This window comes from Actinocorallia populi, assembly GCF_002995495.1.
Lineage (GTDB): Bacteria > Actinomycetota > Actinomycetes > Streptosporangiales > Streptosporangiaceae > Actinocorallia > Actinocorallia populi.
Genome location: NZ_PVZV01000004.1, coordinates 219,250 through 275,426, shown reverse-complemented (window position 1 = coordinate 275,426; position 56,177 = coordinate 219,250). Strand labels below are relative to the sequence as shown.

At 71.7% G+C, this 56,177-nt stretch carries 52 protein-coding genes and 3 tRNA genes (2 of these 55 only partly in view); 20 read left to right on the top strand and 35 right to left on the bottom strand.

The window, feature by feature from the left end:
- The 5 genes in view from C2865_RS17990 to C2865_RS17970 are tightly spaced (at most 13 nt apart) and all read right to left on the bottom strand, a layout consistent with a single transcriptional unit that may run on beyond the window.
- Window positions 1-157, bottom strand: partial view of an SOS response-associated peptidase gene (locus C2865_RS17990; protein WP_106399643.1) — the beginning only. It extends 587 nt beyond the left edge of the window; only the first 157 of its 744 coding nucleotides appear in the window; the start codon lies at window positions 155-157; its stop codon lies off the left edge, out of view.
- 9 nt (window positions 158-166) lie between these two features.
- A complete protein-coding gene (cydC, locus tag C2865_RS17985) occupies window positions 167-1,798 on the bottom strand; it encodes a thiol reductant ABC exporter subunit CydC (RefSeq protein ID WP_157963785.1) in 1,632 nt (543 codons plus the stop codon).
- A complete protein-coding gene (gene cydD / locus C2865_RS17980) occupies window positions 1,795-3,402 on the bottom strand; it encodes a thiol reductant ABC exporter subunit CydD (RefSeq protein WP_157963784.1) in 1,608 nt (535 codons plus the stop codon). The genes cydC and cydD overlap by 4 nt, the downstream gene beginning before the upstream one ends.
- Window positions 3,399-4,400: a cytochrome d ubiquinol oxidase subunit II gene (cydB, locus tag C2865_RS17975; protein WP_106399641.1), complete on the bottom strand. Its 1,002-nt coding sequence runs from the start codon at window positions 4,398-4,400 to the stop codon at window positions 3,399-3,401. Before cydB ends, cydD begins: the two co-directional genes overlap by 4 nt.
- A gap of 13 nt (window positions 4,401-4,413) precedes the next feature.
- Window positions 4,414-5,811, bottom strand: coding sequence for a cytochrome ubiquinol oxidase subunit I (locus tag C2865_RS17970; protein ID WP_106399640.1), 1,398 nt, complete (start codon window positions 5,809-5,811; stop codon window positions 4,414-4,416).
- 145 nt (window positions 5,812-5,956) lie between these two features.
- Here C2865_RS17970 and aroA point away from each other — a divergent pair, with 145 nt between their 5' ends.
- Window positions 5,957-7,219, top strand: a complete 1,263-nt coding sequence (gene aroA / locus C2865_RS17965) for a 3-phosphoshikimate 1-carboxyvinyltransferase (protein ID WP_106399639.1) — start codon at window positions 5,957-5,959, stop codon at window positions 7,217-7,219.
- A 43-nt stretch (window positions 7,220-7,262) separates the two neighbouring features.
- On the top strand, window positions 7,263-8,222 hold the full coding sequence (rsgA, locus tag C2865_RS17960; protein WP_198653410.1) for a ribosome small subunit-dependent GTPase A: 960 nt from the start codon (window positions 7,263-7,265) through the stop codon (window positions 8,220-8,222).
- On the opposite strand, the gene C2865_RS17955 is transcribed toward rsgA, so the two are convergent.
- The gene (locus C2865_RS17955; protein ID WP_106399637.1) at window positions 8,216-8,998 is read right to left on the bottom strand and encodes an MHYT domain-containing protein; all 783 of its coding nucleotides are present in this window, start codon (window positions 8,996-8,998) and stop codon (window positions 8,216-8,218) included. The two genes, rsgA and C2865_RS17955, sit on opposite strands and share 7 nt — an antisense overlap.
- A 69-nt stretch (window positions 8,999-9,067) precedes the next feature.
- On the bottom strand, window positions 9,068-9,880 hold the full coding sequence (locus C2865_RS17950) for a hypothetical protein (protein WP_157963783.1): 813 nt from the start codon (window positions 9,878-9,880) through the stop codon (window positions 9,068-9,070).
- 83 nt (window positions 9,881-9,963) lie between these two features.
- Here C2865_RS17950 and hisN point away from each other — a divergent pair, with 83 nt between their 5' ends.
- The 3 genes from hisN to C2865_RS17935 all read left to right on the top strand — a co-directional run bounded on the left by hisN (window position 9,964) and on the right by C2865_RS17935 (window position 11,942).
- Entirely contained in the window at window positions 9,964-10,749 is a 786-nt protein-coding gene (gene hisN, locus C2865_RS17945; RefSeq protein WP_106399635.1) for a histidinol-phosphatase, read from the top strand.
- Between the two features lie 114 nt (window positions 10,750-10,863).
- Entirely contained in the window at window positions 10,864-11,055 is a 192-nt protein-coding gene (locus C2865_RS17940; RefSeq protein WP_106399634.1) for a hypothetical protein, read from the top strand.
- Between the two features lie 119 nt (window positions 11,056-11,174).
- Window positions 11,175-11,942 carry a VOC family protein gene (locus tag C2865_RS17935; protein ID WP_106399633.1) on the top strand — a complete coding sequence of 256 codons (768 nt, stop codon included), beginning with the start codon at window positions 11,175-11,177 and terminating at the stop codon, window positions 11,940-11,942.
- Window positions 11,943-11,975: 33 nt separating this feature from the next.
- Here the strand turns inward: C2865_RS17935 and C2865_RS17930 are convergent, their stop codons facing one another.
- The 6 genes from C2865_RS17930 to C2865_RS17900 all read right to left on the bottom strand — a co-directional run bounded on the left by C2865_RS17930 (window position 11,976) and on the right by C2865_RS17900 (window position 20,050).
- Window positions 11,976-14,138 carry a bifunctional polysaccharide deacetylase/glycosyltransferase family 2 protein gene (locus tag C2865_RS17930; protein WP_106399632.1) on the bottom strand — a complete coding sequence of 721 codons (2,163 nt, stop codon included), beginning with the start codon at window positions 14,136-14,138 and terminating at the stop codon, window positions 11,976-11,978.
- On the bottom strand, window positions 14,135-14,656 hold the full coding sequence (locus C2865_RS39455) for a hypothetical protein (protein WP_157963782.1): 522 nt from the start codon (window positions 14,654-14,656) through the stop codon (window positions 14,135-14,137). The genes C2865_RS17930 and C2865_RS39455 overlap by 4 nt, the downstream gene beginning before the upstream one ends.
- Before the next feature lie 60 nt (window positions 14,657-14,716).
- Window positions 14,717-15,502: an SDR family oxidoreductase gene (locus C2865_RS17920; protein WP_106399630.1), complete on the bottom strand. Its 786-nt coding sequence runs from the start codon at window positions 15,500-15,502 to the stop codon at window positions 14,717-14,719.
- 176 nt (window positions 15,503-15,678) lie between these two features.
- Entirely contained in the window at window positions 15,679-17,328 is a 1,650-nt protein-coding gene (locus C2865_RS17915) for an AMP-binding protein (RefSeq protein WP_106399629.1), read from the bottom strand.
- 145 nt (window positions 17,329-17,473) lie between these two features.
- Window positions 17,474-18,694, bottom strand: a complete 1,221-nt coding sequence (locus tag C2865_RS17910) for a winged helix-turn-helix domain-containing protein (protein WP_106399628.1) — start codon at window positions 18,692-18,694, stop codon at window positions 17,474-17,476.
- 261 nt (window positions 18,695-18,955) lie between these two features.
- On the bottom strand, window positions 18,956-20,050 hold the full coding sequence (locus C2865_RS17900) for a VldE C-terminal domain-containing protein (RefSeq protein ID WP_106399626.1): 1,095 nt from the start codon (window positions 20,048-20,050) through the stop codon (window positions 18,956-18,958).
- A gap of 129 nt (window positions 20,051-20,179) precedes the next feature.
- Between C2865_RS17900 and C2865_RS17895 the strand changes: the two genes are divergently transcribed.
- A complete protein-coding gene (locus C2865_RS17895) occupies window positions 20,180-21,265 on the top strand; it encodes a glycoside hydrolase family protein (RefSeq protein ID WP_198653409.1) in 1,086 nt (361 codons plus the stop codon).
- Between the two features lie 110 nt (window positions 21,266-21,375).
- Complete coding sequence (locus C2865_RS39450) at window positions 21,376-22,008, top strand: hypothetical protein (protein ID WP_157963781.1); 633 nt, start codon at window positions 21,376-21,378, stop codon at window positions 22,006-22,008.
- Here C2865_RS39450 and C2865_RS17890 read toward each other — a convergent pair.
- From C2865_RS17890 to C2865_RS17855, 8 genes are all read right to left on the bottom strand, one after another.
- Window positions 21,923-23,386, bottom strand: coding sequence for an ATP-binding protein (locus tag C2865_RS17890; RefSeq protein ID WP_106399625.1), 1,464 nt, complete (start codon window positions 23,384-23,386; stop codon window positions 21,923-21,925). The genes C2865_RS39450 and C2865_RS17890 overlap by 86 nt on opposite strands.
- The gene (locus C2865_RS17885) at window positions 23,383-25,107 is read right to left on the bottom strand and encodes an NAD(P)/FAD-dependent oxidoreductase (protein ID WP_106399624.1); all 1,725 of its coding nucleotides are present in this window, start codon (window positions 25,105-25,107) and stop codon (window positions 23,383-23,385) included. Before C2865_RS17885 ends, C2865_RS17890 begins: the two co-directional genes overlap by 4 nt.
- 20 nt (window positions 25,108-25,127) lie before the next feature.
- Complete coding sequence (locus C2865_RS41445) at window positions 25,128-25,421, bottom strand: UBP-type zinc finger domain-containing protein (protein WP_106399623.1); 294 nt, start codon at window positions 25,419-25,421, stop codon at window positions 25,128-25,130.
- Between the two features lie 141 nt (window positions 25,422-25,562).
- A tRNA-Met gene (locus tag C2865_RS17875) sits at window positions 25,563-25,636 on the bottom strand.
- A gap of 248 nt (window positions 25,637-25,884) precedes the next feature.
- Window positions 25,885-25,958 (bottom strand) — tRNA-Met (locus C2865_RS17870).
- 61 nt (window positions 25,959-26,019) lie between these two features.
- Entirely contained in the window at window positions 26,020-26,787 is a 768-nt protein-coding gene (locus tag C2865_RS17865) for a 3-oxoacyl-ACP reductase (protein WP_106399622.1), read from the bottom strand.
- 14 nt (window positions 26,788-26,801) lie between these two features.
- Window positions 26,802-28,160: an aldehyde dehydrogenase family protein gene (locus tag C2865_RS17860; protein ID WP_106399621.1), complete on the bottom strand. Its 1,359-nt coding sequence runs from the start codon at window positions 28,158-28,160 to the stop codon at window positions 26,802-26,804.
- Entirely contained in the window at window positions 28,161-29,564 is a 1,404-nt protein-coding gene (locus C2865_RS17855; protein ID WP_106399620.1) for a glutamine synthetase family protein, read from the bottom strand.
- A gap of 116 nt (window positions 29,565-29,680) precedes the next feature.
- Here C2865_RS17855 and C2865_RS17850 point away from each other — a divergent pair, with 116 nt between their 5' ends.
- Both C2865_RS17850 and C2865_RS17845 read left to right on the top strand, forming a co-directional pair.
- The gene (locus C2865_RS17850; protein ID WP_106399619.1) at window positions 29,681-31,351 is read left to right on the top strand and encodes a carotenoid oxygenase family protein; all 1,671 of its coding nucleotides are present in this window, start codon (window positions 29,681-29,683) and stop codon (window positions 31,349-31,351) included.
- 177 nt (window positions 31,352-31,528) lie between these two features.
- Window positions 31,529-32,680, top strand: a complete 1,152-nt coding sequence (locus C2865_RS17845) for a tyrosine-protein phosphatase (protein WP_157963780.1) — start codon at window positions 31,529-31,531, stop codon at window positions 32,678-32,680.
- A gap of 243 nt (window positions 32,681-32,923) precedes the next feature.
- Here the strand turns inward: C2865_RS17845 and C2865_RS17840 are convergent.
- Window positions 32,924-32,997: transfer RNA gene (locus C2865_RS17840), tRNA-Met, on the bottom strand.
- A gap of 43 nt (window positions 32,998-33,040) precedes the next feature.
- The gene (locus C2865_RS17835) at window positions 33,041-35,962 is read right to left on the bottom strand and encodes a UPF0182 family membrane protein (RefSeq protein ID WP_106399617.1); all 2,922 of its coding nucleotides are present in this window, start codon (window positions 35,960-35,962) and stop codon (window positions 33,041-33,043) included.
- A 106-nt stretch (window positions 35,963-36,068) separates the two neighbouring features.
- On the opposite strand from C2865_RS17835, the gene C2865_RS17830 reads away from it, so the two are divergent.
- Window positions 36,069-36,560, top strand: a complete 492-nt coding sequence (locus C2865_RS17830; RefSeq protein WP_232835681.1) for a PPA1309 family protein — start codon at window positions 36,069-36,071, stop codon at window positions 36,558-36,560.
- Between the two features lie 12 nt (window positions 36,561-36,572).
- On the opposite strand, the gene C2865_RS17825 is transcribed toward C2865_RS17830, so the two are convergent.
- From C2865_RS17825 to C2865_RS17815, 3 genes are read right to left on the bottom strand one after another with little or no spacing between them, the layout of a single operon-like run.
- The gene (locus C2865_RS17825) at window positions 36,573-37,664 is read right to left on the bottom strand and encodes a YlbL family protein (RefSeq protein ID WP_106399616.1); all 1,092 of its coding nucleotides are present in this window, start codon (window positions 37,662-37,664) and stop codon (window positions 36,573-36,575) included.
- A 22-nt stretch (window positions 37,665-37,686) separates the two neighbouring features.
- The gene (locus C2865_RS17820) at window positions 37,687-38,109 is read right to left on the bottom strand and encodes a molybdenum cofactor biosynthesis protein MoaE (protein WP_106399615.1); all 423 of its coding nucleotides are present in this window, start codon (window positions 38,107-38,109) and stop codon (window positions 37,687-37,689) included.
- Between the two features lie 33 nt (window positions 38,110-38,142).
- Window positions 38,143-39,210 carry an NAD-dependent epimerase/dehydratase family protein gene (locus C2865_RS17815; RefSeq protein ID WP_106399614.1) on the bottom strand — a complete coding sequence of 356 codons (1,068 nt, stop codon included), beginning with the start codon at window positions 39,208-39,210 and terminating at the stop codon, window positions 38,143-38,145.
- An 89-nt stretch (window positions 39,211-39,299) separates the two neighbouring features.
- Between C2865_RS17815 and C2865_RS17810 the strand changes: the two genes are divergently transcribed.
- Together C2865_RS17810 and C2865_RS17805 are read left to right on the top strand one after the other, a co-directional pair.
- A complete protein-coding gene (locus C2865_RS17810) occupies window positions 39,300-40,673 on the top strand; it encodes a zinc-dependent metalloprotease (RefSeq protein WP_106399613.1) in 1,374 nt (457 codons plus the stop codon).
- On the top strand, window positions 40,670-41,206 hold the full coding sequence (locus C2865_RS17805; protein WP_106399612.1) for an NUDIX hydrolase: 537 nt from the start codon (window positions 40,670-40,672) through the stop codon (window positions 41,204-41,206). The genes C2865_RS17810 and C2865_RS17805 overlap by 4 nt, the downstream gene beginning before the upstream one ends.
- Here the strand turns inward: C2865_RS17805 and C2865_RS17800 are convergent.
- Together C2865_RS17800 and C2865_RS17795 are read right to left on the bottom strand one after the other, a co-directional pair.
- A complete protein-coding gene (locus C2865_RS17800) occupies window positions 41,184-41,792 on the bottom strand; it encodes a hypothetical protein (RefSeq protein ID WP_106399611.1) in 609 nt (202 codons plus the stop codon). The two genes, C2865_RS17805 and C2865_RS17800, sit on opposite strands and share 23 nt — an antisense overlap.
- Entirely contained in the window at window positions 41,789-42,256 is a 468-nt protein-coding gene (locus C2865_RS17795; RefSeq protein WP_232835680.1) for a M48 metallopeptidase family protein, read from the bottom strand. The genes C2865_RS17800 and C2865_RS17795 overlap by 4 nt, the downstream gene beginning before the upstream one ends.
- 297 nt (window positions 42,257-42,553) lie before the next feature.
- Between C2865_RS17795 and C2865_RS17790 the strand changes: the two genes are divergently transcribed.
- Window positions 42,554-43,861 (top strand): ABC1 kinase family protein, encoded by a 1,308-nt coding sequence (locus tag C2865_RS17790; protein ID WP_106399610.1) that lies wholly within the window; start codon window positions 42,554-42,556, stop codon window positions 43,859-43,861.
- Between the two features lie 79 nt (window positions 43,862-43,940).
- Here the strand turns inward: C2865_RS17790 and C2865_RS17785 are convergent, their stop codons facing one another.
- From C2865_RS17785 to C2865_RS17765, 5 genes are all read right to left on the bottom strand, one after another.
- Window positions 43,941-44,141 (bottom strand): hypothetical protein, encoded by a 201-nt coding sequence (locus C2865_RS17785; RefSeq protein ID WP_157963779.1) that lies wholly within the window; start codon window positions 44,139-44,141, stop codon window positions 43,941-43,943.
- 80 nt (window positions 44,142-44,221) lie between these two features.
- Window positions 44,222-44,500, bottom strand: a complete 279-nt coding sequence (locus C2865_RS17780) for a WhiB family transcriptional regulator (protein ID WP_106400037.1) — start codon at window positions 44,498-44,500, stop codon at window positions 44,222-44,224.
- Between the two features lie 137 nt (window positions 44,501-44,637).
- A complete protein-coding gene (locus tag C2865_RS17775) occupies window positions 44,638-44,913 on the bottom strand; it encodes a hypothetical protein (protein ID WP_106399608.1) in 276 nt (91 codons plus the stop codon).
- A gap of 163 nt (window positions 44,914-45,076) precedes the next feature.
- Window positions 45,077-45,970, bottom strand: a complete 894-nt coding sequence (tesB, locus tag C2865_RS17770) for an acyl-CoA thioesterase II (protein ID WP_106399607.1) — start codon at window positions 45,968-45,970, stop codon at window positions 45,077-45,079.
- 38 nt (window positions 45,971-46,008) lie between these two features.
- On the bottom strand, window positions 46,009-48,114 hold the full coding sequence (locus C2865_RS17765; RefSeq protein WP_106399606.1) for an ATP-dependent DNA helicase UvrD2: 2,106 nt from the start codon (window positions 48,112-48,114) through the stop codon (window positions 46,009-46,011).
- Window positions 48,115-48,332: 218 nt separating this feature from the next.
- Here C2865_RS17765 and C2865_RS17760 point away from each other — a divergent pair, with 218 nt between their 5' ends.
- Entirely contained in the window at window positions 48,333-48,599 is a 267-nt protein-coding gene (locus C2865_RS17760; RefSeq protein WP_106399605.1) for a mycoredoxin, read from the top strand.
- Here C2865_RS17760 and nudC read toward each other — a convergent pair.
- On the bottom strand, window positions 48,596-49,501 hold the full coding sequence (gene nudC / locus C2865_RS17755; RefSeq protein WP_106399604.1) for an NAD(+) diphosphatase: 906 nt from the start codon (window positions 49,499-49,501) through the stop codon (window positions 48,596-48,598). The two genes, C2865_RS17760 and nudC, sit on opposite strands and share 4 nt — an antisense overlap.
- 86 nt (window positions 49,502-49,587) lie before the next feature.
- Between nudC and C2865_RS17750 the strand changes: the two genes are divergently transcribed.
- Window positions 49,588-49,869, top strand: coding sequence for a DUF4031 domain-containing protein (locus C2865_RS17750; protein ID WP_106399603.1), 282 nt, complete (start codon window positions 49,588-49,590; stop codon window positions 49,867-49,869).
- Here the strand turns inward: C2865_RS17750 and C2865_RS17745 are convergent.
- Window positions 49,841-50,452 (bottom strand): HD domain-containing protein, encoded by a 612-nt coding sequence (locus tag C2865_RS17745; protein ID WP_106399602.1) that lies wholly within the window; start codon window positions 50,450-50,452, stop codon window positions 49,841-49,843. The two genes, C2865_RS17750 and C2865_RS17745, sit on opposite strands and share 29 nt — an antisense overlap.
- Before the next feature lie 73 nt (window positions 50,453-50,525).
- Here C2865_RS17745 and C2865_RS17740 point away from each other — a divergent pair, with 73 nt between their 5' ends.
- The 5 genes in view from C2865_RS17740 to C2865_RS17720 are tightly spaced (at most 47 nt apart) and all read left to right on the top strand, a layout consistent with a single transcriptional unit that may run on beyond the window.
- Window positions 50,526-51,608, top strand: a complete 1,083-nt coding sequence (locus tag C2865_RS17740) for an ATP-grasp domain-containing protein (RefSeq protein WP_106399601.1) — start codon at window positions 50,526-50,528, stop codon at window positions 51,606-51,608.
- Entirely contained in the window at window positions 51,601-52,995 is a 1,395-nt protein-coding gene (locus C2865_RS17735) for an IucA/IucC family protein (protein ID WP_106399600.1), read from the top strand. Before C2865_RS17740 ends, C2865_RS17735 begins: the two co-directional genes overlap by 8 nt.
- A 47-nt stretch (window positions 52,996-53,042) precedes the next feature.
- On the top strand, window positions 53,043-54,524 hold the full coding sequence (locus C2865_RS17730; protein ID WP_232835679.1) for an IucA/IucC family protein: 1,482 nt from the start codon (window positions 53,043-53,045) through the stop codon (window positions 54,522-54,524).
- 4 nt (window positions 54,525-54,528) lie between these two features.
- A complete protein-coding gene (locus C2865_RS17725) occupies window positions 54,529-55,587 on the top strand; it encodes a type III PLP-dependent enzyme domain-containing protein (protein ID WP_106399599.1) in 1,059 nt (352 codons plus the stop codon).
- 29 nt (window positions 55,588-55,616) lie between these two features.
- Window positions 55,617-56,177 carry the 5' end (the start) of an AMP-binding protein gene (locus C2865_RS17720; RefSeq protein ID WP_106399598.1) on the top strand. Its footprint extends 1,038 nt past the window's final position, so only the first 561 of its 1,599 coding nucleotides appear in the window; its start codon is at window positions 55,617-55,619; its stop codon lies off the right edge, out of view.

Sequence of the window (56,177 nt, the reverse complement as noted above, 5' to 3'; positions counted from 1 at the left end):
CCCGGTCCAGGATCGCCGGGAGCGATTTGGTGGGGGCGGCGTTGTAGTCCGCCCGCAGCAGGTCCTCGCCGTCCCCGCCCCAGGTCTCGTCGACCTGGACGCCGAAGGCGTCGAGGAGCTCCTGACGTGATCGCGCCGTCGCGTAACGCCCGCACATGCCCTCAGGTTATGCGGCGGTGACGACATTTTCCGGTGGGTCCCGCGGGACCAGGGTGAGGACCTCGTCCATGAGGCCGAGGACGGGGTCGGCGCCGGGGACGCCGGGGCGGTGGGTGATCAGCAGGACGGTGCGGTCCCCGGCCGCCACGAGCAGGTCGGCCAGGACGCGGTCGGCGGTGCCGGCGTCCAGGTGGGCGTCGGGCTCGTCCAGGATCAGGATCGGGAAGTCGGCGAGGAGGGCGCGGGCCAGGGCGATGCGCTGGCGCTCTCCGCCGGAGACGGACGCGCCGTGTTCGCCCACGCGGCGGTCGAGGGGCAGGTCGGCCAGGCCGGCGCGGCGCAGGACCGCGGCGACCTCCGCGTCGGAGGAGCCGGGGCGGGCCAGGCGGACGTTCTCGGCGACGGTGGTGTCGAAGACGTGGGCGTCCTGGGCGCACAGGCCGACCAGCCCGCGGACCCGGTCGGCGGGCAGGTCCCGCAGTTCCACTCCGCCCAGGGTGACGCTCCCCCGGTACTCCACGAAGCGCAGGAGGGCGGCGGCCAGGGTGGACTTGCCCGAGCCGCTGGCCCCGAAGACTGCGACCTTGCGGCCGGGCGGGAGGTCGAGGTCGAAGCCGCCCAGCGCGTCCCCGGCGGCGTCGGGCCAGCGGACGGCCAGGTCGCGGATGGTGATCGCGGTGCCCGCGAGCCCCTCGTCCCGGGGCGTCTCGGGCTCCCGGACGGGCGGTTCGGCCCGCAGTACCCGGTCGAGCAGCTCGTCTTCGGCACGGGAGCGCAGCAGCTGCTGGGCGCCGGCCGAGAGCGCGGTGACGGCCTCGAACGCGGCGAGCGGGACGAGCACCAGGACGGCCACGAGCAGGACGTCGAGCTCCCCGGCCCGTGCCGCGGGGACGGCCAGGGCCAGCGAGCCGAAGACGGAGGCGCAGCAGGCCAGGGTGGTCAGGGCCGTGGCCAGGCCGAGGGACCAGGCCGAGCGGCCCGCCGCGCGGTTCAGCTCCTCGTCGGCGCGCCTGATCGCGGCGAGCCTGCCGGGCGCCGCGCCGTAGGCGAGCAGTTCGGGCAGCCCGCGCAGGGTCTGGGCGGTCAGCGCCGAGACCTCGTCGCGGGCGCGGGCCTCGCGGACCGCCGCGCGCCGTGCCGCCCGCGCCGCCAGCCAGGGGGCGGCGACGCCGCCGACGAGGAGCCCGGCGAGCAGGACCAGGCCCGCCGGGGGCAGCAGCCACAACTGCAGGGCGACTGCGGCCAGCCCGGCGAGGGCGGCGCCGATCATGGGCAGCCGGCCGCGCAGCCACCGGTCGGCGGTGCCGTCGACGCCGGAGACGATGAGGCCGAGGGTCTCGGACGCGCCGAGCCGTCCGGGGGCGAGGTCGGTGAGCCTCTCGAACACCCGCACGCGGGTCCGTGCCAGCAGCCGCAGCGCGGCGTCGTGGGAGACGAGCCGCTCGGCGTAGCGCAGCGCCGCCCGGCCGAGCCCGAACGCGCGCACCGAGACGATCGCCACCATCAGGTACAGCACCGGCGGCTGCTGGGCCGCGCGGGAGATCAGCCACCCGGAGGAGGCCATCAGGCCGATCCCGCAGACCAGCGTGGCGGCTCCCAGCAGGGCGCCGAGCGCCAGCCTGGTCCCGTTCCCTTTCACGGCGCGGCTCCCGCGGCGGCGAGGCGCCGCCCGCCGGGACACGTCACGACGGTGTCGGCGTGCACGGCGAGGGCGCGGCGGTGGGTGATCAGCAGGGTGGTGCGGTCTCGGGTCACGGGTTCGAGCGCCTCCGCGATCTGCAGTTCGGTGACCGGGTCCAGGTGGGCGGTGGGTTCGTCGAGCAGGACCAGGCGCACGTCCAGGAGCGCGCAGCGCAGGTGCACGCGGGCCAGGGCGATGCGCTGGGCCTGTCCGGCGGACAGGCCCCGGCCCTCCTCGCCGATCGGCGCGTCCAGGGTGGTGTAGCCGAGGACCCCGGTGGCCGCCGCGGCGGCGCGCACCTCCTTCTCGGCGGCTCCGGGGACGGCGATCGCGATGTTCTCGGCGACGGTCCCGGGCATGAGGTAGGGGTTCTGCGGCATCCAGGCGACCTGTTCGCGCCAGGCGGCCCAGTCCGTCTCCGGCACGAGGTCGGCGCCGTCCACGCCGATCCGTCCCGAGACCGGCCGTGCGAAGCCCATCAGGGCCGCGACCAGGCTGGACTTCCCGGCTCCGGACGGCCCGACCAGAGCGGTGGTCGCGCCCGGCTCCAGGGTGAGGGCCACCGGGGCGAGCCCGTCACGGGCGACCAGCGCGTCGAACTCCACCCGGGGCGCTCCGGAGCCCCGGGGCGCCGGAGCGGTGGGGGCGGGGCGCTCGGCCTCGAGCGCCGAGAAGATCTCCTCGGCCGCGGCCAGGCCCTCCTGGGCGGCGTGGAAGTGGGTGCCGACCTGGCGCAGCGGCAGGTAGGCCTCGGGCGCGAGGATCAGGACGAACAGGGCTGCCTCGAAGGCCATGCCGCCGTGCACGAGGCGCAACCCGACCGACACCGCCACGACCGCCACCGACAGGGTCGCGGCGAGCTCCAGGGCCAGGGAGGACAGGAAGGCGATCCGCAGGGACTTCAGCGTCGCCTTGCGGTGCTCGCCCGAGACCCGTTCGATCTCCTTGATCTGGAATCCGGCGCGCCGGAAGACCTTCAGCGTCGTCAGGCCGGACACGACGTCGGCGAAGTGGCCCGCCAGCACCTCCAGCGTGCGCCACTGGCGCCTGGTCCTGGCCTCGGTGTACGTGCCGATCAGCGCGCCGAAGACCGGGATCAGCGGCAGCGTCACGGCGACGATCGCCGCCGTTCCGGGGTCGGTGCGAAACAACACGACCAGGACCGAGACCGGCACGATCACGGCCAGGACCAGCTGGGGCAGGTAGCGCGAGAAGTAGGGGTCCAGCGCGTCCACGCCGCGGGTCACCAGGGTGGCGAGCGAGCCGGAACGCGGGGGCGTCTCGCCGCCGATCACCGATCTCAGGACGGTCTCCCGCAGTTCGGCCTTCACCCCGGCGGAGGCGCGGTGGGCGGCGATCTCCTGCGCCCAGGCGAGCAGCGCGCGCAGCGCGAAGACCCCCACGAGCGCCAGCGGGACGCTCAGCGTGGCGACCGCGTGGGCCAGCAGCCAGGACTGGGCGATCACGCAGGCCGCGCCGAGGGCGCCGAGCAGGACGCAGACGGCCAGGTAGGGGCCCGTGGAGCGGGCGTGCCGGGCCAGTCTCGGGTCGAAGGGCCTCACGGTGCCGCCGGGATGTGCTCGACGCCGATGCGCTTGCGGAAGACCCAGTACGTCCAGCTCTGGTAGAGCAGGATCAGCGGCAGGAAGATCACCGCGACCCAGGTCATGATGCCCAGGGTCTTGGGCGTGGCCGCCGCGTTCTGCACGGTCAGGCTGTTCTCCGGCGCGATCGTGGACGGCATGACGTCCGGGTGCAGGCCGATGAAGAGCGTCGCGACGGCCGCGATGATCGTCAGCCCGGACAGGGTGAACGCCCAGCCCTCGCGGCCGCGGAACGACACGGCGATCGCCCCGACGAGGAAGAGGGCGGCCAGCACGGACGTGGCGAGCGTCCAGCCCGTGCCCCGCTCGGTGTAGGTCCAGGTCAGGAAGGCCACCGCGAGGACCGCCGCGAGGGCGCCGAGCCGGATCGACAGCCTGTTGGCGCGCGTCCGGATCTCGCCGGTGGTCTTCAGCGCCAGGAACACCGCGCCGTGGAAGGTGAAGAGCGACAGCGTCACCAGGCCCGCGAGCAGCGCGTACGGGTTGAGCAGGTCGAAGACGGTGCCCACGTAGTGGTGGCCCTCGTCGAGCTTCACGCCCTGGACGATGTTGCCGAACGCCACGCCCCACAGGAACGCCGGGATGAGCGATCCCCAGAAGATGCAGTGGTCCCAGTTGCGCCGCCAGCGGTCCGTCTCGCCCTTGCCGCGGTAGTCGAACGCCACGGCCCGCAGGATCAGCGCGAGCAGGATGACCAGCAGCGGCAGGTAGAAGCCGCTGAACAGGGTGGCGTACCACTCGGGGAACGCCGCGAAGGTGGCGCCGCCCGCGGTGAGCAGCCACACCTCGTTGCCGTCCCAGACGGGCCCGATCGTGTTGATCGTCACCCGCCGCTCGGTCTCGTTCCGGGCCAGGAGGCGGGAGAGGATGCCGACGCCGAAGTCGAAGCCCTCCAGGAAGAAGTAGCCGGTCCAGAGGACCGCGATGGCGACGAACCAGAGGTCGTAGAGGTGCATCGGAGCCGTCCCGTCAGTACGCGAAGGTGAGCTGGGGTTCGTCCGCGGGCTCCTCGTCCGAGGGCTCCGGGTCCTCGGGCGGGTCCTTCTTGGCGAACTTGAGCATCAGGCCGAGTTCGACGACCGCGAGGATCCCGTACAGGGCGGTGAAGACCAGCAGCGACGTCAGGACGGTGCCGCCGGGCACCTCGGGGGAGACGCCCGCCTCGGTCTTCAGCAGCCCGAACACCAGCCAGGGCTGGCGGCCCATCTCGGTGAAGATCCAGCCTGCGGAGTTGGCGACGAAGGGCAGCACCGCCGACCAGATGGCGAGCTTCCAGATCCACGGCCTGTCGGGCAGCCTGCCCCTGCGGGTCAGCCAGAGGCCGAGGACCGAGATCAGCGCCATCGCCGCGCCGGCGCCGACCATGATCCGGAATCCCCAGTAGGTGATCGGGATGTAGGGGCGGTAGTCGCCGGGTCCGTACTTCTCCTCGTACTCGGCCTGGAGGTCGTTGATGCCCTGGACCTCCCCGTCGAGGGTGCCGGTGCCCAGGAAGGACAGCACGTAGGGCACCTCGAAGGAGAAGACCGGCTCCCGGCCGTCGAGGGTGCCGATGGTGAACAGGGAGAACGAGGCGGGCGCGGAGGTCTCGTACAGCGCCTCGGCCGCCGCCATCTTCATCGGCTGGGTCTCGGTCATGACCTTGCCGAGCATGTCGCCGGAGACGAAGAAGCCGACCGCGCCGATGAGCGTGGTGACCAGGCCGAGCCGCAGCGAGGCGGCCATGACGTCCTTGTTGCGGCGGCGCGACAGGTGCCAGGCCGAGACCGCGACCATGAGCAGGCCTCCGGTGACCCAGCAGCCGAAGATCGTGTGCGGGAACGTCCACTTGAGCACGTCGTTGGTGAGGACGGCGGTGAAGCTCTCCAGCTCGGCGCGGCCGGCCTCGGCGTTGTAGGTGTAGCCGACCGGGTTCTGCATCCAGGAGTTGGCGGCCAGGATGAAGTAGGCCGAGAGCATGGTGCCGATCGCCACGAGCCAGATGCTCAGCAGGTGCAGCCGCCTGGGGATCCGGTCCCAGCCGAAGATCCACAGGCCGAGGAAGGTGGACTCCAGGAAGAAGGCCAGCAGCGCCTCGATCGCCAGCGGAGCGCCGAAGACGTCGCCCACGAAGCGCGAATAGTCGCTCCAGTTCATGCCGAACTGGAATTCCTGCACGATTCCCGTGACAAGGCCGAGCGCGAAGTTAATGGTGAAGAGTTTTCCCCAGAACTTCGCGGCCTTTTTGTAGCGCTCCTTCCCCGTGCGGTGCCAGGCCGTCTGCAGCACCGCTACCAGCAGGGAGAGCCCGATGGTGACCGGGACGAACAGGAAATGATAAACCGTCGTCACGCCGAACTGCAGGCGCGCGAGCAACAGCTCGTCCACTCATCCTCCTCAGGAGGGGACAAAAGTTGTTCGACCAGCTTTCGCTCGAACAGTAACCCCCGTTTCGCGGACCCTCGCACCACCCCCTGTAACGGCCCTCACACCGCGGGAGAGGGGCCTGCGGCCCGCCCGATAGGCTGGTCCCATGACGAGGTGGAACGCCCCCGTGGCGTCGGGGCCGCTCAAGGCCGTGGTGGAGCTGCCCGGCTCCAAGTCGATGACCAACCGCGCGCTGGTCCTCGCCGCGCAGGCCGAGGAGCCGAGCGTGCTGCGGGGCGCGCTGCGCAGCCGCGACACCCTGCTCATGGCCGCCGCGCTGCGGTCTCTGGGCGTCGGGGTGGACGACGAAGGCACCGACTGGCGGGTGACCCCCGCCCCGCCCGCCGCCCCCGCCTCGGTCGACTGCGGCCTGTCGGGCAACGTCATGCGCTTCGTGCCGCCGCTGGCCGCCCGCGCCGCCGGGCCGGTCTCCTTCGACGGCGACCCGCACGCCCGCGTCCGGCCGATGGGGCCGCTGCTGGAGGCGCTGCGCGCCCTCGGCGTCGCCGTCGAGGACGCCGGGCGCGGGCTGCTGCCCTTCACGCTCGCCGGCACCGGCGCGGTCGAGGGCGGCCGCGTGACGATCGACGCGTCCGGCTCCTCCCAGCTGGTGTCGGGCCTGCTGCTGAACGCTCCGAGCTACGTCCGGGGCATCGAGGTCCGGCACGAGGGCCCGCCCGTGCCGTCCGCCCCGCACCTGGAGATGACGGTGCGGATGCTGCGCGAGGCCGGCGCGGAGGTCGAGACCGGGCACGACGTCTGGCGTGTCGCTCCGGGCCCGCTGCGCGGCGGCGAGTACGTGATCGAGCCGGACCTGTCGAACGCCGCGCAGTTCCTGGCCGCCGCCGTGGTCACCGGGGGTTCGGTGACGGTGCGCGGCTGGCCCTCGGCCACGACCCAGCCCGGCGACCGGCTGCGCGAGCTGCTGCCCCGCATGGGCGGCGAGGCCGTCCTGTCCGGCGGCGACCTGACCGTGCGCGGCACCGGCCGCATCCGCGGCATCGACGCCGACCTGTCCGACGCCCCCGAGGTGGCGCAGGTGCTGGCGATGGTGGCGGCGCTGGCCGACGGCCCGTCCCGGTTCACCGGCATCGCCCACATCCGCGGGCACGAGACCGACCGCCTCGCCGCGCTGGTCGCCGAGATCACCCGGCTCGGCGGCGACGCCGAGGAGCTGCCCGACGGGCTGGTGATCCGCCCACGGCCGCTGCACGGCGGGGTCTTCCGCACCTACGACGACCACCGGATGGTGATGGCCGCCGCCACCCTGGGGCTGGCCGTGCCCGGCATCGAGGTGGAAAACCCCGGCACGGTGGGCAAGACCCTCCCGGAGTTCCTCGACCTCTGGACGAACATGCTGGAGCAGTGACATAGCACGCGACTGGAAACACCTCGATGAGGACGACGTCCGGGTGCGGCCGGGACGCGGCTCCCGGCCGCGCACCCGCCAGCGGCCCGCGCACGAGGACGCCGTCAACGCGCTGGTCGTCGCCGTCGACCGCGGCCGCTACCGCTGCCTGGTGCGCCAGAGCCGCCGCAGGCAGGTGGCGGTCACCGCCATGCGCGCCCGCGAGCTGGGCCGCAAGGGCGTGGTGGTCGGCGACACCGTGGCGCTGGTCGGCGACGTCTCCGGACGGCCCGACGCGCTCGCCCGGGTGGTCAGGGTCGAGCCCCGCACGTCCATCCTTCGCCGCACCGCCGACGACACCGACGACGTGGAGCGCGTCATCGTCGCCAACGCCGGGCGGCTGGTGGTGGTCACCGCGCTGGCCGACCCGGAGCCGCGGGTCGGGATGATCGACCGCTGCCTGGTCGCCGCCCGCGACGCCGGCATGGACGCGCTGCTCTGCCTGACCAAGGCCGACCTGGCGGATCCGGCCAAGCTGCTGGAGATCTACGAGCCGATCGGCGTCCCGTACACCGTGACCCGGCGCGGCGAGGACCCGGACGCGCTGCGCGCGCTGCTGAAGGACCGGATGAGCGTCCTGGTCGGCCACTCGGGGGTCGGCAAGTCCACCCTGGTCAACGCGCTGGTCCCGCGGGCCGACCGCGCCGTCGGGCACGTCAACGCGGTCACCGGCCGCGGCCGGCACACCTCCTCCTCGGCGCTCGCCCTGGAGCTGCCCGACGGCGGCTGGATCATCGACACCCCGGGGGTGCGCAGCTTCGGTCTCGCCCACATCCCGCCGCAGGAGCTGGTCCTGGGCTTCCCCGAGCTGGCCGAGGGCGCCGCAGGCTGCCCGCCCCTGTGCTCCCATCTGGAGGAGGGCTGCGCCCTGGACGCCTGGGTCGCCGGAGGCCACGCCTCACCGCTGCGCCTGGAGTCCCTCCGCCGGCTCCTGACCAGCCGCGACGAGACGGCCGATCAGTAGCCGGTGCCCAGCTCGCGTTCGAGTCCCGCCACGAACTCGGCCTCCTTGCGGCGCTCCTTCGGGCTGGCCGAACCGCCGACGAAGGCGCACAGGACCGCCGTGACCACGCTGACGACGCCGGTCAGCGGCACCAGCAGGTGGACCGGGTCGGCGCCCTCCACCGGGCCCGGCACCGCCGAGTGGACGTTCAGCGCGAACATCCCGGTGTAGTGCATGCCGCTGACCGCCACGCCCATCACCAGGGCGGCCCCCAGCGTGGACAGCCAGCCCCTGACCCGGGTGCCGAAGAACAGGGAGGCGGTCGCGGCCACGACGGCGATCACCACGGACGCCACGACGAGCACCGGATCGTAGGAGGTCTCGGCTCCCACGTTCATCGCCGCCATGCCGGTGTAGTGCATGGCGACCACGCCCGTCCCGGCCAGGAGCCCGCCGAGCGGCACGGGCATGCCGAAGCCGACGAGGAAGAGCCCCGCTCCCACGAAGACCACCGCCAGCACCGCGCTGAACAGGGTGAGCGGCACCTCGTAGGCGAGGGACGTGCCGGAGACGCTGAAGCCGAGCATCCCGACGAAGTGCATGACCCAGATCGCCGTGCCGCCCAGGGCCACGGATCCGCCGGTCAGCCACCAGATCCGCTCCTTGTGCTCCGTCGCGGCCAGCGCCCGGGTGGTGAAGTGCAGCCCCAGCAGGGAGCCCAGCACCGACAACCCGTAGGCCAGCACCGGGGTGAGCGGACCGTAGGTGAAGTGGTGCACCTCGAAGTCGGGGGACATGAAAGATCCTCTTGTTCGGAAACCTCACCATGGTCCCGTATTGACCGATTTTCCGGTAGAGGGTGTTATCTAACTCTTGCCGAGCAGCTCCAGCGCCCGCTCCTCCGCCTCGTCCAGCACTCTGGCGTGCTCGGGCGCCAGCTCCGCCACGCACTCGGCGATCGCCTGGGTGACCTCGCTGAACGCGCTCTCCTCCACCCCGCGCAGCGCGGCCCGCACCGCCCGGGACCGGGCCCCGATCACCGACCACTCCAGCTCCAGCCGCGCCAGTGTCTCCTCGCAGACCCCGGCCAGCTCCCCCGCCTCCAGCGCCGGCCCCTCGGGGACCGGGCCCCGGCCCGCCCTGCGCACCCGGCTCGCCAGCCGGAAGGCGCGCTCGGCCAGGACCAGCCCCTCCTGGACGGCGGGCAGCACCTGCTGCACCATCGCGCCCGCCGCCTCCGACAACTCCCCCGCCCGGTCCAGCAGGGTCCCGGCCGCGCTCTGCACCGCGCCCGCCGTGCGCGCGCCGACCCGCTCGCCGAACAACCGCCGCTGGCGCTCCAGCACCGGCAGCAGCTCGGCGGCCAGCCGCTCGCGCAGCAGGGGACGGCCCGCCGCGTGCTCGAGGATGCGGGCGAGGCGGTCCCCGACCGTGTCCTCGATCTCGGTTTCGACCTCGGTGAACGCCTGGGCGGCGCGGGCGTTCAGCTCCTCGATCAGGCCGTGCAGCGCCTCGGCCTGGAACGGCGCGTTCAGCAGCGCGAGCTGCTCGCGCAGGCGCTTGGACACGTCGATGGCCTGCTCGGCGAGCGGGACGAGCCGGTCGGCCAGCTCCTCCATCGTCTCGGCACGGCGCGGGTCGGTCAGCTCCGCCACCCAGTCCGGCAAGAGGTAGGGCATCTCCTCATGCTCCCACTCCGCCGCCCGCGCCGGAGGCTCCACGCCGGTGACGGGACCGGCCGGATACAGTAGATTTCCACGTCGTGGCCGATGGATACTCTGATGATCTCCGTCTCGCCCACGTCCTGGCGGACGCGGCCGACGACCTGACCACCCGGCGGTTCCGTGCACTGGACCTGCGGGTGGAGACCAAACCCGACCTCACCCCGGTGAGCGACGCCGACCGCGCCGTGGAGGAGCACATCCGCGGCGCCCTGGAGCGGGCGCGGCCCCGCGACGCGGTGGTCGGCGAGGAGTACGGCAGGAGCGGGGACGGGCGGCGCTGCTGGGTGGTCGACCCGATCGACGCCACCAAGAACTTCGTCCGGGGCGTGCCCGCCTGGGCCACCCTGATCGCGCTGATGGAGGACGACCGGGTCGTGGTCGGCCTGGTCTCCGCGCCCGCCCTGGGCAAACGCTGGTGGGCGGCGCGCGACGGCGGCGCCTGGACCGGGAGCAGCCTGGCCCGGGCCCAGCGCATGCGGGTCTCCCGGGTCTCCGGGCTGGCCGACGCCTCCTTCTCCTACTCCAGCCTCAGCGGCTGGGAGGAGGGCGGCCGCCTCGAGCCCTTCCTCGACCTCACCCGTGCCTGCTGGCGCACCCGGGCGTTCGGCGACTTCTGGTCGCACATGATGGTCGCCGAGGGCCTGGTGGACATCTCGGCCGAACCCGAGGTCAGCCTGTGGGACCTGGCGGCCCTGCAGGTGATCGTCGAGGAGGCCGGCGGGCGCTTCACCTCCCTGTCGGGGGAGGCCACGCCCGAGGGCGGCAGCGTCGTGTGCACCAACGGGCTCCTGCACGACGAGGTGCTGCGCCTGCTCGCCCCCTGATCCGCGGCGGAGGCGCACGCCCGGCGGCGCACGGCGGCTCGCGCCGGACGAACGGCCGGGAACCGGCGGCGCGGCGTGCACGTTGCTCAGGCAGCGTCGAGGAAAGGTGGACCCATGTCCCCGCGCACCAAGATCGTACTCGCCGGTGGGGCCGCGGCCGTGGTCCTGTGGCTGATCCTGCCGAACCTGCTCGCCACCCTGGTCATCCTGGGGCTGATCGCCGTCCCGGTCGCCGCCTACCTCCTGCTCGACCCGTCCCAGCGGAGCCGGGTGCGGGCCCAGGGCAGGAAACGCCTGGGCCCCTGAGTCCGGGCCCCGGCGGGGGCGCCGGGTGACCGGCCCGGCGAACTGACACTTCCGGTAAAACCGGTAAAGCTTGCCACAAACCCCGATTCGTCGGGACGGCCTCCGGTGAGGATGGAGGCATGTCCGAACGACGAAGCTACCCGCCGGGCGTGCCCTGCTGGGTCGACCTGTCCGCCCCGGACACCCAGGGCGCCGCCGGGTTCTACGGCGCGCTGTTCGGCTGGCGCGCCGGTTTCGAGGCCGAACCCGAGGCGCACGGGTACGGGCTGTTCCACCTGCGCGGCAAGAAGGTCGCCGGGATCGGCCCGGTGTTCCACGAGGACCTTCCAGCGGGCTGGCACAGCTACGTCGCGGTCGCCGACCTCGGCGAGGCGCTCCAGAAGGCGGCCTCGGCCGGCGGGCGCGTCGCGCTCCCGCAGACCCAGGTCATGCACGCCGGGCGGATGGCGGGGCTGCGCGACAGGGAGAACGCCTTCCTCCCGCTGTGGCAGGCCGAGCAGCACCAGGGATGCGAGCTGGTCAACGAGCCTGGCGCGTTCACCTGGAGCGAACTGCTCACCCGCGACCCCGCCGCGGCGCACGAGTTCTACTCCGCGGTGTTCGGCTGGACCCCCGGAGGCGACGCCTACTACACCCGCTGGCAGGTCGACGAGAAGGCCGTCGGGGGCATGCTGCCCATGCCCGTCGACGTTCCCGCCGAGGTCCCGCCGCACTGGGTGGTCTACTTCGCCGTGGACGACGTCGAGCAGGCCGTCGCCAAGGTCAAGGAGCTCGGCGGCGGCCAGATGAGCCCGTTCATCGACAGCCCGGCCGGCCGCCTCTCCGTGGTCCACGATCCCTGGCACGCCGAGTTCGCGGTGATCTCCGGGGTGCAGGAGCACCACTGAACCCCGGCCGGCGACCTCGGCGGTGCCGGACGGCTACGCGTGCGTGGTCGTCTTGTCCTCTCGTTTCGCGTCGTCCCGCCGCTCCGCGGCCATATGCCTGCCGACCGCCGAGTCGGGGTCGGCGAAGGTGCCGGTACGGCGGATGGTCTGCCAGGCCAGGCGGTTGCCCATGACCGCGGTGACCAGCGACTGGATGACCACGAGGTACATCAGCTGCCGGTAGACGAACTGCTGCAGCGGCAGCGCCCACAGCGGGTGCACGCGCTCGCGGTCCAGGTGCAGGGCGTAGGCGCCGGCCACCGCCTGGAGCAGCACGAACACCAGCCAGGTCACCAGCGACTTGACCGGGTCGCCGAACAGCACGCCGTAGAGGGTGTAGATGTCCACGGCGGGCGCGATCAGCGGCAGGAGCACCTGGAAGCCCACCAGGTAGCTCAGGCAGCGCCGGCCGAACGACTCGCGCAGCGAGGAGCGGTGCTTCCACATCGCCTGGATGGTGCCGTAGCACCAGCGGTACCGCTGCCGCCACAACTGCTGGAGCGAGGACGGCGCCTCGGTCCAGGCGATGGCGGTCTCCTCGTAGACCACGTGCCAGCCGGACCGGCTGATGGACATGGTGAGGTCGGTGTCCTCGGCGAGGGTGTCGTCGCTGAGCCCGCCGACGGCGTCCAGGACCTCCTTGCGGAACGCGCCGATCGCGCCGGGGATGGTCGGCATGCACTGCATCAGGTCGAACATGCGCCGGTCGAGGTTGAACCCGATCACGTACTCGATGTGCTGCCAGCGGCCCCAGATGCCGTCCCGGTTGGCGACCTTGGCGTTGCCGCTGATCGCGCCGACCTTGGGGTCGGTGAACGGCTGCACGAGCTTGCGCAGGGTGTCGCGCTGGAAGACGGTGTCGCCGTCCATCATGACGATGACGTCGCCCCGCGCCGCGGCGATGCCGGCGTTGAGCGCCGACGGCTTGCCGCCGTTCTCCTTGTCGATCAGCCGCAGGCCCGGCCCCGTCATCTCCCCCACGATCTCGGACGTGCGGTCGTCGGAGCCGTCGTTCACCACGATGATCTCGAGCTCGCCCGGATAGTCGTTGTCCTGGAGCGAGCGGAGGGTGGCGGCGATGCCCACCTCCTCGTTGTAGGCCGGGACGATGACCGTCAGCGAGGGGCTGATCTCCGGGAGGTCGTCCTTCTTGCGCTCCCTGACGCGGCGCACGTGCACGTGCGCGAAGCCGATGAGGACCACCAGCCGCAGCACGCACGCCACGCCGGCGACGCCGAACAGCACGGCCAGCGCGTTGACCAGCCAGCCCGCGAAGTTCTGGGTGAAGACCAGCGTCTTGCCGATCATCTGGTCCTGGTCGGAGGCCGCGACCTCGGACCTGGGCAGCTTCAGCGCCTCGGCGAGCGTGGTGAACTGGTAGCCCTTCGGCTGCAGCGTGGTGATGATCTTGTCGACGGCCTTGACCACGTCCGCGCGGTCGCCGCCCGCGTCGTGCAGCATGATGATCGCGCCGCGGCCGCCCTTGGCGGAGTCGACGGCCGAGGCGACCATCGTGTCGACGCCGGGGTGCTGCCAGTCCTTGGTGTCGCCGTCGGTGAAGACGACCAGGTAGCCGGAGTCGCCCACGACCTGGGCGGCCTTCCACTGCGCGCCGGTCGTGCCCAGCGGGCTGCCGGAGTAGGGCAGGCGCATCAGCGTGGTCTTGACGCCCGCGGCCCCGGCCAGCGCGCGCTGGGTGAGGTTCAGCTCCAGCTTGATCCGCCACTCGGGCGCGTCGGCCAGGTCGGCGTGCGTGTAGGTGTGGTTGCCGATCTCATGGCCCTCGGCCAGCACCCGCTGCACCAGTTCCGGGTGCTTGGCGACGTTGCCGCCGACCATGAAGAAACTGCCTCGCGCGTTGTGCTTCTTCAGGACGTCCAGGATCTGCGGCGTCCACCGCGGGTCCGGCCCGTCGTCGAAGGTGAGGGCGATGGTCTTGCGCGGCATGTGGACGGAGCGGAGGTCGCCGTCCTGGGTGTTGACCACCGGCCCGCCCTGGGTCACCTCGGGTGGGGCCTGGCCGGACTCGTCCACCGGCTTGCGCGGCACCTCGCCGACCGCCCCGCTGACGTAACCGTTCATCAGCAGGATGCAGCTCAGCAGGAAGCACCCGAAGGCGAGCAGGAACCAGTGCGCGCGGGGATCGCGTTGTTTCATTCCTCGGCGGTCTTCTTCTCCTGGACCGGCGGTTCGGCGGGCGGAACGCCCGGATCGGTCTCGCCGGGCGGCTGGGGCGTCGCCGTGGGGGTGGCGCTCGGAGACGGCGACGCTGTCTCAGTCGGGGTGGACGGGGTGGGTTTGGGGCTCTTGGTGATGACGGTCGGCCGGGAGGTGGCCGTCTTCGTCGGACGCGGAGCCTGGGTCTGGGTCGGGGTCTCCGTCGGAGTGACGCTAGCCGAAGGGGACACCACCGGGGGGACATAGACGGGAACGGATGGTTGCGGCACGGCGGAGGGCACCACGGTCTTGCGCCGGAGCTTCGCGTTCTCGGCCGACCGCGTCTTCTTTTCGGGCACCACCCATGTAGTGAGCGGTACCTCTGTCCCCGTCCCCAAACTCACCCCGAGTGCGATTGCATATCCCGCGATGACGACCCCCGAGATAACCCCCGCGACCTGGAAGAGCTTGCGGCGTTTGCCGGTGCCGTCTACAAAAACCGGCTGCTCGTCAGTCACGCGGGAGAGTTTAGGCTGCTCACGTCGCAAATGCGACGCGAGCCGCCGAAACGTGATACTTCACGAGCGGATGCGCTCATCGTAGGACTTACGTGCACCGTGGTCGAACTCGAGAAAGATGGTGTCGAGTCCCAAACGCCTGCTGAGCAGGTCTTTCACCCGTTGCGGAACGAGCGGCATCGACCTGATCTGCGGCCCCAGCGCGGCCGGGACGACGACCTGCGGACGCGGCCTGGCCAGGAGGGAGACGACCGCGGCGGCGATGTCCTCCGGCTCGCAGTTCTTCTGCCCCCGGGGGCTCCGGGTGCCGGCCACCAGCTCGGTGTTGGTGAAGGAGGGCAGGACGGCGCTGACGTGCACACCGTGCCGCCTCACCTCCAGCCGGACGGCCTCGGTGAAGGCGACCACGGCCGCCTTGCTCCCGTTGTAGAGGGCCAGGCCCGGGGTGGGCAGCACGCCCGCCACCGAGGCGACGTTGACGACATGTCCCCTGCCCGCGGGAATGAACTTCTCGAGCGCGAGTTTGGTACCGGTCATCACACCGTGGACGTTGATGTCGAAGCAGCGCCGGGCGTCGGCCTCCGTCTCCTCCAGAACCGGCCCGATGGGCATGATCCCCGCATTGTTGATGAGCACGTCGTAATCGCCGGATCCGGCCAGGAAATCCCGGAAGGAAGCGCGGTCGGTGACGTCCAGCCCCAACCCCGTCACGCCGAGCTCCCCGGCGGCGGACCGCACCGCTTCCTCGTCGATGTCACCGATGACGACGGCCGCGCCCTTGGCCTTCAGCGCCTTGGCGGTGGCGAGGCCGATGCCGCGGGCTGCTCCGGTGATGGCGACTCTCACTTGACACGCTCCAGGGTGACGGGAAGCCCGCCCTCGCGGACGGGCGGAGTGGTCATGTCCGGCACATGCCCCTCCCGGAGGGTAAGTCAATACTTACAGCGGTGCCCGGTCAAGGGGCGGCGGCAAGAAAAATGACCGGGTGGTCTCCCACCCGGCCGTCTCGCCTTCCGCGGCCGTCAGGCCAGGACCTGGATGTTCTCCAGCGCGCCCGCCTGCAGCTGCTCGTACATGTAGCGGCGGCGCGGCTTGCCCGAGGAGGTGCGCTCGATCAGACCCCGCGGGCCCGTGACGATCGTCAGCTCGGCGTCGTCCAGCCGGCGGGCCAGAAAGCGCCGGGCCTCGGCCGTCCACGCGCCCTCGTCGGCCTCGACGAACAGCGCCACGCCGCGGCTGCCCACGCCCGGCACCGCCACGACCGTCAGCCTGCCCTTGTGCAGCCCGGTGACCTCCGAGAGCTTGGTCTCCAGGTCCTCGACGTAGACCGAGCGGCCGCGGACCTTGAGGCTGTCGCCCATCCGGCCCAGCACGAACAGCTGGCCCCGGTGGAAGAAGCCCGCGTCGCCCGTCCAGACCTCGCCGTCGATGAAGCGGGTGGACTTGCCCTCGGCCCCGGCGTGGTAGCCGTCGCAGACCGACACGCCCCCGGCCACGACCTCGCCCAGGCAGCCCTCGGGCACCTCCTTGCCGTCCTCGCCGCAGATGCGGACGGGAAGCTCCGGGTCGGGCGTGCCGCAGCCGACCATCCAGCCGGCCTTGTCGTTCAGCGACTCCGGACCGACCAGCCGCTCCTCGGCGATGCGCACCGGCTCGCCGAAGTTCAGCGAGTCGGTCTCGACCCGGACGGCCAGCGGCGAGGAGCTGCCGTCGAACATCGTCACGCACAGCGTCGTCTCGGCCATTCCGTAGGCGGGGCGGAAGACCGTGCGCTCGAAGCCGGTGCCCTCCAGCAGCTGGGCGAACGCCTCGAGGCCGGACGGGTCGACCGGCTCGGCGCCCACGATCACGCTGCGCCAGCCCGAGAGGTCCAGGTCCGCGACCTGCTCGCGCTTGAGCCGCCGCGCCATGTAGGAGAAGGCGAACGGCGGGCAGGCCGAGAACTGGGCGACGGTGAAGCGTTCCAGCCAGCGCTTGGGGTCGCGGATCCACTGGTCGGGCCGCATCAGGTGCAGGGTCCCCTGCCGGGTGACCGGGGTGAGGAACGCGCCGATCAGCCCCATGTCGTGGTAGAGCGGCAGCCAGGAGTTGACCTCGTCGCCCTCCCGGTAGCCGGTCGCGCGGATGATGAGCTCGGAGTTGGCCTCGAGGTTCTCCCAGGTGACCCGCACGCCGCGCGGCTCACCGCTGGAGCCGGAGGTGAACTGCATCAGCGCCAGCTCGGACGCGGGCTGGAGCGGGGCCTCGACCGCGGCCTCCCGCGGCACCCACGGCTCGCCCTCCAGCCCGGCACGTTCCATGCACCGGGCGGTGAGCTCCTTCAGATCGGTGCTGGCGACGGTCAGCTTCGGCTTCGCCTGGCGCAGGATCGCCGCGACGTGGTCGACGTACTCCTCGCCGGTCTGGAACAGCGGCGGGGTGATCAGGCAGATCACGCCGCCGGACGCCCACACGCCGAAGTACGTCGAGATCAGGTCGTGGTCGGTGGGGATGATCGCGCAGACGACGTCGCCGGTCCCCACGCCCTCCTCGGCCAGCGCCGCGGCGACCCGCTTGGCCGAGGACGCGATCCGGTCGTAGCTCCGGTACTCCCAACCGCCCTCCTCGTCGGCCAGGTGCACCCCCCGTTCCGGGTTCGGCCTGTCCAACCAGTCTCGGAGCCACGAGGTCATCGAAGGTCCTTCCAACGCCAAAAGGATGTGTGCGCGACCGCTGCCGCAGCGGCACCGACGGGGTTACCGAACCGTAGGGTAACGATGCGGACCGGGCCGATGTTACTCACGGGGGAGGTAGTTGCCCAGAGCGCTTTTCGTCCGGCTATGACAAGGAACGCAACGCCGAACCCAGCGCGGGGGCGAGCTGCGCGGGCAGGACCCTCTCCACGGCGACGGAGTCGCATCCCACCCAGCGGGCGGCCTCCTGCAGCGCCCGCGCGGCGGGCTCCACGCACCGGGGCCCGTCCAGCGAGATCTGCCGTGCGACCAGCGTGGACCCCTCCCGCGCCGGATCCACCCGGCCCACCAGCCGCCCGCCGGCCAGCAGCGGCATCGCGAAGTAGCCGTGCACGCGCCTGGCCTTGGGCACGTAGGCCTCCAGCCGGTGGGTGAAGCCGAAGATCCGCTCGGTGCGCGGCCGGTCCCAGACCAGCGAGTCGAACGGCGACAGCAGCGTGGTGCGGTGCCTGCCGCGCGGCGGGGACTCCAGGGCCGCCGGGTCGGCCCAGGCGGGACGCCCCCAGCCCGCGACGCGCACCGGCACCAGCCCCGCCGCCTCGACCACCCGGTCGACCTGCGCGGCGCGCAGCCGGTGGTAGTCGGCCAGGTCGGCCCGCGTGGCGACGCCCAGCGCCCGGCCCGCCTGCGCCACCAGGGCGGTCAGGCAGGTCTCGTCGTCCGGCTCGTTCTCGCGCAGGGCGGCCGGGACCGCCCGCTCGGCCAGGTCGTACACCCGCTTCCAGCCGCGCCGCTCCACGCAGACCACCTCGCCGACGTCCAGCAGCCACTCGATCGCGATCTTCGACTCGGACCAGTCCCACCAGGTGCCGCCGGGCACGCTGCTCGCGCCCAGGTCCGACGCCGTCAGCGGGCCCTCCTCGCGCAACCGCCGCGCCACCGCCGCGCAGGAGCGCTCCCTGTCCTCCATCCGGTGCCAGCGGTGACCGCGCCGCGCGTACTCCCGGCGCCGGAAGGCGAACAGCGGCCACTCCTCGATCGGCAGGACGCACGCGGCGTGCGACCAGTACTCGAAGGACGTGCCCCGCCCCCAGTAGGCCTCCTCCACCGCGGCCCTGCCCACCGCCCCCAGCCGGGCGTAGGGGATCAGCTCGTGCGAACGGGCCAGCACCGAGATCGTGTCGAGCTGCACCGCGCCCAGCGCGCGCAGCACCCCGCGCACCCCCGCCCGCCGGTCGGGCGCGCCGAGCAGGCCCTGGGCCCGCAGCGCGATCCGCCGCGCCTCGTCGGCCGACAGCTCCAGCCGCGCGGGCGGGACGTTCTGCTCGGCGGGCGTCGTTTCGTGCAGGGCGGAATCCAGGCTCATGCCGGCAGCATAGGAGCGGCCACCGACAGAACCGGCGGCTCATACCGGCCGGGGGTCGGGCTCCGGGGACGGCCCCGGGCCGGGTTCCGGCGGCACCGGCTGCGGCTCGGCCGGCGGAGGCGGCGCGGGCTGCGGCGCGGGCGGTACCGGATTCGGCTCCGGCACCGGATCGGGCATCGGGCTGGGCGGAGGCGGCGGGGCCGGCCTCTCGGGAATCGGCGGAACGGTCATGTTCCGCCCCTTACCCGGCCAGGTGGGCGGCTAACGGCCGACCGAGACGTGCACGTGGTCGAAGTGGTTCTGGGTGATGCTGCCCCGGTTCTCCATCAGCCGCCAGCACTTGCACACCCGCTCGTTCCAGATGTGCTGGCGCCAGATGATGTACTTGATCCCCAGCCTGCCGTAGTTGGCGATCAGGTAGTTCACGGTGCGGTCGCCCACGGCCATCCACGCCTCGCCCGGCATCCGGCCGCCCGAGCTCAGCATGAAGTCCGAGGCGTTGCCGGTGCCGTGGTCCTGGGGGTCGCCGGGCCGCGCGCAGCCGATCGCCAGGAACGGGCCGATCAGCGCGTCCACCTCGTTGCGGACCGCCTGCATGTGCGCCGAGCAGCCCGCCGTCCCGCTCAGCGGGGACCGCGCTGTGCCCGCCACCTGCACCGAACCCGTCGTTTGCCGGGGCAGGACCGTGACCTTCGTCTTGGCGGGCAGCAGCTTCGCCAGCCTGCCGCGCAGCTTCTTCAGGTCCGTCTTCGGCGCGCTCACCACGATCGCGTTGCCGCTGGCCAGGCCGAGCCGCTGGGCCTGCTCGCGGGAGACCACGGCCTCCACGCCCGGGATGCCGATCGGGGCGACCGCGCCGATCCGCACGCTCGCGCCCCTGCCGGTGGCGCCCGCCGCGACCACGGTGCCCAGCTTCGCGCCCTGGAAGGAGATGACCGCGTCCCCGCCCGCGACGTTGCGCCACAGCCCGTCCAGCTTGGCCGTCTGCTTGGGGGCGAGGTTGCGGAACGTCGAGGGGTCCACGCCCAGCAGGCCGATCTGCCGCCCGGCGACCTGGGTGCGCGCCCCGTCCACCACCTCGACCGCCTCGACCCCCTTGAGCTTCTTGACCTCGGCCACCACGTCGGCGGGGAGCGTGGCGGTGCCCGCGGCCAGCAGGTGGGGGGTGTGGCGGTGGCGCAGCGGCGCGACCGTGATGGTGCGGGTCTCCTGGCCCGGGGTGTGCGCCACCTCGTGCGAGACCTGGAGCTCGTCCAGCGCGGCGTCCTCGTCCTGCTGGGCGGCGATGACGGCGAGGTCCACGGAGAGGGTGAGCAAGGCGGCAACACCGATGGCACCCGGCACCCAGACCCGCATCCGGTTCCCCTTTCCGCATCGGACAGTCAACTTACACGGCACCCTTTCGGATGGAAGCGGACGGAACTTAATGATCTATGAGACAGTTGCAGTCCCCGGATACCCGATCCCCCGGAGTCGAAAGCCATCATGCGCGTGCCCTCCGCCCGCACGAAACGCCGCTCCCTGGAGGCCGCGGCCGTCGGCCTGTTCGCCGCGTCCCTCACCGGGCTGGCCGGATACGTCATCACCGACCAGCGCGACCCGCGCCCGGTGGGCTGGGTCAGCCCGCAGCCGGTCGCCCCGGGCGCGCAGGAGGAGCAGGTGCCCGAGGCCCGGCCCAAGGAGGGCGCGCGGCAGGAGCCGCGGGTGCACGCGGCCGCCGAACCCCGGGACGTCGTCGGCGCCACCGGCTCGGACCGCGCCCCCCTGGCCGGGCAGCAGGTCCCGCCGATGCTCGACAAGCGCGCCGCCGGCGACCGGGCCGAACGCAAAAAGCCCTGCTTCAAGGGCGTGGCGACCTGGGCCTACCCGAAGTCGAAGGCCTCGATCAAGAACTCCCGCGCGTGCTGGTTCTACGGCTGGGGCCCCGACCGGGCGGGCATCGCCGCGCCCGCGGGCGTGGAGTTCGTCCCGATGATCCACCGTGCGGCCACCATCGACGACGTGGCCAAGGTCAAGGGCCGCGGCTACCGCTACCTGCTCGGCTTCAACGAGCCCGACCTCGGCGACCAGGCGAACATGTCGGTCGAGCAGGCGCTGGACCTGTGGCCGCGGCTGGTGCGGACCGGCCTGATCCTGGGCAGCCCGTCCGTCGCCACCGGCGGCGAGCTGCCCGGCGGCTGGCTCGACCGGTTCATGAAGGGCGCCAAGAAGCGCAAGCTGCGCGTCGACTTCATCACCCTGCACTGGTACGGCGCGGACTTCCGCGCCAAGCCCGCGGCCCTTCAGCTGCGGAGCTACCTGCGCAAGGTCCACAAGCGCTACAAGAAGCCGATCTGGCTGACGGAGTTCGCGCTGACCGACTTCACCCGGGGCGCGCCCCGCTACCCGTCGCAGAAGCAGCAGGCCGCGTTCCTCCGCCAGGCCGCGAAGATGCTCCGCGGCGAGCCCTACGTCAAGCGCTACGCCTGGTTCGCGCTGCCCACGGACCGCAGCGGCACCGGCCTGTACGACCCGGACGGCTCCCCCACCCCGGCCGGGCGCGCCTTCCGGTCCGCGCCCCGGTACAAGTAGCCGGTCCGGCCGGCCGGTTCTTCACGCCCCGCCCAAGAACGCGTGCTCTTCCCGCCGCCTCCGGAGCGGCGGGAGGCCGCGGCCGCGGTGTCCTGCTACCACTCGATGCCGTGAGCGGATGGACGATCTGGACTGCCCTCTGGTCCGCCGCGGCCCTGGCCCTGCCGGGGACGGCGGCGGCCCTGCCCGCGGCCCTGCCCGAAACGGTGCCGCCCGTGCCGGCGCGCGACGCGTTCGCGACCGCCGACCCGGCCTGGCTCGACCCGGCCCGGCTCGACCCCTCCTCCGCCGACCTGACCGTCGCCGGGGACCTGTGGTCGCTGCGGCCGGGACGGACGGGGACGGCGTTCGTCAACGTCGCCAACGGCGGCCCCGCCGAAGCCGTCCGGCCCGTGCTCACCGTGACCCTGCCCAAGGAGCTGACGGCGACCGACACCTCCGGCTGCCGCCGGGCGGCCTCCAGCCTCTCCCCCGAGGGCGTCACCACGATCACCTGCCGGTGGAAGCGGATCGGCTCCGCCGGGCACCGGCTGGTGCCGCTGGAGCTGAAGGCCGCGCGGCTGCGCGAGTCCGACGCCGCGTCGGCCAGGCCCCGGATCGCCCTCCAGGTGGACTCGCAGACCCCGGAACTGACGGAGGAGGACAACCGCGCCGCCTTCAGGGTGCGGATCCGGCCGCTTCTCCCCGATCCTCCGCAGCGCCCTCCGACGAAGGCCGATCTCTCAGGGGAAGCCGCACGATGAACCGGGTGTCGCCGGGCTCGGACTCGACGTTCAGGTCGCCGCCGTGGCGGCCGACCACGATCCGGTAGGAGATGTCCAGGCCCAGGCCGGTGCCCTGCCCGACCGGCTTGGTGGTGAAGAACGGCTCGAAGATGCGGCCCCTGAGCTCCGGGGGCACGCCGGGGCCGGTGTCGCGGACCTCGATGCGCGCGTGGTCGCCGTCCGGGGCGGTGCGCAGGGTCAGGGTGCCGGAGCCGCCCATGGCCTGCACCGCGTTGTCGATCAGGTTCGTCCACACCTGGTGGAGCTCCCCGGCGAACACCGGCACGGGCGGCAGCGACCGGTCGAACTCGGTGACCACCCGCACGCCCTCCAGCTTGGCCCCCAGCATGACCAGGGTGCTCTCCAGGCCCTCGTGGACGTCCACCCGCTCGTAGGGGGTCCGGTCCAGATGGGAGTACTGCCGGGCGGCGCCGACCAGGCTGGAGATCCGGGTGACCGACTCGGTGATCTCGCCCAGCAGCAGCTCGGCCTCCAGGGTGTAGGCCAGCCAGCGGACCGCGCCCTCCAGCAGCCCCGGGGGCGCGGACTCCGCCAGCCGGTCCAGGAAGTCCGTGGTGGTGCCCGCCCCGGTGAAGATCGGCGCCAGCTCCCAGGCCTCCCCCACCTCGTGGTCCTCCAGCCAGTCGGTCAGCTCGTCCTCGCGTTCGGCCTCGGCCACCGCGCTCAGCTTCGGCGCCGCCGCGATCCGCTGGACCGCCTCCTCCTGCACGTCGACGAGCAGCATCAGCAGCCGCGGGTCGATCTGGTCGTGCGCGAGCATCGCCAGCTTGCGCCGCGTCCCGGCGACCCGCCCGCGCAGCGCGTCGGCGGCCCTGACGGCGGCGGCCGCCGGGTTGTTGAGCTCGTGGGTCAGCCCCGCCGACAGCGCGCCCAGCGCGAGCAGCTGCTGGCGCTGGGCGACGACCGCCTGGTTGGCGCGCATCCCCAGGAACAGGCCCTCCAGCAGGTGGATGGCCATGGGGAACCAGCGGTGCATGAACTCCGAGAAGTCGGCGCTGCTCAGGAACCAGAACCGGCAGCCGGTGACCGCCCAGACCGTGGCGGTGTACTGCGTGTCGCCCTCGGGCAGGTAGGCGCGGGTGGCTCCGGCGTAGACGCCCGCCTGGTCGGTGCGGACGACCTCGACCTCGTCCCTGCCGACCCGCTGGCACAGCCGGAGCGTGCCGGACAGCAGCACCGCCAGCCGTTCGGCGGGCGCGCCCTCGGCCAGCACCGCGGTGCCGGCCTCGGCGTCCTCCACCCAGCCGTGCCCGGCCAGCCAGTCGAGCTGCGTGTCGTCGAGGTGCTCGAACAGGAACAGTTCGCGCAGCTCCGCCGGGCCCAGGCGCCCGGTCATGACGCGCCCAGGTAGCGGTGGACGAGCGTCACCGCCATCGCACCCTCGCCGACGGCGGAGGCGACCCGCTTGACCGAGTCCGACCGCACGTCGCCGGCCACGAACACGCCCGGCATGCTGGACTCCAGCAGCCACGGATCGCGGTCGGGCAGCCAGTCGGCCGGCCGCCGCCCGTCCACCACCAGGTCGGTGCCGGTCCGGATGAAGCCGCGTTCGTCGCGTTCCACCACGCCCTCGAGCCAGTCGGTGTGCGGGCGGGCGCCGATGAAGACGAAGAGGTGGCCCGCGGGCACCTCCTCGCCGCCGCCCTCGGGGCCGGTCAGGCACAACCGCTCCAGGCCCTGGTCGCCGAACGCCCCGGTGACCTGGGTCCGCAGCCGGACGTGCACGTTGTCCAGGCCGCGCAGCTGCTCGATCAGGTAGTGGGACATGCTCGCCTCCAGGGACTCGCCCCGCACCAGCAGGGTGACCGAGGGCGCGTACCTGGCGAAGTAGACAGCCGCCTGGCCCGCGGAGTTGGCGCCGCCCACGAGGTAGACGTCCTCGTCCGTGCAGTGGGCGGCCTCGGTCATCGCCGAGCCGTAGAAGACGCCGCGGCCGGTGAGGTCCGCGACCCCGGGCGCCTCCAGCTCCCGGTAGGACACCCCGGTCGCGATGATCACGGAGTGCGCGGAGATCTCCCGCCCGTCGCCGAAGGTGAGCACCCGCGCCGGCCCCTCGGCCCGCAGCCCGACGACGTCGCAGGAGGTGAGGATCTCGGTGCCGAACTTGACGGCCTGCCGCCGCGCCCGGTCGGTGAGCTGCGCCCCCGACACCCCGTCGGGGAAGCCCAGGTAGTTCTCGATCCGCGACGACTGCCCGGCCTGGCCTCCGGTGGCCTGCCGCTCCACCAGCAGCGTCCGCAGCCCCTCGGAGGCCCCGTAGACGGCCGCCCCCAGCCCCGCCGGCCCGCCCCCCACGACGATCAGGTCGTAGAAGTCGGTGGCCGGGGTGGTGGACAGCCCCACCGCGTCGGCGAGCTCCGCGCCGGAGGGGGCGACCAGCGCCGTCCCCTCGGAAGTGATCACGACCGGAAGCTCGCCGCCCTCCACCTCGGCCGCCTTGAGCAGGCGCACCGCCTCGGGCGAGGAGTCCGAGAGCCAGCGGTAGGGCACCGCGTTGCGCGCCAGGAAGTCGCGGACCTCGTACGACGGGCGCGACCACCGGTTCCCGATCACCTTGGTCTCCGCGACGGGCGCGTCGGGCTCCCGCCGGTAGGCCTCCAGCATCGCGTCCACCACCGGGTAGAGCTTCTCCTCCGGCGGGTCCCAGGGCTTGAGCAGGTAGTGGTCCACGTCCACCACGTTGATCGCCGCGATGGCCGCGTCCGTGTCGGCGTAGGCCGTCAGCAGCGCCCGCCGCGCCCGCGGGAAGAGGTCCATCGCCGCCTCGAGGAACTCGATACCGCTCATCTCCGGCATCCGGTAGTCGGCCAGCACCACCGCCACCCGCTGCCCCCGGAGTTTGAGCTCCCGGAGCACCTCGAGCCCCTCGCCCCCCGACCCGGCCCGCACGACCCGCAACTCCCGCCCGTACCGCTTCCGCAGGTCCCGCGCCACCGCCCGGGACACCGCCGGATCATCGTCGACGGTCAGCAGGACCGCCTTGCGCTCCTGCTCCCCCTGCTCAGCCGCCCCGGCCCGCCCGGCGCCCCGCTCGGCGCCCTCATCCACCTGGATCATGCGCCCATGCAACACGAATCTCACGAATGCGCATAATCCGGAGCCCCCTCGACCCCGAACATCACCTGGTCCTCGTAACACCACCACCAGTCCTCCCCCGGCTCGAAGGAGGACACCACCGGATGCCCCGTGGCCGCCCGGTGCGCCGTCGCATGCCGGTTCGGCGACGAATCACAACACCCCACATGCCCACACGTCCGGCACATCCGCAGATGCACCCACCGCCCCCCGCTCCGCGAGCACTCCTCGCACCCCTCCCCCGAGGGCCCCGCCCCCACGTCCACCTGGTCCAGATGCCCACACGTCTGCGCCATACCCCCATCCTTCCCCCCAGAAAGCCCTCCCCCACACCCCCCACCCAAGGCCGAACCACAAGAACCTCTCCCAAAAAACAACAAAAAAAGGACCCCCGCGGAAGCGAACCAAAGATTCGCGACCACGAAGGCCCATTCTCGTAGCGGGGACAGGATTTGAACCTGCGACCTCTGGGTTATGAGCCCAGCGAGCTACCGAACTGCTCCACCCCGCGTCGTTGTGTTCAAAGGCTATGACCCCTGGCGTGCTTACGCAAACCAGAGCCCCACCCCCTCGAAACCCAAACCCAAGCCCCACCAAAACCCCGCCCCTTTCCACAGCACCACGAGAAAGCAGCACCACAGGAGGGGGCGTGGGGGCCTGCCCCCACATCGGGGGCTCCGGGGGTCGCCCCCCGGAAAAAGCGAAGAGACCCCCGCGGAAGCGAACCGAAGGTTCGCGACCACGGAGGCCTCATTCTCGTAGCGGGGACAGGATTTGAACCTGCGACCTCTGGGTTATGAGCCCAGCGAGCTACCGAACTGCTCCACCCCGCGTCGTTGTGTTCAAAGGTTATGGGGCCTGGCGTGCTTACGCAAACCGGGGTTCCGTGCCTGGTCACAGGGGTGTGACGTAGGCGCCGGTGATGCCGCCGTCGACGAGGAACTCCGCGGCGGTGATGTAGGAGGCGTCGTCCGAGGCGAGGAAGGCGACGGCGGCGGCGATCTCGTCGGCTTCGGCGAAGCGGCCCATGGGGGCGTGGACGAGGCGGCGGGCTGCGCGTTCGGGGTCTTCGGCGAAGAGTTCGCGCAGGAGGGGGGTGTTGACGGGGCCCGGGGAGAGGGCGTTGACGCGGATGCCTTCGCGGGCGAATTGCACGCCGAGTTCGCGGGTCATGGCGAGGACGCCTCCTTTGGAGGCGGTGTAGGAGATCTGGGAGGTGGCGGCGCCCATGCGCGCGACGAAGGACGCGGTGTTGATGATGGAGCCTTTTTCCTGGGCGCGCATGTACGGGATGACGTGTTTGCAGCAGAGGTAGACGCTGGTGAGGTTGGTCTCTTGAACGCGTTTCCAGGTGTCGAGTCCGGTTTGGAGGATGGAGTCGTCTTCAGGTGGGGAGATTCCGGCGTTGTTGAAGGCGATGTCGACGGTGCCGTAGGTGTCGTGGGCGGTGCGGAAGAGCGCTTCCACCGTTTCTTCGTCGGTCACGTCCGCCTTGAGGTAGAGGCCGTCGAGTTCGTCGGCGTACCTGCGGCCCTCTTCGGGTTCGGCGAGGTCGGCCAGGACGACGGTGGCCCCTTCGGCGGTGAGGCGCCGGGCGGTGGCGAGGCCGATCCCGCCGAGGGCTCCGGTGACGACGGCGATCCTGCCCGCGAGTCGTTGCATGCCGGTGGCTCCGTTCAAGGTTCTGTGGCCAGGAAGACGTTCTTGGTCTCGGTGAAGGCGTCGAGGGCGTCGGGGCCGAGTTCGCGGCCGAGCCCGGACTGTTTGAAGCCGCCGAAGGGCGTCCAGTAGCGCACCGAGGAGTGGGAGTTGACCGACAGGTTGCCCGCTTCGACGGCGCGGGCGGTGCGCAGGGCGCGGCCGAGGTCGCGGGTCCAGATGGAGCCGGACAGGCCGTAGGCGGTGTCGTTGGCGATCCGGACGGCGTCGGCCTCGTCGGTGAAGGGCACGACGGTGGCGACGGGTCCGAAGACCTCTTCGTGCCAGGCGGGGAGGTCGCGGGGGTCGGTCGCGGCCAGGACGGTCGGCGGGTACCAGAAGCCGGGCCCGTCGGGCGCGGTGCCGCGGAAGGCCACGGGGGCGCCGTCGGGGACGTAGGAGGCGACCTTCGCCCGGTGCTCGGCGCTGATCAGCGGTCCTACCTCGGTCTCCTCGGCGGACGGGTCGCCCACGACGACGCCTTCGACGGCCGGCTCCAGCAGTTCCATGAACCGTTCGTAGGCGGACGCCTGCACGAGGATCCGGGAGCGGGCGCAGCAGTCCTGCCCGGCGTTCTCGAACACCGCGTACGGGGCCGTGGCGGCGGCGCGCTCCAGGTCGGCGTCGGCGAAGACGATGTTGGCGCTCTTGCCGCCCAGTTCCAGGGTGAGCCGTTTGATCCCGGGCGCGCAGGCGGCCATGAGCTCCCGGCCGACCCGGGTCGAGCCGGTGAAGACGATCTTGCGTACGCCGGGGTGCTCGGCGAGCCGCCGGCCGGTGAGCGGGCCACGGCCGGGAAGCACCTGGAACACGTCTTCGGGCAGCCCGGCCTCCAGCGCGAGCTCGGCGACGCGCAGCGCGGTCAGCGGCGTCCACTCGGCGGGTTTGACCAGCACGGTGTTGCCCGCGGCCAGCGCGGGCGCCAGGCCCCAGCCCATGATCGGCATCGGGAAGTTCCAGGGGACGATCACCCCGACGGTCCCGAGGGGCTCCTTGAACGTGACGTCCACCCCGCCCGGGACGGGGATCTGCAGCCCGGTCAGCCTCTCGGGGGCGGCGGAGTAGTACAGCAGGACGTCCCGCAGGTTGCCCGCCTCCCAGCGGGCCTGCCCGATCGGGTGCCCGGCGTTCAGCACCTCCAGCCGGGCCAGCTCCTCCAGGTGGGCGTCCACCTGCGCGGCGAAGGCGCGCAGCAGCCGCGCCCTGTCGCCGGGAGCGACCCGCCGCCAGGAGGCGGAGGCCGCCACGGCGCGGACGACGGCCGCGTCGGTCTCCTCGGCGGAGGTCTCCGGCACGGTCCGCACAGCCCGGCCGGTCGCCGGGTTGACCACCTGCATCTACAGCCTCTCGAATCCCCGGAACAGCTCCCAGTCGGTGACGGCCCGCTCGTAGGCGGCCAGTTCCGACCGCGCGTAGTGGGCGTAGTGGGCCGCGACCTCGTCCCCGAACGCCGCGGCGGCCAGGGTGCCGGACTCCCAGTCGTCGAGCGCCTCGCGCATCGTCCGGGCGACCGTGGGCCCCCCGGCCAGGTCGTAGGCGTTGCCGTCGCAGGGTTCTCCCGGCTCCAGCCCGTTCTCGACCCCGTGCAGCCCCGCGGCGATCATCGCGGCGACCGCGAGGTAGGGGTTGACGTCGCCGCCGGGCACCCTGTTCTCCACCCGCAGTGACGAGTGCCGCCCGACCAGCCGCAGCGCGCACGTGCGGTTGTCGGGTCCCCAGCGGATCGCGGTCGGCGCGAACGATCCCGGCTGGTAGCGCTTGTAGGAGTTGATGTTCGGCGCGTACATCAGGGTCAGCTCGCGCATGCAGGCCAGCTGGCCGGCGATGAAGGACGCCCCCTCGGGCGACAGGCCGTGCGGGCCGTCTCCCGCCATGACCGGGGTGCCGTACCGGTCGCGCAGCGACAGGTGGATGTGGCAGGAGTTGCCCTCCCGCTCGTCCGGCTTGGCCATGAAGGTCAGGGACATCCCCTCCTGCGCGGCTATCTCCTTGGCGCCGGTCTTGTAGACCGCGTGGTCGTCGCAGGTGCGCAGCGCCTCGGCGTAGCGGAAGGCGATCTCGTGCTGGCCGCGGTTGCACTCGCCTTTGGCCGACTCCACGTACATGCCGGCGCCGGCCATCTCGTTGCGGACGCGCCGCAGCAGCGGCTCGACCCGCGCCCCGCCGAGCAGGGAGTAGTCGACGTTGTAGAGGTTGGCCGGGGTCAGCTCGCGGTAGCCGCGCCGCCAGGCGTCCTCGTAGGTGCCGTTGTAGACGACGAACTCCAGCTCGGTGCCGACGTGGGCGGTCCAGCCGCGTTCGGCCAGCCGGTCGAGCTGGCGGCGGAGGATCTGGCGGGGGGACGCGGCGACCTCGCGGCCGTCGTGCCACCGCAGGTCGGCCTGGACGAGCGCGGTGCCCGGCTGCCACGGCACCTGCCGCAGGGTGGACAGGTCGGGCTGGAGCACCAGGTCCCCGTAGCCGTGCTCCCAGGAGGACATGGCGTAGCCGTCCACGGGGTTCATGTCGACGTCGACGGCCAGGAGGTAGTCGCAGGCCTCCGCGCCGCCGCCGGCCACCTCCTCCAGGAAGTAGCGGGCCGTCAGGCGTTTGCCCTGCAGGCGGCCCTGCATGTCGGTGAAGGCGATGATCACCGTGTCGATCCGGCCGGACTCGGCGGCCACGTCCAGTTCCTCGAGCGTCAAGTCGACCTCAGATCTTCTTTCCCGTCCGTTGGGGCGCGCTGAACGGGAAATACCCATCTGCGCGCGGCCGTACCGGCAAAGCGGCCGTCGCCCGAGCGGATGTCCCGATGATTCTGACGACGAATGTCCTCAGAAGCCTTGACGCTCCGGCACCCGCACGTTTGATTGGCGGCATGCCGATCCCCCGTTCGATCCTCAGCAAGGACGACCCCCAGGACCTGGAGCTGACCGTCGTGGCGGGCCGCTGGCCCGACGACATCGGCGGCCACCTCCTGGTGAGCACCTCCGACCAGCGCACCCGCCCGCTGCACGCCTTCTTCGGCGACGGCATCATGGTCCGGCTGGACCTGAGCCCCGACGGGCACGGGCGTTTCGCCTGGCGGCCCCGGGTGATCGACACCCCGTCGGTCCGGCTGCGCCGCGCGCGTCCCGACCTGTTCACCCCCGGCCCGGTCGGCACGAACTCCCCGTGGGGCTCGGTCAACGCCGCCAACACCGCGCCGCTGCCCTGGGGCGACCGCCTGTTCGCCACCTGGGACGCCGGCCGCCCGGTGGAGGTGGACCCGGTGACCCTGGGCTTCGTCGCCGAGGTCGGCCACCGCGACGACTGGAGGCCCGCCCTGGACCAGCCCGTCCTGCCGCTGGTCTCCACCACCGCCCACCCGGTGATCGACCCCGAGCGCGGCTGCATGTGGACCGTCAGCCGCGACGTGCTCACCGGCGCCGTCTCGGTGGTCCGCTACGACGGCACGGGCGGGCGCGTCCGGCGCTGGGAGGTGGAGGGCGCCGTCCTGCCCCAGGCCACCCACACCATCACCCAGACCCGCGACTGGCTGGTGCTGGCCGACACCGCCTACAAGGTCGACGTCCAGGAGGTCTTCGGAGCCGACCGCACCGTCGCCAACAACCCCGACGGCCCGGTCCTGCTGATCCGCAAGGACGACCTCGTCCCCGGCGCGCGGAGCGTCCCCTGCACCGAGTTCCGGCTGGCCCCCGAGGTCAACCACTTCTACGCCAGGTACGACGACTCCGACGGCGTGGAGGTCGTCATGGAGCACTCCGAGGGCGTCGACATCGGCATGTACCTGCGCGAGGACGACCTGGACGCCCACGGCCGCCCCGTCGACCCTGCCCTGCGCGGCATGTACTGCCACGGCATGTCCCCCGCGCTGACCACCCTGCTGCGCTTCGACCCGGGCACCGGGAAGATCACCGAACGCGCCCGCCTCCGCGATCCGGAGCGCTACTGGCAGGCCGAGCTCTCCGCCGTCGACTGGTCCTTCGAGGGGCAGCTCGCCCCCACCCGCCACCATCTGATCCACCTGGGCTTCCACCCCGAGGCCGTCAACCAGCGGGCCCTGCGCAACTACGGAGACCGCGTGGACCCCGGCCTGTTCCCCCGTGAGGAGACCCCCGCGGTCCTCACGTCACTGGACCGCGAGTCCCTGCGGCCGCTGAGCGAGTGGACCTTCGCCCTGGACGACTACCCCACCTCCCCCTGCTTCGTCCCCAGAGGCCCCCTGAACGCCGCGGGCCGCTCCCGCTACGCCGGGTCCTCGCCCGGCGGCCACCACGGCCACCTGCTGGTCCTCGTCCACAACGACGACCGCTTCCGCCTGGAGCTCTTCGACGCCGCCGCCGTCTCCCGCGGCCCCGTCGCCGTCCTGGCCCCGCCCCCCGGCAGGACCGTCCCCTTCATGATCCATTCGGCCTGGATGCCCACCTCCCTGCCCGCCCCCCGGGTGGAGCGCCACCACTTCCGCGACGACCTGGACTCCCGCCTCGACCGGCTCCCTCCCGACCTGGTGGCCCTCACCCACGAGATCGCCGCGCAGATCCCCTGACCCCGCGCCCCGGGGGCGAACTTCCGCAGGCCACCGACACGGACCGTAAAACGGCCATGACGAATTCTGATTTCGAGACGTCCCAATCAGCGGGACCTCGAATGTGACTTACGTCATGCCTTGCGAGCCTGTCGGGGCTCATCGGGTGATCAACCCGATGCAAGAAGGGAGCCCCCTTTGAATCCCCCCACGTCCGTCCCGCGCCGCGCGGGCTTCACCGCCCTGGGCGCGATCATCGCGTTCGGCGCCGTCCAACCCGCCGCCTCCGCCCACCCGAACAACGGCCCCCGGATCACGCAGGTCACCGTCACCCGAACGGCGGACGGCACCCACAACCTCACCTGGACCGCCCGCAAACCCGGCAAGACCTACGTCTACGCCTCCACCGACTCCCGCGACCCCTCACGCTCAGGCCACCTGGTCGCCCAGACCACATCCTCCGGCACCGACGTCCCGAACCTGGAACCCGGCCGACGCTGGTACTTCGAGATCGCCCCCAAACGTTCGGCGAACGCCCGCGGCCCCATCACCGCCACCCGCCAGATCGCCCTGGACGGCCCCCACAACACCCGCGACCTCGGCGGCTACCCCACCAAAGACAACCGCACGATCCGCTGGGGCCTGATCTACCGCAGCGACGACCTCTCCGAAGCCACCGAAACCGACAAGGCCCACCTGACCTCCCTCGGCGTCACCACCTCGGTCGACTTCCGCGGCCCCGCCGAGATCGCCAAATCCGGCCCCAACCGACTCCCCGAAGGAGTCAAGACCGTCGCCATCCCCCTGCTCGACGAAAGCGGCAACGCCCTGGCCGCAGCCCTCACCGCAGCACTGGCCTCAGGCGACGCCAGCGTCCTGGAGGAGATGCTCGGCAACGGCAAGGCAAGGCAGATCGTCCTCGACAGCTACCGCGGCCTGGCGTCCAGCAAGGAGGTCCAAGCCGGCTTCCGAGACGTCCTCCTCCGCCTCGCCGACGAGACCCAGACCCCCCTCGTCTACAACTGCACCTCGGGCAAGGACCGCACCGGCGTGATGTCCGCCGTCATCCTCACCCTCCTCCGCGTCCCCCACCAGACCATCACCGACGACTTCACCCTCTCCAACACCCACCTGGCCGCCTCCCACCAGAGGACCTACGCCCTCCTGGAGAGCAAAGGCATCGACAGCGACCTGGTCCGCCCCCTCCTGGAACAACACCCCGACTACCTGAACGCCTTCTTCGAAGGCATCAACACCGAATACGGCTCCTTCAACCACTACCTCCACAACACCCTGAACCTGAACCAAAAAACCATCACCCACCTAAGACACACCCTCACCACCCCCTAACCCCCAGACCCCCCAGGCCCCAGACCCCCAGCCCCCTCCCCCCGACCACAAAGGCAGCACCCAGACAGAGAACGAGCGCAAGACAAAGCCCCCTTCCACAGCACCACGAGAAAGCGGCACCACAGGAGGGGGCGTGGGGGCCTGCCCCCACATCGGGGGCTCCGGGGGTCGCCCCCCGGAAAAAGCGAAGAGACCCCCGCGGAAGCGAACCAAAGGTTCGCGACCACGGGGGCCTCAGTCTCGTAGCGGGGACAGGATTTGAACCTGCGACCTCTGGGTTATGAGCCCAGCGAGCTACCGAACTGCTCCACCCCGCGTCGTTGTGTCTCAAGACTACGGGATGGAGCGGGGTTGGGCAAATCAGTTGCCCGTGCTCGGGTTGCTCGGGGTGTTCGCGGGCGCCTGCTTCTGCAGTTCGACCAGCTTGTTGATGGCGGTCTCCAGCTTGTCCTGGGCGTCGGCGTACTTCTGCAGGTCGCCGGACTTCAGGGCCTCCTGTGCCTCGCCGAACGCCTGCTTGACGTCGTCGATGGCCTGCTGGATGTTCGGCGGCGTGGACGGCTGCTCGCCGCCTTCACCGTCCTGCGGCTGTTCGCCGCCCTCCTGTTCGGGGACGTCCGTGCCGGGTTTGAGGATCTGCTGGAGGGCGTCCTCGAAGGTGGTGGCGAACCCGATCTGGTCGCCGAAGGAGACGAGCACCCAGCCGAGGACGGGGTACTGGGCTCCGGTGGCGGCCTGCTGGTAGACGGGCTGGACGTACATGAATCCACCGGCGAAGGGCAGGGTCAGGAGGTTGCCGTAGACGACCTCCGTGGTGCTGCCCTGGGGCCGGTTGAGGATGGGCGCCGCCTGCTCGTTGCCCTTGAAGTCGTTCTGGATCTGGGTGGGTCCCGAGATGGCGACTTCGCGTGGCACCTGGAGCAGTCTCAGCTCGCCGAAGGTGTCCGAGCTCGGATCGCTGTTGGCCGACAGGTAGCCGGTGAGGTTGTTGCCGTTGCGGGCCACGTACGTCGAGGTGAGCGCGAAGTTCGGCGATTCTGCCTCGGCCGCGTTCTCCTTGCCCGGCATCTGGATGGTCAGGAAGTACGGGGGCTCCGTGACGCCCTTCTCGGTCGGGTCGGTCGGCACCTGCCAGTAGTCCTGGCCGCTGTAGAAGCCGCTCGGGTCCGTCACGTGGTACTTCGACAGCACGCCCCGCTGGACCTTGAAGATGTCCTCGGGGTAGCGGATGTGGGAGTAGATCTGCCCGTCCATCGCGCTCTTGAGCTCGGCCTTGCTCTTGACGGTGCCGGGGAACGCCTTCTGCCAGGTCTTGAGGACCGGGTCCTTCTCGTCCCAGGCGTAGAGCGTGACGGTGCCGTCGTAGGCGTCGACGGTGGCCTTCACCGAGTTGCGGATGTAGTTGATGTCGTCACGGCGCTGCGCGCCGACGGACGGCCGCTCGGTGTTGCTGTCGCGGGTGAGGTCCTGCAGGTTGACCCGCTCGGAGTACGGGTAGCCGGCGGAGGTGGTGTAGGCGTCGACCATCCAGACGATGCGCCCTCCGGCGACGACCGGGTAGGCGTTGCCGTCCACGGTCAGCCACGGCGCGGCCTTCTGCACCCGCTCGCGCGGCGAGCGGTCGTAGAGGATGCGGGACTTGGCGTTGATCTCGCTGGACAGCAGGATGTTGCGGTCCTGGAACTTCAGCGCGTAGGCGACCCGGTTGACGAAGGAGTCCATCTTGACTCCGCCGATGCCGGTGTAGGTCGTCTGCTGGTTCGGCGGGTAGTCGAGTTCCTTCTGGTTGCCGACGATGGAGTACTGCGGGGACTGCTCGCCGAAGTAGACCTGCGGCTTGTCGATCTTCAGCCGGCAGGAGCCGTCGGGGAGCTTGTCGGAGCAGTCCTGCGGCATGCCGTAGGACTGGTAGATCGGCCCCTTGCTCTCGGGGTCGACCTGGTTGCCCTTGGCCGAGACGAAGCCGTAGCCGTGGGTGTAGGTCAGGTGCTCGTTGACCCAGCCGGAGGCGTTCTCCGGCGGGCCGGTCAGCTCGCGGACCGCCACCAGGGTGTCCTGCGGCTCGCCGTCGGCGTCGGGGTAGCGGTCGATGTCGAGCGGGTTGGCGAAGTCGTAGAAGCCCTGGAGCTGCTGCTGCTGGCGGAAGGTGGGCGACAGCAGTTCCGGGTCGAGCAGCCGCACGTTCGGGAGGGTCTTGGAGTACTCCTCGAGCTCCTTGGTGCCGGGCTGCTTGTTGGGCGCGTAGTTCTGCCCCGCCACGTCCTTGACGCCGAACGCCTGCCGCGTCGCGTCGATGTTGCGCTGGATGTAGGTGCGCTCCTTGGCGAGCTCGTTCGGCTTGACCTGGAACTGCTGGATCAGCAGCGGGTAGACGCCGCCCAGCAGGATCGCCGACAGGACGAGCAGGCCGAACCCGACGCCCGGCAGCATCATGCCGCGCCGCCAGATGTTGACGAAGAACAGGATCGCGCAGATCAGCGCGATCGCGGCCAGGATCGTCTTGGCCGGCAGCACCGCGGTGACGTCGGTGTAGCCGGGGCCGGTGACCTTGCCGCGTTCGGAGTAGGCCAGGCCCCACCGGTCGACCCAGTAGGCGATGGCCTTGAGCAGCACGAACAGGCCGACGAGCACCGAGAGGTGGGCGCGCGCGGAGGGGCTGGCCTTGTCGCCGGGGCCCTGCAGCCGCAGGCCCCCGTACAGGTAGTGCACGCCCACCGCGGTCAGGAGCGACAGGACGACCATGACGAACGCGAAGCCGAGGATGAGCCGCAGGAACGGGTAGACGAACACGAAGAACGAGATGTCCATCCCGAACTGCGCGTCCTTCTCCCCGAAGGGGGTGCGGTTCATGAACGCCAGCCAGGTGCCGACCTGGCCCGCCGCGGACAGGCCGCTGAACAGGCCGATCGCGCCGAGCAGGGTGAACAGGACGGCCTTGCGGTGCGGGTCGACGGCGGTGCGGTACCGCTCGAGGCCCTGCTGCTCCACCGAGACCGGCCGGTAGGCCGGACGCAGCCGGTAGGCGATCACGATGTTGGCGCCGACTGCCAGCGCCATCAGCAGGCCGCCGCTGAAGAACAGCAGCGCCCTCGTCCACAGTTGGGTGGTGAAGACCTTGGAGAACCCGTCACCGAGCGACCGGTACCACAGCAGGTCCGTCCACACGCCCGCGAAGACGAAGAACAGTCCTACCAGCACCGCAAGCGTGATCAGTACGGGCGCCAGGAGTCTGGGGCCACGGCCGGGGAGACGCCGTCCCGGGGCCGGATTTCGGAAGCTCAACGCTTCTCTCCGATTCTCAAGTTCCTGTCGGCTCTACTAGGCAACTTATCCACAACTTCCACAGTTCCCGACCGGATCACCTGTCGGGCGGCGAAACAATAACGGCATGACCGCACTGGAAGAGACCGTGAAGAGCATCGAGCAGCAGACCGGCTGGGACGGTCCCCCGCAGCTGTTCGCTCTGGTGGAGACGTCGGAACTGCTGAGGGTCCAGCCGGAACTTGCGGACGAGCTTGGTCTGGAGGCCGGCGCCGGGCTCACCGCGGTCGACCAGGGCGAGTTGCCCGATGAGGATATCGGCGCGCTGCTGCCGGGCATCGTCTGGCCCGAGAGCGTCGCCGGTTGCGCCCTGGCGATGGTGCGGATCACCCTGCCGCCGGAGGTGGAGGAGCAGATCCCCGCCGAGGGCGACGCCGTCGCCTGGGCCAGCGCCCACCCGCTGCACGAGGAGCTGAAGATCGTGGTGGGCGTGCTGCGGGACGGCACGCGGCACGCGGTGCTGCGCATCCGCCGCCATGAGGACGAGCTGCTGTCGGCGGAGGATCTGGTGCCCGACCTCGCCGAGGCGCTGGCCCAGACCCTCCTGCCGGACGAGTGAGCGGCGTCCGCCTCAGGAGGCCGAGCACCCCGGGACGGCGCCCTGCCCGCTCTGCAGCGACTGCAGCGCCTTGACGGCGCCGTCCAGGGTCTCGGCCTTGACCAGGCGGAGCCCGTCGGGGGCGGCGGTGACGGCCTCGTCGCAGTTGCCGGCCGGGACGAGGAAGACGGTGGCTCCCGCCTTCCGCGCGCCGAGCATCTTCTGCTGGATGCCGCCGATCGCGCCGACCTGGCCCTCGGGGGTGATCGTCCCGGTGCCGGCGACGAACTTCCCGCCGGTCAGGTCGCCAGGGGTGAGCAGGTCGTAGATGCCCAGCGAGAACATCAGGCCGGCGCTGGGCCCGCCGATGTCGCCCACACTGATCTTCACGTCGATCGGGAAGACGTAGCGGTCGCGCAGGACCACGCCGATGACGGCGCGGTTCGCGTCGTCGGGGGCGGGCGCCAGGGTCATGGACACCCGCTGCTCCTTGCCGTCCCTGCGGATGGTCAGCTCGACGGACTGCCCCGGCTTGTACTGCTTGAGCGCGCCGGTGACCCGGGAGGTGCGGTCGGCCTTCGTCCCGGCGACGGCGAGGATCTCGTCTCCCGGCCGGAGCACCCCGTCGGCGGGCAGGCCCTTCTCGACCGACTGCACGGCCGAGACCGTGGTCGGCTTCTGGCCCATCTGGATCAGCGCGGCGGCCACGGAGGTCTGCTGGGAGTCCTCCATCAGGAAGGTGTTCTCCTCCTCGACCTCCTCCACCGTCTCGTCCTTGGGGAAGATCGTCTCCTGCGGGACGACCGCGCGCTCGCCGTTCAGCCAGTCGCGCAGCGCGGTGAACAGGCTGATCGGGCGCTTGGGGCCGCCGGTGTAGGCGACGGTGGTGAAGTTGAGGTGGCCGCTCGCCGGGTGCGTCTGCGCGCCGGTGATCTCGATCAGCGGCTTGTCGGTCTCGGGGTTGGCGCCGATGGTGTTCATGGTCGGCCCCGGGCGCAGCGACACGTACGGCACCGGCATGACCGCTCCGGCCACCGCCAGGGCCAGTACGAGGACGGCGACCAGCCCGAGCGTCAGCGCCCTGCGGTGCGGGCGCCGAGCGTTCCCCTTTTCCAGGTTGACCATGCGGGCAAGCTTATTGCCCGTTTCAGCAGGCCCCGACCCACTCCGAGCCGCCGTCGGCGAACTCCTGGTACTTCCAGATCGGGACTTGGTGCTTGAGGTCGTCGATCAGGCGGCGGCAGGCGGCGAACGCCTCGGCCCGGTGCGGCGCGGCGGCGGCCACCACCACGGCCAGGTCGCCGATCTCCAGCTCCCCCACCCGGTGGACGGCGGCCAGGGCGGTCACCGGGAAGTCCGCGGCGACCTTCTCCATGACCTCGCGCAGCCGGTCGAGGGCGGTGGGGTGGGCGCTGTAGGTGAGCCGGACGACGTCCCTGTCGTCGGGTTCGCCCTGGGCCCGGTCGTGGTCGCGGACCGAGCCGACGAAGAAGGCGGTGCCGCCGGCCCCGGGGTCCTTGACCGCGCCGACGACCTCGTCCACCGAGAGCGGATCGTCCCGGACGTCCATCAGCCTGATGACAGTCACGGGTCGAACATACCCCTACAGGCGGCGCTTGCGGCGGGCGCGGCGCACTGCGGCCGCGGCGCCGATCACCGCGACGGTGGCGCCCGCCGCGGTGGCCATGGTGGCCTCCTTGCCGCCGACCCTGCGGCCGACCACCGCGTGGCGTCCGGCGGACTCCTGCAGCAGCGCCTTGAGGCTGGTCTCGTTGTCGTAGGAGGGCCGCCAGCCCGCCTCGCGCAGCTTGGCGCAGTCCACGACCCAGGGGTAGACGACGTAGTAGAGGTCGGTGGCGGGCGCCGGGGTGAGGCCGAGGCGGTGCAGCCGCTGGGCGGTGCCGAAGGTGACCGAGGCGGGCAGCTCGAAGCCGCGCTTGCCGGTGATCTCCTCGACGGCCTCGCCGTTCAGCCAGCCGTCGCAGCCGACGGCGGCGGCGCCGGTGACCTCGCCGAGCGCCGCCAGTTCCAGCGCGCTCACCAGGTCGTCCACGTGGCAGAACTGCCAGTGCGGCGGCACCCCCTTGGCGGCGAGCAGGCGGGGCGCCTCGAAGTGTCGGGTGGCCACGGTGTCCACGCCGGGCCCGGCCAGCACCGCCGGGCGCAGGACGGTGATCTCCACGCCGGGGTGGGGGACGGTGGCCGCCAGCTCCTCGATCTCCAGGAAGTCCCCGACGACGCTGGTGTCGGGCTCGGCCCGCAGCGGGGAGTCCTCGGGCAGCGGGATCGGGTTGGCGGCGTCCGCGCCGTAGACCGAGGCCGAGGTGACCAGGACGAGCCGGCCGACCCCGGCGGCGGCCGAGGCGGCGATGACCGTCTGGGCGCCGCGCACGTTGTAGGTGCGGCGCTCCCTGGGGTCGGTGTCGGGCGAGCGGTCCACGTCGGTGTGCACCAGGACGTCCACGCCGTCCAGCCGGGAGGCCAGCACCGGGTCCCGCACGTCCACCATGCGCCAGGTCACCCCGGTGACCCCGGGCAGTTCGCCCCGCTCGACGTCCAGCGCGACGACCCTGGCGAACCGGCCCGACGCGGCGAGCCGCGCGGTGAGCGCCCTGCCCGCCCCGGAGGCCGCTCCGGTGACCGCGACGGTCCTCCCCGCTCCTGTGCTCATGGCGAACGTTCCTTCCCCCGGACCCGGCACGCTCCCGAAAACGACTACCTTGAGGTTATGGCCTTTCCTCGCAGCCTAAGGCGATTCTGATGGGTGACACTCCTTTCGGCTTCAACCGGCCCTCCGACGACGAGGGCGGTGGCGGATCCGGCAACGATCCGTTCGGCATGGGGTTCGGAAGCGGCGGCCCCGGTGATATGAACCAGTTCGCGGCGATGCTCCGGCAGTTCGCCGACATGTTGAGCAACACGGGCTCCTCCCCCGGCAGCGGCCCCGTCAACTGGGAGATGGTCAAGAACATCGCCCGGCACGTGGTCGTGGAGGGCGGCGACCCCTCGGTCGTGGCGGCCGAGCGCACCCGGGTGACCGAGGCGCTGCGGCTGGCCGACCTGTGGCTGGACGAGGGCACGGTGCTCCCCGCGGGGATCATCACCCCCCAGGCGTGGAGCAGGTCGGAGTGGCTGGAGGCCACGCTCCCGGTGTGGGAGAAGCTGGTCGACCCCATCGCCGAGCGCATGGTCGACACGATGGGCGGGGCGATGGGCGGCCCCGGCGGCGAGCTGCCGCCGGAGATGGCGGCGATGGCCGGACCGCTGATCGGCATGGTCCGGCAGATGTCCGGGGCGATGGTCGGCGGCCAGGCCGGGCAGGCGCTGGGCGCGCTGGCCAAGGAGGTGATCGGCTCCGCCGACATCGGGCTGCCGCTGGCACCCGACGGGGTCGGCGCGCTGCTGCCCGCCGGGGTCGCCGCGTTCTCCGAGGGCCTCGAGCTGCCCGCCGACGAGATCCGGCTCTACCTGGGCCTGCGCGAGGCCGCCCACCAGCGGCTGTTCGCCCATGTGCCGTGGTTGCGCCCCGCGCTGCTGAGCGCCGTGGAGGACTACGCGCGCGGCATCCGGGTGGACCTGTCCGGCCTGGAGGAGAAGATCGCGGGTCTGGACCTGAGCAACCCCCAGGCGATCCAGGACGCGCTGGGCGGGGAGATCCAGCTCACGCCGGAGGAGACGCCCGAGCAGAAGCTGGCGCTGTCCCGGCTGGAGACCCTGCTGGCGCTGGTCGAGGGCTGGGTCGGCACGGTCGTGGCGGCCTCCGCCGAGAACAGGCTGCCCAGCGCGGCCTCGCTGGCCGAGGCGGTGCGGCGGCGCCGCGCCACCGGCGGCCCCGCCGAGCGCACCTTCGCCACGCTGGTCGGCCTGGAGCTGCGGCCCCGGCGGCTGCGCGAGGCCGAGACGCTGTGGCGGTCGCTGACCGAGCTCAGGGGCGCGGAGGAGCGGGACGCGCTGTGGGCGCACCCCGACCTGCTGCCCACCGCGGACGACCTGGAGAACCCCGACCTGTTCCTGCACGCCAAGGAGCTGGAGTTCGACCTGTCGCAGCTGGAGGACACACCCGCGCCCAAGGAGCCCGGCGACACCGGTGACACCGACGGCACCGACGGCACCGACGGCACCGGGGAAAAGTGACCGGTCTGCACGACGATGTCGTCCGGGTGCTGACGGACTGGAAGGCCCCCTCGCCGGAGCAGGACGCGGCCAGGCGGGTCTTCCTGGAGCACCTGGACCGGCATTCCGACGGGGTGTGGCGGGAGTGCCGTCCCGGGCACATCACCGCCAGCACGCTGGTGGTCAACGCCGACCGCACCGAGGTGCTGCTGACCCTGCACCGCAAGCTCAAGGGCTGGCTGCAGCTGGGCGGCCACTGCGAGCCCGGCGACGCCTCGCTGGCCGACGCCGCGCTGCGGGAGGCCACCGAGGAGTCCGGGATCGAGGGGCTGGTGCTGTCCGCGGGCCCGGCCCAGCTCGACCGGCACGCGGTGCGCTGCCACCCGGAGGGGTCCTGGCATCTGGACGTGGAGTACCTGGCCTTCGCCCCGCCGGGGGCGCGGCACCGCATCAGCGAGGAGTCCGACGACCTGCGCTGGTTCCCGGTGGACGGGCTCCCGGACTCCGCCGACCGCGTGGTGCGCTCCCTGGTCAGGCGCGCGCTGGAGTACTGAGCAGGAGCCTGGTGTTCTCCCAGCCCTCCAGGCCGGGGTCGAGCAGGTGCACGTCGGCGGGGGCGCGCAGCCGGTGCCAGCCGGGCGTCCGCTGGACCTGCCCGGGGAAGTCGGCCGCGGCCCGCAGCCGTGCCAGGGCGTCGGGCGTCTGCAGGGTGAGCCCGGCCAGCGCTCCGGCCAGCCAGGCCGGCAGCGGCAGGCGGACCGCCAGCGCGACCAGGCCCTCGGGCGCGGGGCAGACCGCGGCGGGCGCCGTGGCCAGCGCGCGAAAGAGCTTGCCGACCAGCAGGCCCGGCAGGTCGGGCGCGTCGGGCACCAGCACGACCACCTCGGTCGCCCCGCCGGCGGCCAGCGCCTCCAGCACCTCCAGCGGGGTGCGCGCGGTGAGCACCGGCGCGCCCGGCCAGGTCAGCGCCTCGGCCTCGGCGCGCAGCGCGGCGGGCGCGGCCATCACGGCCGTGACCTGGTCCAGGCTCTCGGCCAGTTCGTAGACGTCCTCCAGCAGGGCGAGCCGCCAGGCGTCCGGGTCGACGCCGGGAGGCGCCTGCGCCGGACCCCGCCCGGCCAGGACCGCGACGTGCCTCAACCGGTGGGCTCCAGGCTCCGTGCCGCGGTGACGCCTTCGAGGTAGCCGCGGGCGCGCTCGGTCTTGGGGTAGTGGTTGACCAGCCGCCAGAAGGCGGCGTTGTGGCCGGGTTCCAGCAGGTGCGCCAGTTCGTGCACGAGGATGTAGTCGACGACCCACACCGGCATGCCGCGCAGCATGCTGGAGATGCGGATGGTGCGGTCCTCCGGGGTGCACGAGCCCCAGCGGCTGCGCTGGTTGGCCACCCAGCGGACGCTGCGCGGCACGGCCCTGCCGCCGAGGTAGCGGCGGGAGAGCTCCATGGCCCGTTCCATCAGCTCCTCGTCGCAGGTCGGCGGGCGGTTGCGGCGCTCCCTGCCGTCCAGGCGCTCCAGGATCCGGGCGATCTCGAACTCCTCCTCGGCCTTGGTCAGGCTGGAGGGCAGCATCACGATGGTCTTCTCGCCGTCACGGTAAGCCGACACGGTTCTCCGGCGTCGGCGGCTGCGGCGGACCTCGACGTTGGGGGGCACATGCGCAACCGTAGCCGAAACTTTGCGTTTTCCACAGGGGGCAAATCACGTCTTTGCAGGTCAAAGTTGATTAAAGCCGGGTATCCCCAGTAGTTGTCCACAGGGGAACGTGCGCCGACATGCGGCGGAGAACATACTCTTGCGCACAGTGAACGATCCACGAGTAACGATCTCGAGCAGTAAATGATCACTTACATTGCCTGCTCGTGATTGTGGCGTGAACGACCCTTTATCACGGACAATGAGGCTGTGAGCGATCTTCCCCTTCGCGCTGTCACGCGCACCGCCAAGCTGGCCGCCCTCCCCCTGGGTTTCGCCGGACGCACCGCCCTGGGCGTCGGCAAGAAGACCTTCGGCAAGTCGGCGGAGGCTGTCGCCACCCAGATCCAGGCCCGTACCGCCGAGCAGCTGTTCAAGGTGCTCGGCGAACTCAAGGGCGGGGCGATGAAGTTCGGCCAGGTGATGTCGATCTTCGAGGCGGCGCTGCCGCCCGAGATCGCCGGCCCCTACCGGGCCACCCTGACCAGGCTGCAGGAGTCCGCCCCGCCGATGCCGGTCGCGACCGTGCACAAGGTGCTGGCCGAGAGCCTCGGACCCGACTGGCGGGAGGACTTCCGGTCCTTCGACGACAGACCCGCCGCCGCCGCCTCCATCGGACAGGTGCACAGGGCCGTCTGGAAGGACGGGCGCGCGGTCGCGGTCAAGGTCCAGTACCCGGGTGCGGGCAAGGCACTGGTCGGCGACTTCAACCAGCTCGCCCGGATGGGCAAGCTGGTCGGGGTGCTCTTCCCCGGCGCCGACATGAAGACCATCCTGGAGGAGCTCAAGACGCGGGTCCAGGAGGAACTGGACTACACCGTCGAGGCCGCCTCCCAGCGCACCTTCGCCGAGGCCTACTCGGGCGACCCCGACTTCCTGGTCCCCGAGGTGGTGGCCCAGTCCGGCACCGTCCTGGTGACCGAGTGGATCGAGGGCGTGCCGCTGTCGAAGATCATCTCCGACGGCACCAAGGAGCAGCGGGACCGGGCCGGGCTGCTGTTCGCCCGCTTCCTGTTCTCCGCCCCCACCCGCTGCGGCCACCTGCACGCCGACCCGCACCCGGGCAACTTCCGCCTCATGGAGGACGGCCGCCTGGGCGTCATCGACTTCGGCGCGGTGGACCGGCTGGAGGGCGGCTTCCAGGAGGAGATCGGCGCCCTCATGCGGATCGGCACGCTGGGCGACCCCGACGCGATCGTCGAGGCGTGCCGGGCCGAGGGCATCATCCGCGAGGGCGTCGAGATCGACGGCGAGCAGCTCGCCGCGTTCATCGAGCCGATGGCCGTCCCGCTGAAGTCCGACACCTTCAAGTTCAGCCGGGAGTGGCTGCGCGACCAGGCGGCCCGGGTGACCGACCTGCGCCCCGACAACGTCGTGCGCTACCTCAACCTGCCCAAGGACTACGTCCTGGTGCACCGGACGGTGGGCCTGGGCACCGGGGTGCTGTGCCAGCTGGAGGCCGAAGGCCCCTTCCGCGGCGAGGCGCTCACCTGGGTGAAGGGCTTCGCCGGCGAGTGAGCCGCATGAGACAGGACGGCCCCGGCGTGTCGCCGGGGCCGTCCTGTCTCGTCGCGCCGCCGTGCCTCTGCGCGGCGGATCAGTCCCGGGTCACCAGGCCCCTGATCCTGCGCAGGGTGATCCCCGCCTCCTGGCGGGTGGCGCGGCCGGTGTCGGCGACCACCTTGCGGAGGGTCTCCCGGCGGGTGCGCCGGACCTCCGCCGCCCACTGGAGGGAGGCCAGCTCCTCCTCCAGCGCGCGTATTCGCTCGCGGCTGATTTCCACACTGAGCAAACTCATCTTCTTCTCTTCCTTCGGCGGAACGGGTGACGGCCGCGCGGCCGTCACCCGCAAGTCGGTGCTGATGCCGCGCACGGTGATCACGCGGCCACTTCGTCGGGAGCCGGGTTCTTGCGCGGACGGCCCCGCGGCCGCTTGCGGGCCACGATCTCGCCGCGGACGAACAGCTCGCCGCCCCAGACGCCCCACGGCTCCTGCCGCTCGAGCGCGCCGGCCAGGCAGCTCTTGCGGACCGGGCAGTCGGTGCACAGCGCCTTGGCGTGCTCGACGTCGGCGGGCGACTCGGCGAAGAACAGCTCCGGGTCGGTACGGCAGGGCAGGTCGTCCACAGCCGGGAAAGCCGGCTCGAGCCCCTGGATGAGGTTCACCCTCGGTCCTCTCGTTGGATCTCAACGTCTTCGTCGTTCGGGGTTTTCCGGGCCTTGCCTCTGTGCGGAGAAACAAAAGGGCCGCGGATCCTGTGCTGGATCCGCGGCCCTGGAAGTCTCTCCGGTCGTTAGACCGGTGGACTCTCCGGATACGGAGCCAGCACGGTACGGCGCACTGCAGGCGCCTGGGTCGGGTGGGCGAAGAATTCAGCGTTCATGCCGGCGGATGCGCCGCCCATGATCGTTTCGTTCAGCCCACGCCACCGCTGCGACATCACGACACCGCCGCCCGTCAGAGCGGAAACGCCATAGGCGAGGGCACTGTCAAGGTCGCCACAGCTGCGGAGATCCACTGCGCCCAGGACGGAAGCGGCGATGCCGGTGTCTTTGATCATGGTTCCCATCTCGCCACCTCCTCAGAGGGGTTCGCGGTCTCACGCTCCGGGCGCGGACCTGTCTTCAGTGCTGCGTTGAGCCTACGAGAAGCCGGGGAAAGCAATCAAGCTATTTTTGACCTGCGATTTCGTGGCCGATCACACCTTCGCCGCCACGAACTTCCGCGGTGTTTCAGACGTCGAAAGGCGATCGGAGTTCGCCGGGCTCCCCCACGACCCGGACCAGCCCCTCCTGCACCACCGAGACCACCAGTTCGCCCGCCTGGGTGAACACCTGGCCGCGGGCCAGGCCGCGCGCGCCGCCCGCCGCCGGGGACTCCTGGGCGTACAGCAGCCACTCGTCGGCGCGGAACGGGCGGTGGAACCACATGGCGTGGTCCAGGCTCGCCCCGATCGTGCGGGTGTCGCCCCAGGCCAGGCCGTGGTTGAGCAGGACGGTGTCGAGCAGCGTCATGTCCGAGGCGTACGTCATCAGGCAGACGTGCAGCAGCGGGTCGTCGGGGAGCTCGCCGATGGTCTTCAGCCAGACCAGGGACTCCCTGGTGGCCAGTTCCGGCTTGCCCGCCGCCTCGTAGGTCATCGGGGTGACGTGCCGCAGGTCGAAGGGGCGGCGCCGCTCGTACTCGTCGGCGACCTTCTCGCCGAAGATCGCCGCGAACCTGTCACGGGTGGCCGGCACGCTCTCGGGATCCGGCGCGTCCGGCATCCCGACCATGTGCTCGGGACCGGTCTCGGGCACCTGGAAGCTCGCCGAGAGGGTGAAGATCGCCTTGCCGTGCTGGACCGCCACGACGCGCCGGGTGCTGAAGGACCGGCCGTCCCGCACCCGCTCCACGGTGTAGACGATCGGCACCAGCGGGTCGCCCGGCCGGATGAAGTAGGCGTGCAGCGAGTGCACGTGCCGGCCCACCGGCACCGTCCGGCCCGCGGCGACCATGGACTGCCCCGCCACCTGGCCGCCGAAGACCCGTTGCCGGAAGTCCTCGGGACTGCTACCGCGAAAGATGTCGTCCTCGATCTGTTCGAGATCCAGGATGTCCAGCAGGTTCTTCAACGAGGTGTCCACGACAGCAAGTGTGGCAAAGACCGGCGGATCCGTCGTCTTCAGGGTGCTGCGACAAAGGTCTCACCGGGTTCGTCGCCCCGGCACAGCGCCAGCACGGCCGAGCCGTACTTCTCCAGCTTCACCGCGCCGATGCCGCCCACCCGCGCCAGTTCGGCCCGCGACGAGGGGCGCTGCTCGGCGATCGCCTGGAGCGTGGCGTCGGTGAGGACCACGTACACCGGCACCTTCTGCACCGCGGCCGTGGCGGCCCGCCAGTCCTTGAGCGACTCCAGCAGCGCCTCGTCCAGCTCCGCCGGGCAGCCCTCGCAGCGGCCCAGCTTGCGCTCGAGCGCCCGCAGCAGCGAACGGCCGCAGACCCGGCACGGCATCGGGCCGCGCGAGAGGCCGGGCCGGGCCGTGGGCACCGCGCGGGCGGCCGGCGCGGCCTGCCGCGGGGCGCCCGCGACGCCCTGGAGCCTTTCGAGGAAGCGGCTGATGCGGCGGTTGCGCCGCTGGCCGGGCGAACGGGCCTGCGCCCACGACAACGCCAGGTGCTCCCGCGCCCGGGTGATGCCGACGTACAGCAGCCGCCGCTCCTCCTCGATCTGCTCGGGGGTCACGGCGTAGACGATGGGCAGCGTGCCGTCGGCGAGCCCCGCCAGGAACACCGCGTCCCACTCCAGGCCCTTGGCCGCGTGCAGGGAGGCCAGCGTGACGCCCTCCAGCGGCGGGGCGTGCTGGGCGGCCGCGCGCTCCTCCAGCTCGGCGGTGAAGCGGGCCAGCCCGGCGTCCGGCTCGGCCGCCGCCAGGTCCTCGGCGAGCTGGGCGATCGCGGCCAGCGACTCCCACTTCTCGCGCACCGCGCCGCCGCCCTCCGGCGGCCGGTCGGTGAAGCCGCACCCGCCCAGCACCGCCCGCACCTGGTGGACCAGGCCGAGGCCGTCCAGCTCGGCGTCCCCGCCGGAACGCGCCGCGCCGCGCAACCGGACCACGGCCTCGCGGACGGCGGGGCGTTCGAAGAAGCGTTCGGCGCCGCGCAGCACGTACGGCACGTCCGCGTCGGCGAAGGCCTGCTCGAACGCCTGGGACTGGGCGTTGATCCGGAACAGCACCGCGATCTCGCGGGCCGGGACGCCCTCGCCGATGAGCTTGGCCGCCTTGCGCGCGGTGTCCTGCGCCTCGGCGAGCTCGTCGTCGTAGGAGGCCAGGACGGGCTCGGGCCCGTCCGGGCGCTGGGCGACCAGCTCCAGGCGCCGCGGCGCGTCCTTCAGCACCTCGTTGGCCAGCCGCACCACCTGGGGGGTGGAGCGGTAGTCGCGCACCAGGCGCACCACCTCGGCCTCGGGGTACTCGGCGGTGAAGTTCAGCAGGAAGCCGGGGGTGGCGCCGGTGAAGGAGTAGATCGTCTGGCTGGGGTCGCCGACGACGCACAACTCCCGCCGCTTGCCCAGCCAGCCCTCCAGCAGCAGCTTCTGCAGCGGGTTGACGTCCTGGTACTCGTCGACCACGAAGTACCTGTACTGGTCGTGGACGGCGCGGGCCATCTCCGGGTACTCCGCCAGCAGCGCGGCGGTGATCTCCAGCATGCCCTCGAAGTCCAGGAGGTTGCGCTCGCGGCGCAACTCCTCGTACATGACGTACAGGCGGGCCACGTCCACCACGTCCAGCGGGGGCTTGCGGCCCTGCTTGGCCATGGCGGCCGCGTAGTCCTCGGGCCTGGTCTGGGTGACCTTGGACCACTCGATCTCGCTCGCGACGTCCCGCAGCTCGGTGCGGCCCAGGGACAGGCGGCAGGCGCGGGCGGCGTCGGCCACCAGGGAGAACTTCGACTCGATCAGGCGGGGCGCCTCCCCGCCGACCGTGCGGGGCCAGAAGTAGAGCAGCTGCTTGTAGGCGGCGGCGTGGAACGTCCTGGCCTGGACGCCCGGCGCGCCCAGCGACCGCAGCCGCCCCCGCAGCTCCCCCGCGGCCCGGTTGGTGAACGTCACGGCCAGCACGTTCTGCGGCTTGACCCGCCCGGTCAGCACCGCGTACGCGATCCGGTGGGTGATCGCCCTGGTCTTGCCCGTGCCCGCCCCGGCCAGCACGCAGACCGGCCCGGAGACGGCCTCGGCGACCGCCCGCTGCTCCGGATCCAGCCCCCTGAGCACCGCCTGTGCGTCCATGCCCTCCATCCTCCCAGCCCCCGCCCGGCGCCCGCACCCCCTGTGGAAACGTCCAGCGCGCGCCGGCGCGCGTTCAGCCACCGGCAGCACGCCGCCAGGCGGGCGTCTCCCCGTGAAACGCCCGGCGCGCGGCCGTCGGCGGCGGCGGGAATCATCCGCAGCTCAGCCGCGTTCCGGGCTCTGGCAGGATGAAATTCCCCTAGGAGCGAGGAAGACAGATGAGCACGACCGGCCGGCTGACCATGTACACCACCCCGTGGTGCGGTTTCTGCAAGCGCCTGAAGGCCCAGCTGGCCCGGGAGGGCATCGAGCTGTTCGAGATCGACATCGAGCAGGACACCAAGGCCGCCGAGTTCGTCATGAGCGTTAATGACGGAAATATGACGGTTCCGACCATCGTCTATCCGGACGGCAGCGCCGCCACCAACCCCAGCGCCAAGGCGGTCAAGGCCAAGATGGAGCGCCTGGGCGCCGGCTCCGCCTAGAGGCCCAGGCCCCAGCTGCCCGGCAGTTCTCCGCCGTACCAGTGCTCCAGGAGCTGCCGGGCGATGGAGACCTTGCCCGGCAGGACGAGGTCGCCGGCGAGGGTGGCGGTGAGCAGGTCCTGGCGGGTGTACCAGCGCGCCTCGGCTATCTCGCTCTCCTCCAGGCGGAGCCTCTGCTCGCCGGGGGCGTGGCAGACGAAGCCGAGCATGAGGCTCTGCGGCAGCGGCCACGGCTGGCTGCCCAGGTAGCGCACGTCCTCGACGCGCAGGCCGACCTCCTCGTACACCTCCCGGGCCACGCCCTGCTCCAGGGACTCGCCCGGCTCCAGGAAGCCGGCCAGCACCGAGGCGCGGCCCTCCGGCCAGGCGCTGCCGCGGGCCAGCAGCACGCGGTCGTCGTCGTCGGTCACCAGCATGATCACCGCCGGGTCCAGCCGGGGGTACTGCTCCATGCCGTCCTCGGGGCAGACGCGCACGTGCCCGGCGGCGATGACCTTGGTGCGGGCGCCGCAGCGCGGGCAGTGCCGGTGGGTGGCGTGCCAGAGCGCCATCGCCACGGCGTGGGTCATCATGCCGGACTCCACGTCGTCGAGCAGCGCGCCGATGCGGCGCAAATCGGCGACCTCCACGCCCTCCTGCTCCGGCAGGGTCGCGACCACCGCGAAGTAGGCGTTCTTGTCCTCGTCGACGCCCAGCAGCACCCGCTCCCCGATCGGCGCCCCGCGGGCCGGCACGAAGGCCAGCCGCGGCCGGTCGTCCAGCCGGAAGGGCACCCTCCCGCGCTCGTCGACGACGAGGACGCGGCAGCCGGCCCAGGCGGCGGTCACCCAGTCCTCGTCCCGGCGGCGCTCGGCCACCCGATCGAGCGTTCCGCGCGCCAGCGCCAGCCAACCCAGAGACATGCCGCTCTCCTCCTACCGAAGAAACTACAAACTATCCATTCCGGCAGCCTCCTCCGGATCCGTATCCCGTTGTCTACGCTGTCCGGATGGCCATCTACATCGATCCGCCGATCTGGCGGGCCCGGGGACGGCTGTGGTCCCACCTGATCAGCGACCTGTCCTTCGAGGAGCTGCACGTGTTCGCGGAGCGGCTGGGAGCGCCGCCTCGCGCCTTCGAACGCGACCACTACGACGTCCCCGAGGAGGCCTACGACCGCGCGGTGCTGCTGGGGGCGCGGCCTGCGAGCTGCCAGGAGGTGCTGGGGCACCTGCGCAGTTCGGGGTTGCGCCGCCCGAAGTTCAGCCGGCCGAGCCCTTCCTTGAGCTGAGCTCGGCGCGCAGGTTGGCGCGCGCCTTCTCCTCGAAACGCGCCTTGCCCGCCGGGGTGTGGAAGAGGGACGGCAGGGCGAGGAGCTGTTCCAGCACGGCGGCGCGTCCCGCGGCGAAGTACTCGTCGGGGACGAAGGCGTACTCCTCGCGGACGGCGCGCGTGTAGGCGGCGTAGGCGTCGGCGTCCGCGCCGAGGACGGCCAGGTCGGCGTCGCACAGCACCCGGCCGTTGCGGTCGTACGGCTCGTGCGTCCTGGTCATGCGCACCAGGGCGGCCACCTCCCGCACCCGTCCGGCCTCCAGCGAGGTGTCGGTGAGCATGCGTTCGGCCAGGACGGCGCTGCGCTCCTCGTTGTCGTCGCGCTGCGGGTCGTAGACCGCGTCGTGGAACCAGGCGGCGAGGCGGACGACGTCGGGGTCGTCGGCCTCCCGCGCGAACTCGTCCACCAGGTCGAGCACCGCCTCCAGGTGGCGGAGCGTGTGGTAGCGCCGGTGCGGCTCGGCGTAGCGGGCGGCGAGCTCCTCGCCGAGCCGCCGGGTGTCCGCGCCGGCCAGGGCCGTCCAACGAGCCACGAGATCCATCGCCCCAATATCCCACGTTCTCCGATCCCCGCTCGCTAGCCTTAGGCAAGGCTTGCCTAACAAGGGGGGACGGGTGCAGGTTTTCTTCATCGCGGGCAAGGCGACGGACTCGGTGGCACACGGATTCCTGCCCGCCGCCGAACGGCTCGGACTCGACGTCACGATCCTCACCGACCGGCCGGAGCAGTATCGGGGACACCGCGTCGTCCCCTGCGACGTCACGGACTACCGGGAGATCATCCAGGCGGGGCGTCCCGGCGCCTACTTCTCCAACAGCGACCATCTGCAGGCCGCCACCGCGCTGGCCGCCGAGTTCCACGGCCTCCCCGGCAAGGACTGGAAGGCCGCGCTGCGCTGCAAGAACAAGCATCTGATGCGCGCCCATCTGGGGGACGTGTGGTCAGCGCCGTTCCCCGTGCCGGAGGACGCGCCGTACCCGCTGGTCGTGAAACCGCGGGAAGGGGTGGCCAGCGAGGACGTGGTACTCGTGCGCTCCCCGGACGAGCTGGCCCTGCTGCCCGCGCCCCGGCGGCCCATGGTCGCCGAGGAGTACCTGCGGGGCGAGCTGCACACCCTGGAGACGTTGAACGGTCAGGTGCTCGGCTCCTTCCATACGACGCTCTCCCCCGAGCCCCACTTCATCGAGGAGCGGCTGGACTGGGCGCCTCCCCCTCCGGAGACACCGCAGGTGCTGGCGCAGCTGGCGGAGCTGGGCGTCGGATTCGGCGCCTGCCACACCGAGTTCATCGTCCGGGACGGCCGCGCCCGGATCGTCGAGGTCAACTACCGGGTGATCGGCGACCACTGCGACTTCCTGCTCTCCGAACTGCTGGGACGTGACCTGTTCACCGACATCCTGCTGACGCATCTGGGCGAGCCCCCCGTGCTCGAACCCGCCACGACCCTGGCCGCCACGGTCGACTACCTCGTCGCGGAGCGCTCGGGAGTGCTGAGGAACGCGCCGGAGCCCGGTGTGACGCGGTACGGCGAGGCGACGGTGACCTACCGCCCGCAACGTTCCTCCGGCGACGTCATCACGCTCACCCGCACCAACCGGGACTACCTCGGGACGGTCCAGGTGGTGGGGCCCGACCGCGCCTCCGTGGAAAGGGCGCTCGCGGAGTTCCGGCAGGCCGGAGCCTGGTCCGTTGGCTGAGGAGGAATTCGCGGCGCGCGTGCTGTCGGCGCTCGTCCGCGAGGGTTACGTGCGATGGCCGGTAGAGGGCGCACGGGTGGAGCGGGACGGTTTTCTCGCGGAAGATCGGATCAGCGCGGGGATCGACCTCGCCCGGCTTTGGGAGCTCGTGCGCCAGGCGGCTGAACCGGGAGACGACGTGGAGACGTTCGAGCGGGAATGCCGTGAGGCGCTGGAGGCCGAACGCGCCGTGCTGCCGCCCGTACGGCCCGGAGAAGGACGCCACGACGCGCTGGCCGCCCGGCTCGGGCATCCGGTCCATCCGCTGGGCCGGTGCAAGCTCGGCCTGTCCGGCGAGGAGGTACGCCGTTACGCGCCGGAGTACCAGCCGTCGTTCACCCTGCGATGGACGGGCGTACGGGAGCCCGTACTCGCCGGTGAGCTGCCTTCATGGTGGCCTGACCCCGGCGAACTCGGTCTCCCGGCAGGCGTGACGCCCTTCCCCGTCCATCCGCTGACCGCCGCTCGGGGGATCGTCGAGGCTCCGGCCTCCCGCCTCCGGGTACGGCCGACTCTGTCGATGAGAACGCTGGCCGTGACCCCTCAGGAGCATCTGAAGGTTCCGCTTCCCACCAGCACCCTCGGCAGTCGCAACGTCCGCTCGATCAAACCCGGGACGCTGGTGGACGGCGCCCGCGTGCAGGCGCTGCTGACGCGCATCGCGGCCGAGGAGAGGCTGCCCGTCCTGCTCGCCGACGAGCAGACGTACGGGCACGCCGGCGATCCTTATCTCGGCTTCCTCGTGCGCAGGATGCCCGTCACCGACGCCGTTCCGGTCGCGGCGCTGCTGGCGCGCACCCCGGAGGGCCCGTACGTCATCGAGGAACTCGCCGGTGACTCCGGCGTCGCGGAATTCTTCAGCGGTTACCTGCGCGTGCTGTTCACCTGGAACACCGTCCTCTTCGAGAAGTACGGCATCGCGCTGGAGGCTCACCAGCAGAACGTGGCCGTCACCCCCCGGCTGGAACTCCTGCTGAAGGACAACGACGGGGCGATGCTGTCCGAAGGCGGCTTCGAGGACCCCCGGATGGTCGGGGACATCGAGGCGCGGGCACGCGTCTTCGTCACGATCACCCTGCATCTGTGCGCGGGCGCGCTCGCCTTCGGGTTGGCCGAACGCGGGCTGATGCCGCTGGAACGGGCGCTGGCGCTCGTTCGCGACCGGCTCGACGAGGCCGTGGCGGACCCTTTCCTGCGGTCCCGGACGCTCGATGCCGACCGGCTGCCCACCAAGGCGATGCTCACCGCGGGGACGCTCGTCCCGAAAGAGCGCACGGGGGCCGCCGACATCAACAAACACTACGGCCCGCCGGGCCCCAACTACTTGAAGGAGCTTCCGTGCCGCTGACCTCGACCCGGCCGACAGGGGGAACCGGGCCGGCTGGGCTGCACAGCGTGGAATCCGCGGACGAGGCGACCGCCATCGCCCTGCTCAACTGCCTGGTACGCGAAGTCAGCGGGCCTGCGGGGCGGGTGCGCGACGACGGCGACCGGCTGGCGATAGACCTGGCGCACACCACGGTCACCGCCCGGCTGGCCCGCCCCTCGCACGGCCCGTCGCCGCGGCTCGCTGGTCCGTTCACCGCGGACGGCGCCGACCTGGGCTGGCGGGAGGTGGCCGAACTGGTCGCCGCCGAGCTGACCCGCCGTACGGGCACGGACAACCCGGAGTTCCTCCGGCAGGTCGCCTCCAGTCATGAGGCGATGAGCGTGTTCGAGCGTTCGGGCCGGCCGGACCCCGGCCTGCGGCCGCTGCTGGCCTCGGAGCAGTCGCTGCGCGCGGGGCACCGGTTCCATCCGTCGCCCAAATCACGGCAGGGCGAACCCGCGACGTGGCTGCCCTACGCGCCGGAGGCGGGGGCCCGGTTCCGGTTGCGGCTGCTCGGGGCAGATCCCGAACTGCTGGACGGGGCGGGCGACTTCTCCGCGCTGGCCGGGGCGGATGCGCTGCCCGTCCATCCCTGGCAGTGGAGGCTGCTGCGGGAACGGCCGTTGCTGAAGGAGGCGCTGTCGCGTGGCTTGCTGCGCGACCTGGGCGAGGGCGAGGAAGTGGTGCCGACGTCGTCGGTACGGACGGTCTTCGCTCCCTCCTCCGGAATGTTCGCCAAGTTCAGCCTCGACGTGCGGATCACCAACTGCGTGCGGAAGAACGCCTGGTACGAACTGGCCGCCGCGCCCGTGCTGACCGGGCTGCTGAAGCCTCTGCTGGGTGACGGCCTGCTCGGCGAACCCGCCTACCGCACCATCGCGCTCGCCGACCGGGCGTTGTACGAGGGCTTGGGCGTGATCCTGCGGGAGGGCGCGCCCGAGAACGCCGTCATGGCGGCGGCGCTGGCCGATCCCTACGGGAGGTTCCTTCCGGCCGAGATCGACCCCATCGCCTACTGGGAGGCCTACGTGCAGGCGGTGGCGCTACCCGTTCTGCGCCTGTTCTTCGACCACGGCGTGGTCCTGGAACCACACCTGCAGAACGTCCTCATCGTTCCCGGCGCCGACGGCGTCCCGGTGCGGGCCGTCTTCCGCGATCTGGAAGGCACCAAGCTGCTGCCCGGATGGAAGCTGGACGGACTGCCGTCACAGGCCCGCGAAGCGGTGACCTATGACGAGGAGCGCGGCTGGAACCGCGTCGCGTACTGCCTGTTCGTCAACCACCTCGCCGAGCTCGCCGCGGTCCTGGCCGATCGGGAGCCCGACTGCGAACCCGTCCTGTGGAAGACGGCGGCACGCCTCCTGGAGGAGTTCTCCGGGCACCGGCGCATGCGCGAGGTCCTGGAGGGCGCTCCCCTCCCGGCCAAGGCCAACCTGCTCGCCCGCTGGAACCGCTCGGCCGACCGGGCAGCGGGCTACGTGACGGTCAACAATCCTCTGGCGGGGTGAACTGATGGAAGAACGCGTCCTCCGGGAGATCTCCCGGCTGAACTCCTTCCCCTCGTACGTGTACGACCTTCCGGGGCTGGCCGAACACGCGGCGCGGATCCGGGCGGAGTTCCCGCACGAGATCTTCTACGCGGCCAAGGCCAACCCCGACCCGGAGATCCTGCGCGTCCTGCGGCCCCATGTGGACGGGTTCGAGGTCGCCTCGGGAGGAGAGCTCCAGCACGTCCACCGGACCGTGCCCGGGGCCCGGCTGGCGTTCGGCGGCCCCGGCAAGACCGACGAGGAGCTGGCCTTGGCCGTCCGCCTGGGGGTGGAGCGGGTGCATGTGGAGAGCGTCCGGGAGCTCGCGCACCTGCCGGGAGCCGACGTCCTGCTGCGCGCGAACCTGCCGTTCGGAGTGGAGGGGGCGGCTCTGGCGATGAGCGGGCCGTTCGGAATGGACGAACCCGAACTGCGCCGATGCCTTTCTCTGCTGCCCGCCGATGTCCGTCTACGCGGTTTCCACGCGCATCTGGCATCCGGCTTGGCCGTCGAAGAACTGCTGAAAGTCCACCGGCAGGTCTTGGAATGGGTGGCCGAATTCGCTCCCGAGGAGGTGAATCTCGGCGGCGGAATGGCCGTGGACTACGGTGATCCCTTGTGGCGTTTCGACTGGAAGTCCTATGCGGAAGGCATCCCGGACGTTCCTTTCCGGTTGCGTATCGAGCCGGGACGGGCGATGACCGTCTATCACGGCTGGTACGTCACGGACGTCTTGGACGTCAAACAGACCCGCGGCGAGACGTACGCGATCCTGCGCGGCGGCACCCACCACCTGCGCACCCCCGTCACGAAGGGGCACGACCAGCCGTTCACCGTCTTCGGAGACCGCGGCCACAGCGGGACGGCCACGCTCGTCGGGCAGTTGTGCACCCCCAAGGACGTGTTCGCCTCCCGTGTCCCCGTGAGCAATCTCGCACCCGGTTCCGTCGTCGCCTTCGACATGGCGGGCGCCTACGCGTGGAACATCTCCCATCATGACTTCCTGATGCATCCCCGGCCCGCCTTCCACTACGTGACCTGACCTCCGCGACCGACAGGAGTGTGACCCCGGTGACCGACCTCCGTGAAGCCCTGAGACTCGCCACCGGCACGGCCCGCGTGCTGCGCGACGTCGGGGTCCTCACGCCCATCACGCCCTGCCGGCTGGCCCGGATCCCCCTGCAGGTCGTGCGGTTCGGGTTCACCCCGGCGGTGGCCGGGGCCATGTCCGCGCTGCGCCACCCCGACCGCGTCGCGGTGATCGACGAGCGGGGCGAGGTCACCTACGGCGAACTGGAGGCGCGGGCGGCCGCCCAGGCCACGGCGCTGCGGGAGCTGCTCGGGCCCGGGGAGAAGATCGGCGTCCTGTGCCGCAACCACCGGGGCTTCGTCGAGGCCGTGTCCGCCGGGTCCCGGCTCGGCCACGACGTGGTGTTCCTCAACACCGACTTCTCCGCCCCGCAGCTGGGCCGCGTGCTGGAGAACGAGGGCATCGCCGTGCTCGTCCACGACGAGGAGTTCTCCCCCGTCGTGGACGGCTGCGACTTCACCGGGGCGCGGTTCCTCGCCTGGTACGACGGCGCGGAGCCGGCGCTGCCGACCCTCGACGACCTGGCGCGGACCCGGGCCGAG

Bases quoted from the DNA above. Each gene is read 5' to 3' on its own strand.
- cydB (WP_106399641.1), bottom strand. From the start codon at position 4,400: ATGCACCTCTACGACCTCTGGTTCGTCGCCATCGCGGTCCTCTGGACC.
- aroA (WP_106399639.1), top strand. From the start codon at position 5,957: ATGACGAGGTGGAACGCCCCCGTGGCGTCGGGGCCGCTCAAGGCCGTG.
- C2865_RS17955 (WP_106399637.1), bottom strand. From the start codon at position 8,998: ATGTCCCCCGACTTCGAGGTGCACCACTTCACCTACGGTCCGCTCACC.
- C2865_RS17950 (WP_157963783.1), bottom strand. From the start codon at position 9,880: ATGCCCTACCTCTTGCCGGACTGGGTGGCGGAGCTGACCGACCCGCGC.
- C2865_RS17940 (WP_106399634.1), top strand. From the start codon at position 10,864: ATGTCCCCGCGCACCAAGATCGTACTCGCCGGTGGGGCCGCGGCCGTG.
- C2865_RS17935 (WP_106399633.1), top strand. From the start codon at position 11,175: ATGTCCGAACGACGAAGCTACCCGCCGGGCGTGCCCTGCTGGGTCGAC.
- C2865_RS17930 (WP_106399632.1), bottom strand. From the start codon at position 14,138: ATGAAACAACGCGATCCCCGCGCGCACTGGTTCCTGCTCGCCTTCGGG.
- C2865_RS17915 (WP_106399629.1), bottom strand. From the start codon at position 17,328: ATGACCTCGTGGCTCCGAGACTGGTTGGACAGGCCGAACCCGGAACGG.
- C2865_RS17910 (WP_106399628.1), bottom strand. From the start codon at position 18,694: ATGAGCCTGGATTCCGCCCTGCACGAAACGACGCCCGCCGAGCAGAAC.
- C2865_RS17900 (WP_106399626.1), bottom strand. From the start codon at position 20,050: ATGCGGGTCTGGGTGCCGGGTGCCATCGGTGTTGCCGCCTTGCTCACC.
- C2865_RS17895 (WP_198653409.1), top strand. From the start codon at position 20,180: ATGCGCGTGCCCTCCGCCCGCACGAAACGCCGCTCCCTGGAGGCCGCG.
- C2865_RS17890 (WP_106399625.1), bottom strand. From the start codon at position 23,386: ATGACCGGGCGCCTGGGCCCGGCGGAGCTGCGCGAACTGTTCCTGTTC.
- C2865_RS17885 (WP_106399624.1), bottom strand. From the start codon at position 25,107: ATGATCCAGGTGGATGAGGGCGCCGAGCGGGGCGCCGGGCGGGCCGGG.
- C2865_RS41445 (WP_106399623.1), bottom strand. From the start codon at position 25,421: ATGGCGCAGACGTGTGGGCATCTGGACCAGGTGGACGTGGGGGCGGGG.
- C2865_RS17865 (WP_106399622.1), bottom strand. From the start codon at position 26,787: ATGCAACGACTCGCGGGCAGGATCGCCGTCGTCACCGGAGCCCTCGGC.
- C2865_RS17860 (WP_106399621.1), bottom strand. From the start codon at position 28,160: ATGCAGGTGGTCAACCCGGCGACCGGCCGGGCTGTGCGGACCGTGCCG.
- C2865_RS17855 (WP_106399620.1), bottom strand. From the start codon at position 29,564: ATGGGTATTTCCCGTTCAGCGCGCCCCAACGGACGGGAAAGAAGATCT.
- C2865_RS17850 (WP_106399619.1), top strand. From the start codon at position 29,681: ATGCCGATCCCCCGTTCGATCCTCAGCAAGGACGACCCCCAGGACCTG.
- C2865_RS17830 (WP_232835681.1), top strand. From the start codon at position 36,069: ATGACCGCACTGGAAGAGACCGTGAAGAGCATCGAGCAGCAGACCGGC.
- C2865_RS17825 (WP_106399616.1), bottom strand. From the start codon at position 37,664: ATGGTCAACCTGGAAAAGGGGAACGCTCGGCGCCCGCACCGCAGGGCG.
- C2865_RS17820 (WP_106399615.1), bottom strand. From the start codon at position 38,109: ATGGACGTCCGGGACGATCCGCTCTCGGTGGACGAGGTCGTCGGCGCG.
- C2865_RS17815 (WP_106399614.1), bottom strand. From the start codon at position 39,210: ATGAGCACAGGAGCGGGGAGGACCGTCGCGGTCACCGGAGCGGCCTCC.
- C2865_RS17810 (WP_106399613.1), top strand. From the start codon at position 39,300: ATGGGTGACACTCCTTTCGGCTTCAACCGGCCCTCCGACGACGAGGGC.
- C2865_RS17785 (WP_157963779.1), bottom strand. From the start codon at position 44,141: ATGAGTTTGCTCAGTGTGGAAATCAGCCGCGAGCGAATACGCGCGCTG.
- C2865_RS17775 (WP_106399608.1), bottom strand. From the start codon at position 44,913: ATGGGAACCATGATCAAAGACACCGGCATCGCCGCTTCCGTCCTGGGC.
- C2865_RS17765 (WP_106399606.1), bottom strand. From the start codon at position 48,114: ATGGACGCACAGGCGGTGCTCAGGGGGCTGGATCCGGAGCAGCGGGCG.
- C2865_RS17760 (WP_106399605.1), top strand. From the start codon at position 48,333: ATGAGCACGACCGGCCGGCTGACCATGTACACCACCCCGTGGTGCGGT.
- nudC (WP_106399604.1), bottom strand. From the start codon at position 49,501: ATGTCTCTGGGTTGGCTGGCGCTGGCGCGCGGAACGCTCGATCGGGTG.
- C2865_RS17750 (WP_106399603.1), top strand. From the start codon at position 49,588: ATGGCCATCTACATCGATCCGCCGATCTGGCGGGCCCGGGGACGGCTG.
- C2865_RS17745 (WP_106399602.1), bottom strand. From the start codon at position 50,452: ATGGATCTCGTGGCTCGTTGGACGGCCCTGGCCGGCGCGGACACCCGG.
- C2865_RS17725 (WP_106399599.1), top strand. From the start codon at position 54,529: ATGGAAGAACGCGTCCTCCGGGAGATCTCCCGGCTGAACTCCTTCCCC.